General features: G+C 34.0%; 24 protein-coding genes (1 of these 24 running past the window's edge). 10 read left to right on the top strand and 14 right to left on the bottom strand.

Features of this window, described 5'->3' with window-relative positions; translation table 11 throughout:
* The 12 genes from NTX22_03725 to NTX22_03670 all read right to left on the bottom strand — a co-directional run.
* Positions 1-615 carry the 5' portion of a sigma-54 dependent transcriptional regulator gene (locus NTX22_03725; protein ID MCX6149617.1) on the bottom strand. It extends 753 nt beyond the left edge of the window, so the window shows 615 of its 1,368 coding nt (coding positions 1-615); the start codon lies at positions 613-615; the stop codon falls past the left edge of the window.
* On the bottom strand, positions 608-2,494 hold the full coding sequence (locus NTX22_03720; GenBank protein MCX6149616.1) for an ATP-binding protein: 1,887 nt from the start codon (positions 2,492-2,494) through the stop codon (positions 608-610). The genes NTX22_03725 and NTX22_03720 overlap by 8 nt, the downstream gene beginning before the upstream one ends.
* A 5-nt stretch (positions 2,495-2,499) precedes the next feature.
* A complete protein-coding gene (locus NTX22_03715; GenBank protein MCX6149615.1) occupies positions 2,500-6,258 on the bottom strand; it encodes a molybdopterin-dependent oxidoreductase in 3,759 nt (1,252 codons plus the stop codon).
* 20 nt (positions 6,259-6,278) lie between these two features.
* Entirely contained in the window at positions 6,279-8,042 is a 1,764-nt protein-coding gene (locus NTX22_03710) for an NADH-quinone oxidoreductase subunit NuoF (protein MCX6149614.1), read from the bottom strand.
* Positions 8,029-8,547, bottom strand: coding sequence for an NADH-quinone oxidoreductase subunit NuoE (gene nuoE / locus NTX22_03705; GenBank protein ID MCX6149613.1), 519 nt, complete (start codon positions 8,545-8,547; stop codon positions 8,029-8,031). Before nuoE ends, NTX22_03710 begins: the two co-directional genes overlap by 14 nt.
* A gap of 130 nt (positions 8,548-8,677) precedes the next feature.
* Positions 8,678-9,673 (bottom strand): response regulator, encoded by a 996-nt coding sequence (locus NTX22_03700; protein ID MCX6149612.1) that lies wholly within the window; start codon positions 9,671-9,673, stop codon positions 8,678-8,680.
* Positions 9,674-9,969: 296 nt separating this feature from the next.
* Complete coding sequence (locus NTX22_03695; GenBank protein MCX6149611.1) at positions 9,970-11,313, bottom strand: ATP cone domain-containing protein; 1,344 nt, start codon at positions 11,311-11,313, stop codon at positions 9,970-9,972.
* Between the two features lie 147 nt (positions 11,314-11,460).
* On the bottom strand, positions 11,461-12,042 hold the full coding sequence (locus NTX22_03690; GenBank protein ID MCX6149610.1) for a hypothetical protein: 582 nt from the start codon (positions 12,040-12,042) through the stop codon (positions 11,461-11,463).
* Positions 12,039-12,959: a YihY/virulence factor BrkB family protein gene (locus NTX22_03685; GenBank protein MCX6149609.1), complete on the bottom strand. Its 921-nt coding sequence runs from the start codon at positions 12,957-12,959 to the stop codon at positions 12,039-12,041. Before NTX22_03685 ends, NTX22_03690 begins: the two co-directional genes overlap by 4 nt.
* Before the next feature lie 141 nt (positions 12,960-13,100).
* Positions 13,101-14,099, bottom strand: coding sequence for a dihydroorotate dehydrogenase-like protein (locus NTX22_03680; GenBank protein MCX6149608.1), 999 nt, complete (start codon positions 14,097-14,099; stop codon positions 13,101-13,103).
* 144 nt (positions 14,100-14,243) lie between these two features.
* Positions 14,244-17,828, bottom strand: a complete 3,585-nt coding sequence (nifJ, locus tag NTX22_03675; GenBank protein MCX6149607.1) for a pyruvate:ferredoxin (flavodoxin) oxidoreductase — start codon at positions 17,826-17,828, stop codon at positions 14,244-14,246.
* Between the two features lie 215 nt (positions 17,829-18,043).
* Positions 18,044-19,708, bottom strand: coding sequence for a PHP domain-containing protein (locus NTX22_03670; protein MCX6149606.1), 1,665 nt, complete (start codon positions 19,706-19,708; stop codon positions 18,044-18,046).
* Positions 19,709-20,524: 816 nt separating this feature from the next.
* Here NTX22_03670 and NTX22_03665 point away from each other — a divergent pair.
* The 10 genes from NTX22_03665 to NTX22_03620 all read left to right on the top strand — a co-directional run bounded on the left by NTX22_03665 (position 20,525) and on the right by NTX22_03620 (position 55,730).
* Positions 20,525-21,010 carry a DUF697 domain-containing protein gene (locus NTX22_03665; GenBank protein ID MCX6149605.1) on the top strand — a complete coding sequence of 162 codons (486 nt, stop codon included), beginning with the start codon at positions 20,525-20,527 and terminating at the stop codon, positions 21,008-21,010.
* Positions 21,011-21,111: 101 nt separating this feature from the next.
* The gene (gene fabD, locus NTX22_03660) at positions 21,112-22,041 is read left to right on the top strand and encodes an ACP S-malonyltransferase (protein ID MCX6149604.1); all 930 of its coding nucleotides are present in this window, start codon (positions 21,112-21,114) and stop codon (positions 22,039-22,041) included.
* A 26-nt stretch (positions 22,042-22,067) separates the two neighbouring features.
* Positions 22,068-22,886: a DUF481 domain-containing protein gene (locus tag NTX22_03655; protein ID MCX6149603.1), complete on the top strand. Its 819-nt coding sequence runs from the start codon at positions 22,068-22,070 to the stop codon at positions 22,884-22,886.
* A gap of 67 nt (positions 22,887-22,953) precedes the next feature.
* The gene (locus NTX22_03650) at positions 22,954-32,553 is read left to right on the top strand and encodes an amino acid adenylation domain-containing protein (GenBank protein ID MCX6149602.1); all 9,600 of its coding nucleotides are present in this window, start codon (positions 22,954-22,956) and stop codon (positions 32,551-32,553) included.
* Positions 32,543-50,689, top strand: a complete 18,147-nt coding sequence (locus tag NTX22_03645) for an amino acid adenylation domain-containing protein (GenBank protein ID MCX6149601.1) — start codon at positions 32,543-32,545, stop codon at positions 50,687-50,689. Before NTX22_03650 ends, NTX22_03645 begins: the two co-directional genes overlap by 11 nt.
* The gene (locus NTX22_03640) at positions 50,686-52,302 is read left to right on the top strand and encodes a cyclic peptide export ABC transporter (protein MCX6149600.1); all 1,617 of its coding nucleotides are present in this window, start codon (positions 50,686-50,688) and stop codon (positions 52,300-52,302) included. Before NTX22_03645 ends, NTX22_03640 begins: the two co-directional genes overlap by 4 nt.
* A 58-nt stretch (positions 52,303-52,360) precedes the next feature.
* On the top strand, positions 52,361-53,230 hold the full coding sequence (locus NTX22_03635; GenBank protein MCX6149599.1) for a prohibitin family protein: 870 nt from the start codon (positions 52,361-52,363) through the stop codon (positions 53,228-53,230).
* A gap of 69 nt (positions 53,231-53,299) precedes the next feature.
* The gene (locus tag NTX22_03630; GenBank protein ID MCX6149598.1) at positions 53,300-54,232 is read left to right on the top strand and encodes an ABC transporter substrate-binding protein; all 933 of its coding nucleotides are present in this window, start codon (positions 53,300-53,302) and stop codon (positions 54,230-54,232) included.
* Position 54,233: 1 nt separating this feature from the next.
* Positions 54,234-55,145: a cache domain-containing protein gene (locus NTX22_03625; protein MCX6149597.1), complete on the top strand. Its 912-nt coding sequence runs from the start codon at positions 54,234-54,236 to the stop codon at positions 55,143-55,145.
* 69 nt (positions 55,146-55,214) lie between these two features.
* Positions 55,215-55,730: a DUF697 domain-containing protein gene (locus NTX22_03620; protein MCX6149596.1), complete on the top strand. Its 516-nt coding sequence runs from the start codon at positions 55,215-55,217 to the stop codon at positions 55,728-55,730.
* Positions 55,731-55,985: 255 nt separating this feature from the next.
* On the opposite strand, the gene NTX22_03615 is transcribed toward NTX22_03620, so the two are convergent.
* Both NTX22_03615 and NTX22_03610 read right to left on the bottom strand, forming a co-directional pair.
* Positions 55,986-56,627, bottom strand: coding sequence for a 4'-phosphopantetheinyl transferase superfamily protein (locus NTX22_03615; GenBank protein MCX6149595.1), 642 nt, complete (start codon positions 56,625-56,627; stop codon positions 55,986-55,988).
* Positions 56,624-57,337 (bottom strand): thioesterase domain-containing protein, encoded by a 714-nt coding sequence (locus tag NTX22_03610; GenBank protein MCX6149594.1) that lies wholly within the window; start codon positions 57,335-57,337, stop codon positions 56,624-56,626. The genes NTX22_03615 and NTX22_03610 overlap by 4 nt, the downstream gene beginning before the upstream one ends.
* Between the last annotated feature and the right edge of the window lie 334 nt (positions 57,338-57,671).

Here is a 57,671-nt window from a genome sequence, read left to right as displayed (position 1 = left end):
TGCATTTACTGCTACAAATTTTTTATCCCTTCTGTAACTTATTGCGTGAATAGCCTCAGCAATTAATTCTTTACCGGAACCGCTTTCTCCCCATATTAGAACGCTGTTATCTGTCTGCGCAAATTTTTCCACAAAGTGAAAAATCTTGAACATTTTTTCATCATTTGTAATAATATTCTTAAAAACATCTTTGTACTTAAATCCGTCAAGAATCGCCAATTGATCAACTTCTGAATCTTTCTTGAAAAATTGTTTTTGTTTGATAGCTGTGTCAATTGTTTCAATTAATTTATTTTCATCTACGGGTTTAAGCATGTAATCGTAAGTGCTCAACTTCATTGCAGAAATTGCAAGATCAATATCTTCAACACCGGTAAGTACAATTGTGGTTATATCAATATTATTTATTTTAATAAATTTTAGAATATCCAATCCACTAACATCTGGCATATCCATATCGAGAAGCATTACATCAAATTTTTCTTTCTCTAACAATTCATATGCTTTAGTAGAATCCTGGAGTGTTTTTATTTCATATTGTTCTTTCTGAAGTAACAGTATTCTAAGGAAGTTAAGTACAGCCTGGTTATCATCAATTAATAAAATTTTATACATACGATTCACTTGCTTTTGCTGGTATTCGGATTATGAACTTAGTCCCTTCATTTATTTTTGATTCTACTTCAATCTTACCACCATGATCTTTAATAATTCCATATGTAATTGAAAGACCCAATCCAGTGCCACCCTTGTTTCGTTTGGTTGTATAGAAAGGATCAAAAATATTTTTTACCGTGTTTTCATCCATTCCACAACCATTATCGCTAACAATAAGAATTATTTCGTTATTGCTAACATCAAAATCTGTTGCAATTTTTATTACTCCTTCACTATGTTCAATGGCTTCTGAAGCATTCATAATCAGGTTCAATAAAACTTGTTCCAGCTTAAAAATACTACCTTTAAACAAAGGAATGTTTTCGTTTAGTGCCACATCTAACTGTGCATATTTTTTAATATGCTTTCGTGTAAGTGTAAGATTATTTTTGATAATATAATTCAAATCAATTTCGTCAATTAAACTTCCATTATCTTTTTTAGCAAAATTTCTCAGATCTGCCACAATCTTTTTTGTTCTATTTGCTCCATCTATCATATCATTTACAAGCACAGAAATATTCTCTTTAAAAACATCATAGTTTAATCTGGCAATTTTTAAATCAGAATGATTCTTATTATATTCATCTAAAATTGGGAATAAATCTGTAAAAGATTCCTGTACAATTTTTAAATTACCAAGTATAAATGTATTTGGATTATTGATTTCGTGAGCAACACCAGCTACCAATTTACCAAGCGAAGCTAATTTATACGATTGCAGAAGTTGAGCTTCCATTTTTTTCTGAGTTGTAATATCGCGGCAAACTTCCAATACCCTGTCAACATTTCCTTCTTTTCCAAAGATGGGATATGTTCTTAAAGCTGTGTATTTATCGGTCTCCTCCCATTCGCGATAAGTATTTTGTGCTGTTTTGAATGTATTTACTGCGGGACATTCCTTGCATCTTTCTTGCAGATTAAAAAGTTTGTTAAAACATTTTCCAGAATCACCAATTTCATCCTTATTCGACATAATAATATTAAAATCATTATCCACTACAACAATTTTGTCCGTAATTGCCTTAAAAAAAGTTCTGAGTTTTTGCCTGCTGCTGTTGCAATCATCAGTTAGTTTTAACAGAATATCATTTTTTGCTTTTAATATTTTCTGCTGCTTCTCAAGATTTTTTTCCTTTTCATCTTTCTCAATAGCCCTGGATATTTTCCCGGAAATTTCCTCTATTAAATGTTGTTCTTCATTCAAGTAACCGAATTTATGCTTGAAATAAATTCTTATCTCTCCCCTTTTTTCATTTTTCAATTTTATATCGCAGGCTAGCATATCGTTAACATCTTTCGGATTCCAATCAGAATTACCGTAAATGTTTTTATTTACTTCAATATTTACAATTGTTTCCTGGGGGAATTGAAAACCTTGCTGAATTTGCAAAGCACAATCTTCCAACTCTTCAAGAAGCGTTTTCTCTGCTTCAAGTTCTTTACTTATGTTGTAAAGACATTGAAGTTCCTTAACCCGTTCTTTAAGATCATGTTCAATTTTTGTAATCTTGTAAATCTTGTTCTTTAATCCAAAAATAATTTCCAAACTTTGTCCTTTGCTGGAAGGTATTAACAGGAAATCCTCTTTTAGTCTGATGAATTTGAAAGAAAGTGGTTCACTAGTTGTAATTACTTTTTCAATATTATTTTTTAGTAAAACCAGTTCGTTGTTTTTGGTAATAGATGTGCGATTAAATTCTTCAATATTTATTTCATTTTCATCCAGCAATTTTTTAATTATGCTGCCTTGATAAATTACAGAAAGATTGGAATTGAAGATGATAACATTTTCAATTAATCCGCTAATTAAACTAAAATTATTGAAGCGTTTCATTTTTGCTATACTAATAGTTTTTTAATGCTACTAAAATAGTAATTCTCTTGATAATGTATAGTGGGTTTAATTGGGTCAAATGTTGAAAAGTCAATATCATAAATAGAAAAGGATAATTTGTTTTCATTAAACCAATTAGAGAAAAATCCGGTTTGCCACGATTTATCAATATCAGAATAATTATAAAATCGGTTTACTTCTTTAATTTCATTAAAGATTTGCTCAACTGAATTATAATTAAATCGATTTTCAAACTTTGAAGCCAATTTTTGAATTATCTCCCAGTTCTCAGATTCGTTTGGTCCATCAATTATCTTGTTGGCTTTTTGAATTGTATTATCACAACGAGTATAAGTTCCTTCCTGTTCAATTAATGTTGATGCTGGCAATATTACATCCGCTTCTTCAGTAGTGCTTGAAAAGAAAGAACTGCTAACAACAAGAAATTCAATTCCGCTCAAATACTTTATGTTGTTCTTTACAAACAATGGATCTTCGCCAAAGACTAATAATCCTTTTATTTCACCTCGCTTTAATTTTTTTAATAAATCAATTGGTTGGAAAATGTTTTTTAAATCAGCATTCCACATTTTTGCAATTTTTTCTATCGCCTTTTCGTCGTCAAACTTTACTAATCCCGGTAAATATTCTGGCGTAACCCCCATATCAAATAACCCAGCCGAGTTGTTTAATTCTCTTAAAATAATCAAACCATTATTTTCTTTTCCGATTCTGCCGGATAATAGTAAATAGTTACCAACCGCTTTAAGATCATTAACAGATTTATCACTTGTTGAATCAATATTATAAATAAATACGATGTTTGAGTTTGGATTTTGTAACAATTCAACAAAAGTTTTGAATCTATCCACATCTACACCGGCTTGTCTAATTGCCTCATCTGTAGTTACTTCATTTAATTTTGAATTGAACTCTTGAAAATTATTAATCCTATGGTTTATGAATTCATCATTTATAGAATTTGATTCGATACAGAATTTCATTAGTGCGTTCAATAATAAAGTACTGGTACCTTTCTTACTATCAATCCACAAGTCAGCATACTTAGCTAATTTGATTTCGGAAGAATTGATCAAAACCAGCTTTGCTCCTTTCTTCTGAGCTGCTTTTATTTTCAGTTCCATTACAAGATTTTCTTCAGATAAGTTTGAATTGAGTACAACAATCACATCAGCTTTATCCAGCTTATCCATACTTATTGTTGAAGATGTGAAACCGAATGATTCGTCAAGACTATCCAACTCTAAACCATAAAGCAGATTTGAAAAACTACCAATATTGTTGTTACCTAATCCGACTCTTGAGAATTTTTGCAATAGATAAAGTTCTTCGTTGGAAAGTTTTGGTGAAGCCACTATCGCGATTGATTCCTTGCCATACTCTTCAATCAACTGTTTTAATTTTCTTTCAATATAAATTATTGCTTCATCTTCACTAACGTGATGTGATAATCCATTCCTTTTAATTATTGGATTAAATATTCTGTTCTTTTGCAATAAATATCGATGACCGAATCTTCCCTTGGTGCAAAGATATCCTTTGTTATGTGTGTCTTTAATTTCTTCTGTGTCATTGGAAATAAAGAAAATATCGTTGGAAATTTTTTTGTAGTTTACTTTACACCCAACCGAACAGAATCCGCATATAGTTTCTATTTTTTCTTTTGGTAATGTACCCAGTATTTTAAACGGATATTTTTCAGCGATTGCTCCAGTTGGACAGACATCAATACAATTACCGCATCCTATGCAATTTGTTTCTGTCAAGGCTTTTTCCATAGCTGGTTTAACAATGGATTTAAATCCCCGATAAACAAAACCGAGAGCTGAAACCTTTAATATTTCCGAACAAGTTCGAACGCATTTCCCACAATTTATACATTTATTTGGATCGAGAAGAATGAATGGATGCCTGCCATCCACCATATACTTACGGGTTTCACCAATAAATTCAGAAATATTTATTTGATATTCATCGCAATATTTTCGCAACTGGCAATCTGAATATTCCGAGCAACCGCATTCCAAACATCTTTTTGTCTCGAGTATTGATTGTGTTTCTGTAATTCCCAAATCAACTTCGTTAAAATTGTTGATCCTATCTGCAACTTCCACTTCAACTGTTCTTTCTCTAGCTTGTTTTTTATAAGATTCAAATTCTCTTTCGGAAAGTTTACCTAATTTGTGTTTAAAACTATAGAATTTACTTGCCGTTTTTTTTACTTCACCAATTTCACAATAATTTATAATTGCCAACGCAGCCTTCTTGCCTTGAGCAATTGAGCTGATGGCTGTAAATGGTCCTGTTACAGCATCACCTCCGGCAAAAACACCGGCAACAGATGTTTCAAGAGTATCTTTGTTAACTGATACAGTGCCCCACTTTTCCAGATTAAGATCTTTTTCTTTTTTTGAAAATGAAATATCAACTGCCTGACCAATAGCGCTTATTACAAAATTGCATTCGATAATAAATTCAGAACCTTCAACCGGTACTGGTCGGGGTCTTTCACCCGGTTTAGGTTCTTCCAGGCACATTTTTAAGCATTCAATTCCCGTTAGCTTATTATTTTCTGTAACAAGAGATTTTGGATTTGTTAGGAATAAAATATCAATCCCTTCTTTCATTGCCGCTTCAATTTCTTCATGATGCGCTGGCATTTCGTTTATACTTCTTCGATAAACAATTTTTACTTCGTCAGCGCCGCATCTTAAGGCTGATCTTGCAGCATCAATTGCAGTATTACCACCGCCAACTACTATTACTGTTCCTTCAAATTTTGGAATATGATTTAATTCAATCTCGCGGAGAAAATCAATTCCACGGAATACACCTTCAATTTTTTCTTCTCCATCCAGACCAAGCTTAGTGGCTTTGTGTGCTCCAACTGCTATAAATATAGATTCAAATCCTTGCTCCTTCAATTCTTCTAAACTGAAATCAACTCCCAACGCAGCTCCTGTTTTAACATCGACTCCTAAATCGAGAATCCATTTAATTTCATCATCCAATACTTTTTTAGGTAATCTGTATTCCGGAATACCATAGCGTAGCATTCCTCCTAACTCCGGTAGCTTTTCAAAAATTTTAACTTCATATCCTTCAAGCGTTAAATAGTAAGCGCAAGTTAATCCTGCGGGACCACTTCCAACAACGGCAACTTTCTTATTTTTCTTTGACTTTAATTCTGGTATCCATTTATTCTGCGCATCCAGATCCGCAATAAATCTTTTTAATGCATTCACTGCAACAGGTTCATCAATATAATTTCGGCGGCAATCAACTTCACAATCACGGACGCATACTCTGCAAATTGATAGAGGAAGCGGATTATTTTCTTTCACTAATTTCAGTGCTTCTTTGTATTTTCCCATTGATATAAATGCAATGTAAGTCTGAACATCAACTCCAGCCGGGCAATTATTTTTGCAAGGACCAATGCAATCAGCATAATGATTAGACATTAAAAGTTCAAGCGCAGTTTTCCTTGATTTGAATACCTTTTCGCTGTTAGTCTTTATCTTCATCCCATTGCCAACTTTTGTAGAACAGGATGGAACCAACTTATTCATTCCTTCAACTTCAACCACGCACATAAAACATGATGTATAATGTTCTAATCTTTTATCGTCACATAAAGTTGGAATGATATCCAATCTATTTTCATGAACTGCTTCAAGAATAGTTTTATCCGGAGTAGTTTCAACTTCTTTACCGTTAATAATTAGTTTAACATTTTCCATAATTGAATTCCGTTCAATAATTAATTTTTTAGAACAGCATCTAACCGACAGACATCGAAACATTTGCCACATTTAATACATAAACTATCATTTATATAATGAACTGCTTTTTTACTTCCTGTAATAGCATTTGATTGACAAGCTTTTATGCATACTCCGCATCCCTTGCAAAGAATTTCATCTATTTGATAGGTTATAAGCGAAGCGCAATTGTGAGCAGTACATTTTTTATTAAAGATATGATCTTCATATTCCTTTCTGAAATATTTGATGGTTGTAAGAACCGGGTTGGGAGCTGTTTGACCGAGTCCGCACAGACTTGCTTGTTTAATATTAAAAGCTAAATTTTCCAAAAGATTTAAGTCCGATTCTTTGCCAAATCCTTCGGTAATTCTTTCTAATATTTCCAGCATTCTCTTTGTTCCGATACGGCAGAATGTACATTTGCCGCACGATTCCATTTGAGTAAAATTCAGAAAGTATCTTGCCAGATCAACCATACAGGTTGTATCATCAAGAACAATTAAACCTCCGGAACCCATTATCGCGCCGGTCCTGGTTATTTCATCATAATCGATTTTAAGATCGCCCATACTTGCGGGAATACATCCACCTGAAGGACCACCCATTTGTACGGCTTTAAATTTTCCATTGTTCTTAATTCCGCCGCCAATATCAAAGATAATTTCATTTATTGTCATTCCCATTGGCACTTCAACTAATCCGCTTCTTTTTATTTTACCAGCCAGGGCAAAGACTTTTGTTCCTTTGCTTTTTTCTGTTCCTAACGATGCAAATGATTCCCAGCCATTTAAAATTATCCATGGTACATTAGCGTAAGTTTCAACATTGTTGATGTTAGTTGGTTTACCCCATAACCCGCTTTGGGATGGAAATGGTGGGCGAAGTTTGGGAACACCTCTTTTCCCTTCTACTGAAGCCATTAAAGCAGTTTCCTCACCACATACAAAAGCACCAGCTCCTTCTTTTATTTTTACTTCAAGATTGAAAACTGAACCAAAAATATTTTTTCCTAAAAAACCTTTTTCCTTACATTGGCGTAATGCGGTCTTTAATCTTTTAATTGCAAGAGGATATTCAGCGCGGGCATAGATATACGCTTCATCGGCACCGATTGCATAAGCGGCAATCATCATTCCTTCAATTACCGAATGTGGATCGCCTTCGAGAACACTTCGATCCATAAATGCTCCGGGATCTCCTTCATCGGCATTACAGATTATGTATTTCTTATCCGAGTTTACCTGGTTAGTTAATTTCCATTTTAATCCGGTAGAAAAGCCTCCACCGCCTCGTCCACGTAAACCCGATTTAATAATTATATCAATTACTTCAGTTTTTGAATGATGATTCAACACTTTTTGGATTGCATCGTAGCCTTGCCTGGAAATGTAATCATCAATTGATGAAGGATTTATTTCACCACAGTTTCTTAAAACAATTCTGGTTTGCTTTTTAAGGAATGATTCTTCTTTTGAATAATCCCTACTTCGTATTATCCATTCATTTACCGGCTGGTTATTGATAATGTGTTCGTTTATAATTCTGCCAACTTTATCAACAGAAACTTTTGAATATAAATATTTATCTACATCATCCTCAATTTCTACCAATGCTTCTTCATAACACATACCCATACAACCGGTTTCACTTAATTCCACATCAAGATTTTTGTCTTCTATTTCCTGTTTTACTTTATTAAAAACATGTTCACCACCGGCAGAAATTCCGCAGGTACCAAGTCCAACTTTAATTTTTTTCATACTCTACTCTGGATTTCTCTTTGTATTTGCATTCTTTGATTGTTCGTTTAATTTTTTCAGTAGTAAGATTTCCACAAGTTGTTTCATTTACCATCATAACTGGCGCTAAAGAACAGCATCCCAGGCAAGCAACTGACAATAACGTAAATAAACCATCTTCACTGGTTTCACCTACGGTAATTCCTAACTCATCCTGAAGAACTGATAAAACAGTTTTGGCTCCATTAACATGGCAGGCTGTTCCTTCGCAAATCCTGATCAAGTTTTTTCCCATCGGTTTCAATCTGAACTGCGAATAGAAAGTAATTACGCCGTAAATTTCTGAAGCAGGAATTCTAACAAGTTCGCTTATATAATGAATAACTTTTTCGGGAACGTAACCGTAGGAATCTTGTGCAGATTGGAGAAGCGTGATTAGTGAACCATCCTGATGCCGTTTGTTGATAAGATCAATTTTAAAATTTAGAATTTCTTTTTTTTCTTCTAAGATGTTTATTTCTGTCATAACTTATCACCTTGTAAATTTTAAAAAGAAAACAGGGACAAGCATTCCCTAAGAAAACATCAGGGTTTTGGAAATACTTGCCCCAAATTTAATTTATAATCTGGTCATTCTGAAAAATTATTTTTCAAAATTACATTTCAAAAATATTAATGATTGGATATTCTTTTACTTTCAGAACTCCATCAAGTCCTATAATTTTATTTTCAATAATTTTATCTATCTCGCTAAACTGAGTGCCGTGAACCATCAACACTAAATTGTACTTCCCGGATATATAATCGCAATAAAGGACATTCTCTGTTAATCGTAGCACTGGATAAACATCTTCCAATTTTTCTCTATCTACATCAACAAGAACATATGAACAAACCGATTTTTTATTATCACGAACTTTATTCATGCCCGGCATATCTTCGAACATTGAAATACCAGCTGAATTAATTATATCTCTTATGTTGTCATTTAGAACAGGAGTTCCAATGGGTAAGAATTCGGCTTCTTTAATTCCCTCAAAATTCTTAATAACATTCTGGAAAATTGCCTCGCATTCTTCAAGTGAATCTGATTGAAGAAGCATGAAAATATCAATATCTCCTCTGGTAGCATCGCAGTAGAGAACATTTTCCATAAAATATAATTTTTTATAAAGATTAAAGAAGTCGGCTTGCTTTTCAATTTTAATAAGTGCATAAGCGGAAACAGTTTTAACATCATCTTTATCTGTTTTCTTTACTTCTTCAATCTGAGGTTTTGAAGCCAAGATCCTTTGGATTTCTGCTGTTAGTTCATCACCAGAAAAAGGTTTTTCCAATAAACCATCTGCTTTAAGATCTTCAATCTCATTAATATCTAATTTATCTGCATACCCGGTAATATAGAACATTGTTGTGTCCGGGTATTTTGATTTAATTATTCTACCAAGCTTCTTTCCGTTAATATCTGGTAATTCGATATCCAGAACTACAACATCAAGATTTACATCATTCTTTTTGTAAAGGTTTAGTTTATTCAAGGCTGTCATTCCGTTTTCACACGGTTCAACATCATAACCGGATTGGTTAAGGCTTAATGAAAGGGATCTTCTTAATGCGGATTCATCATCAACGAGTAAAATTCTTTTTTGCATCTTGCATTCTCCTTAATATTAATTTCATTTCTTTGCAGCTATATAGGCAAGGATCGGACCAACTAAATTGTCTTAAATTCAGTTGATAATTTGAATATTGTTTGATGATATTTTTTGAAGATCGTTAAAAGATTTTACACAGTTTTGGTAAAGCGTTACAAAAAGGTACGATAGTCATCGTCAGTTTTTTTTACAGTTTGATAACAACACATCGCAACTAAAATGACAGCTAAATAAGAATGCGAGTTATTCTTTTAAAATCATTTTAGAATAACCGAATCCACAACAAACAAAAATTAAATATATTCTAAAGTGCTCCCGCCAATGAACTCACGTAGTACAGAATCGCCTGGTACAGGAGAATCATCTTCAATCGGTTCAATTGCCTGCAGCATCTTTGCTACCCGAGCAGCCCTGATATATGCATCTTCTCTTAATGGATCTTTTGCATATTTCTTTTCCCATTCTTCAAAATCTTTTAGAAGTTTTGGTTTGTATAAAGGAACTTCAAAAGGCATTGAGGTATTTACGATATAATCTGCCGTATTACCATAAGGAAGAATATTTCTTTTTTCTGCAGAACGGACATAATGCCAATGAAGCAAAGTCTGTTCTGGTTTATATGCACGATGTACGGAATCTCTTAGCATTCTTCGGATTAATCTTAAATCTGTCCAGCGAATGTAATGACCTTCGGGTCCTTTCATTTGTAATAATGGTTCTAAGTATAATTTAAACTTCTGCAAGGCTGGAATTTCCCTGCTAAAATCAGGATATAATCCGTGCAAACTATCAATCAACAAAACTTCATTTTTATGAATTTGCATTGGAGTACGATCAAGGTATCTTTTTCCTAATTTAAAATCATAAAATGGAATTACAACTTCCTCACCATCTGCCAGGCGTTTAAGATGATTATTTATTAATTCAAGATCAAGAGCTTGCGGAGTTTCAAAATCATAATCACCAAATTCATCTTTCGGGTGAAGTTCCAGATCATAGAAATAATTATCAACTACCAGTGGAACGAAACTCATCCCGAGTTTTTTTAATCTCTGCTCAAGTTTTAATGTAGTAGTTGTTTTTCCAGAGGATGACGGACCGCTGACCATCACCATTTTAAGTTCATTGCTTCTTTCTTTAATCATTTCTGCCGCTGTATCAAGTTGAATTTCGTAAGCAGTTTCCGATTCGTGAACTATTTGGGGAAAGTCTCCTTTCTTAATTCGTTCATTCATTGCTTCAATTGTGTGTAAATTATGAAAGACTGCCCAATCAAGTGAGCTCCAAACTTTTGCCCAAGGTATATATTCAGAAGGTTTTGAAAAATGCCGTGAATCTGTTTGTCTTCTTTGTGCTGCTTCGTCTCGATATAATATATATTCTTTTGCTACTTTTGCGTGTCCATTTTCAATTAATACTTTTTCAACAATGTCTTGTATTTCTTCAATATGCGGTTTATAACCTTCTTCAAATTGTACTTCCATCACTTCAATAACTTTTTTACCAAGCTCCTCAGCTTTCTCTTTGTCACGCCCGCCAACTGCAACTGCGGCTCTGTAAATTACATTTGCTATTCTATCTGGATTGAAGGGAACAATTGCCCCACTTCTTTTAATTACAAATTTAAACTTGCTCATTAATTCTCCAACTTAAATCAAAGACAATTGTTTATAAAAATTGTGGGCTTAATTTACAGTTTAAGACCATATAATTCAATCATCATTGAACTTTATTCTAAAACACTTTAACGAAAAAATAAATAGAATTAAACTTTTCAGATTACATTACCCATTTAAAATTAAAAATAATTTACCAAGTCCTTTTTCGAACGAAATATTTTTTATTGGTGATTCTGAGAGATAATCCTCGCGAATTTGATTTACAATATTAACATCATTATAAGATCCACCAAATATTTTTCGCCAGCATAGAACTAAAATTGCAGTTTTAAGAGTTGTAGCCCTAACTCTAACTGTATGGATTGAATTTCTGGAAGGATGAATGTGAATATATCTATTGGCATTGTTACCAAATCTTAATGTCCAACTTGATCCATCGCTTATTTCTATAAGTTTATAATCAATTCCATCAGTTAAGAACAAATTCTTATATTCTTCTCTGGAAGTGATTTTTAACTTTTTCATTTCGTCAATTATTTTTCTTGATATTTCATTTGGGGTCAGTTCACCCAAATATAAATCCATCTGGGATTCCCCGATAGTACGAAGATAAAATAAAACCTTCTCTAATGATTTTTCACTTCCCTTGTGGATATTTTTGATTTGCTTTTGAATAAATCCTATGTGGTGTTTCCAGCAATTCAATAAGATTGGAGTAGGAATATCTGATTGTTCAAATTTGATCATACAAGTTTACTCTCAATAAAAGTTTTCCATTCCTCATGCTTAATCATTTTAATTTGTTCTGCATCGTTATCCGGTTTAATTCCTCTGCCATATTTTTCGGCATATACAACGGTAAATTCTGCTCCAAGAAATAATATTTGGGAAGAATAATATACCCATATCAGAAATATTGCTAACGAACCTGCTGCACCATAAATTGATCCATAACTTGTTTGGCCGATATAAGTTGTAACAAAACTTTTACCCAAAATAAAAAGAAGAGAAGTAACTAACGCTCCAATCCACACATCACGCCAGGCTATTCTGATATCAGGCAGTACTTTGTAAATAACAGCAAACAAAAGAAATATTATTGATGAAGACAGAATGAAATTTATTAATCCCAGAATAAATGCCAGATTTTTATCAATGTAATTATCTAAAATTGAAAGTATGGAACCAGTTATTAAAAATAGTATTACAAAAAATCCGAATATAATAATTATAAATAAATGAATAGCTCTATCTTTAATTATTCCCCAAACACCTCTCCCCTTTTTTCTTCTTACCTTGCAAATTGTATTTAATGAATTCTGCAATTGATCTAATAATGCGGTGGCTCCAATAAATAAAGTTATAAGGCTAATAATTGTCGCAACCATTCCAGCTTGTGTATTGCTGGCATTCTTAACGGTAGATTGTATTAACAACGCGCCTTCCTTTCCTACCAATTCCTTTATCTGGATAAATATTTCCCCGGAAGCTTCATTTGGATTATAGAAAAAACCAATGACAGCAATCATGATTATTAATAGGGGTGTAATAGAGAAAATTGTATAGAAAGATAAAGCAGCCCCCAATCTTGGAACGTTATCCTCATCCCAATTATTAAACACTTCTTTAATGAAAGTCCAGATAGAAAATATTTTCTTTTTCATAGTTCTATAAAGTTATAGATCGCAAGGATCAAAGTCAGTTTCATTCAAATTTCAGAAAAAATATATTGTGAATATAATACAATAAAAAAGGTCAGACAAGATTGCCTGACCTTCAAAAGTTGAAAAAATTTGAATTGTAAACTAAACTAATGGTTTAAAACTCTGGAGAGTTTTCATATAGTTTGCACGTTCAAACGCTGCTGGTTCAGTAATAGATTTCTGACTCATACTTCCTTTCATCTGTTCAATCGATTCATATTCTTTCTCTTCCATCCATCTCTTTAATCCTTCAAGGATTTGCGAAATTCTTCCAGTACCATGACGAAGAAGTTCCGAACACATCATTGCAACATTACCGCCAGCCATCATTACTTTAATTACATCTTCATAATCTTGAATGCCGCTTGTAGCTGCCATACTTGCTTTAATCTTTCCGTAAAGAATTGCTATCCAGCGCAAAGGAAGACGTAATTCCCATTTAGAGCTTAAAGTAAGATTAGGAACAACTTCTAAATTGTCTAAATCAAAATCTGGCTGATAGAAACGATTAAACAATACTAGTGAATCAGCACCAGCATCATCAAGTTTTTTTGCAAGGTTGGCTAAAGAAGAGAAATACGGACTTAACTTGACCGCAACAGGAATAGAAATATTTTCCTTTACTGCTTTCAAATTGTTAACATAAATCTGTTCAACCTGCGAACCCGGAAGATTTGCATCCGTTGGAATGTAATAAATATTTAATTCCAAACCGTCAGCGCCAGCTTCCTGAATATTTTTTGCGAATTTCATCCAACCACCAACACTAACTCCATTCAAACTTCCAATAATTGGAATGTCTACAGCTTGTTTTAATTTTGCAATATGATTCAGATATTCATCCGGACCTAATTTGAACTCAGTTGGTTTTGGGAAATAGCTTAATGCTTCAGCATAGCTTTCACCAGTTTGGGTAAGATAAAAATCGAGAGCATTTGCTTCGTGTGTAATTTGTTCTTCAAAGAGGGAATAAACCACAACTGCTGATGCACCTCCATCTTCCAATGCCTTTACCTGGTCTACAGTTTCTGAAAGTGGTGATGCTGAGGGAACAATTGGATTCTTTAATTTCAAACCCATATATGTTGTTGTTAAATCCATTTTATACTCCTTTTTAGCCTACCCTCTAATCCCAAGAAGGAAATATTAAAGGGTTTTGAATTTATAAATAATTTTCATTTAAAATTACATTCAACCTCAGTTAAAGCCCTCTCCCTTTGGGGGAGAGGGTTGGGAGAGAGGCTCTTAATTTTCTTCTGGTTTTACTCCAGGTTTTTCCGTTCCATTAGCTGCAAGTCTTTCGTACAATTTCCATCTTGATTCAACTTCTTTTTGAGCTAATCCTAATAAATGTTTTGCTGCTTCAGGATCAGATTTCGTCAACATCTTATATCTCGTTTCTTTGTAAATATAATCTTCTAATTTAATTTTTGGTGCTTTAGAATCCAGTTTTAATGGATTTTTACCTTCTTTGGTTAATTCGGGATTATACCTGAATAATAACCAGTGACCGCTATCCACAGCAGCTTTCTGACAGTCCAAGCCTTTGGACATATCAATACCGTGTGCAATACAATGGCTGTAAGCAATTATAATCGATGGACCATCATACGCTTCTGCTTCAAGAAATGCGCGGATGGTTTGAGCATCATTTGCACCCATTGCCACTTTAGCAACATAAACATTTCCATAATTCATTGCCATCATTGCCAAATCTTTTTTTGGTGTAGCTTTTCCACCTGCGGCAAATTTGGCAACTGCACCCATTCCAGTTGACTTGGACATTTGTCCACCGGTATTTGAGTAGACTTCAGTATCGAGCACTAGGATGTTAACATTCTTTCCGGATGCAATAACATGATCTAATCCTCCGTAACCAATATCGTAAGCCCAGCCATCACCACCCATAATCCAAACAGATTTTTTAACAAGATAATCAGCAATTGTTAAAAGGTTCTGTGCATCGGGTGTATTTAAATTCTTTAAAATCAATTTTAATTTATCAACTCTTTCTCTTTGTTCAAATATACCAGATTCATCTTTTTGATCAGCGTTAAGTAAAGCATGGACCAGTTCAGCACCAATCTGATCTTTAAGTTTTACTATTAATTCTTTTGCAAAATGATTGTGTCTATCAATTGCTAAACGCATTCCCATTCCAAATTCAGCGTTATCTTCAAACAATGAATTTGACCAAGCTGGTCCTTTTCCTTCACGGTTCTGTGCCCAGGGTGTTGTTGGCAAATTGCCGCCATAAATTGAAGAGCAACCAGTAGCATTTGCAACAACCATTCTATCGCCAAATAATTGAGAAGCCAATTTAACATATGGAGTTTCTCCGCAACCAGTGCATGCGCCGGAAAACTCAAACAATGGTTGAAGTAATTGATTGAATTTAATCATTGAGAGATTAACTTTTCTTCTATCATATTCAGGTAAGTTGTAAAAGAAATCCCAATTTGCTCTTTCAGGTTCGCGTAATGGAATTTGTGGAGCCATATTCAATGCTTTCAATTTTACTTCTTTCTTATTCTTCACAGGGCAAACTTCAAAACAAAGCTGGCAGCCGGTGCAATCTTCTACAGCAACCTGAATTGTATAAGCAAGGTTATCTTCATACTCTTTACCTTTTGCTTTCATATGCTTAAAAGTTGCAGGAGCATCTTTTAACAATGCTTCATCGTAAACTTTAATTCTAATTGAAGCGTGTGGGCAAACCATTGCGCACTTTCCGCATTGGATACATATTTCATTATCCCAAACTGGTATTTCTAGTGCGATGTTTCTTTTTTCCCATCGTGTAGTTGCAGTTGGGAATGTTCCATCAACCGGCATTTCACTTACTTTAACATCATCTCCATTGCCTTCCATTATCTTTGCAAGAACTTGCTTAACGTAATCAGGAGCATTTGCAGATACTGTCGGAGGCAGTTCAAATGTACTTGTGGATTTTTCCGGTATATCAATCTTGTAAAGATTTTCTAATGTTTGATCAACTGCTTCAAAATTCTGACGAACAACATTATCCCCTTTTGCGCCGTAGGTTTTTTTGATTGCTTTCTTTATCTGTTCAATAGCTTCATCTTTTGGAAGAACACCTGAAATTGCAAAGAAACAGGTTTGCATTATGGTATTTATTCTGGAACCCATCCCGGTTTTCTTTGCAACTTCATAAGCATCAATTACGTAGAAATTAATTTTTTTGTTTATGATTTGTTCCTGGTAAATTCTTGGTAGTTTTTCCCAAACTTCTTCTTTAGGGAAAGGGCTATTCATAAGAAATGTTCCACCAGAAATTATATTATTCAGAATATCAAACTTCTCTAAAAATGTAAATTGATGGATACCGATAAAGTTTGCTTTGGAAATTAGGTATGTAGATTTTATTGGTTTTTTTCCAAAACGTAAATGAGAAATTGTAGCTGAGCCTGATTTCTTAGAATCGTAAACGAAATAACCTTGTGCATAATTTTCAGTTTCTTCACCAATAATTTTAATTGAGTTTTTGTTGGCGCCGACTGTACCATCTGCACCTAATCCATAGAATAAAGCACGGAACACATCTGTTTCAGTAGTAAAGTTATTATCATAATCTAAGCTTGTAAAAGTAACGTCATCATTAATGCCAATAGTAAAATGATTTTTAGGTTTGTCCTTTTTCAATTCATCATAAACAGCTTTAACCATTGCAGTCGTAAATTCTTTTGAAGAGAGTCCATATCTTCCACCGATTATTTTAGGAAATTTTTTGAATGGAGGATTTTCGCTGGTCATTTCTTCACTGATTGCACTAACTATGTCCATATAAAGTGGTTCACCTAAAGAACCAGGTTCTTTTGTACGATCAAGTACTGCAATTTTTTCAACTGTTTTTGGAAGTGCTTGGATCAAGTGTTTTACAGAAAATGGTCTGAATAATCTTACTTTAACAACACCAACTTTTTCTTCACCTTTGGATGTTAAATACTCAACAGTTTCTTCAACAGCTTCTGCACCGGAACCCATCAAAACAATTACTCTTGTTGCATCCGGAGCGCCATAATAATCGAATAAATGATATTGTCTTCCAACAATCTTAGCAAATTTATCCATTGCTTTCTGAACGATCTCCGGACAAACATCATAAAATTTATTTACTGTCTCTCTCCCCTGGAAATAAACATCTGGATTCTGAGCAGTACCTCTAAGGAAAGGATTATCCGGGGACATTGCACGTTCACGATGTTTCTTAACAAGATCATCATCAATCATTGCTTTCAAATCTTCAACATCAAGTTGTTCAATCTTCATAACTTCGTGCGAAGTTCTGAATCCATCAAAAAAGTGAAGGAAAGGAATTCTGGATTCGAGCGAAGCAGCTTGAGAGATTAAAGCAAAATCCATTACTTCCTGAACTGAGTTAGAAGCCAACATAGCAAAACCTGTTTGGCGTGTTGCCATAACATCACTATGATCTCCAAAAATTGAAAGTGCCTGGCAAGCAAGCGAACGAGCGGTTACATGAAATGTTGTTGGGGTTAACTCACCTGCGATCTTATACATATTGGGAATCATCAGGAGCAAGCCTTGAGAAGCGGTAAATGTTGTAGTTAAAGCTCCATTTTGTAATGCACCATGAACAGCACCCGAAGCGCCGCCCTCACTTTGCATTTCTGTAACTGAAGGTACAGTGCCCCAAATATTCTTTTTTCCTTTTGCAGACCATTCATCGGAATGTTCTCCCATCGGTGACGAAGGTGTTATCGGGTAAATCGCAATAACTTCATTGATCTGATGCGCTACATATGCTGCAGCTTCATTTCCATCAATAGTTACTTTTTTTCTTTCCATTATTTATTTCTCCAATTAATTTAACAATTAAACTTTTTCTATTTGAATTGAAATCTATAATCTTATAACTAAGCTAAAATGACAAATATTAAGCCACCGAAATCTGGAAATAAAATTAGCTTAATATCGAAAGAAATCCAATATTCATTAAGATTTTTTAATGATGAATTGGGAAAATTGAGATAGAAAATCTTAAAAATGGAAATCCATTTTAATTACTGATTTGAATCCAATTTAAATATTTTGGGAGAATTGGTTTGTTGAGACGATGAGGATTTTTCAATTAAATTCAGAGTATCGCGGAGAACTCCAAGCGAGCGCTGGCTAAGCAGATCAATTTTAATTAAACCGTAATCTTCAATCGGGTACATATCCGGTTGAGTAACAATCAAACCAAGTCCTTTGTTCTTTGCATATTCTAATGCAACATGGTTGGTTATTGGATCAGGAGTTATAACAATTCCGCTTGGATGAATGCTAAGGTGGCGCGGAAAGTCAGCAAGTTGCGAAGCAATTTTAATAACAGATTTCCATGGTTCACTATCAAATTTTAAGGATTTTGCTTCAGGATATTTAGCTGCAATATCAACTAAGTTTTGGGCACGCGTCCATGGGATGAATTTGCTGAACCTTGAAATTTCCCGCGTTGAAATTCCAAATACTTTAGCTACTTCTCTAAATGCAGAGCGTGCTTTAAAAGTAACCATAGTGGAAATCATTGCAACTTTGTTGTACCCATATTTTTCATAAACATATTTTACAATTTCATCCCGCTCTTTCCAGGAAAAATCTAAGTCTACATCAGGCGGAGATGTTCTTCCTCTGTTTAAAAATCTTTCAAAATATAAATTATGTTTAATAGGATCCACCTGTGTGAAATCTAAACAATATGCAACCAGGCTGTTGGCTGCCGAACCACGACCGATAGTCATCATTCCCCGCTTCCTTGCCTCACAAACAATATCCCATACAATTAAAAAGTAATCGCTAAAACCGAGTTCGTCGACCACTTCAAGTTCGTATTGCAAGCGTTTAACAGCTTTATCTGTAATCGGCTGATATTTTTCAGCTAATCCGTTAAAACAAATTTTCCATAAAAAAGAAAAAGCAGTTTCACCTTCCGGAAGCTGAAAGATTGGGAATTTGTATTTGCCAAATTCTAAATCAACATTACAATTTTGAACTATGTGGTCAATGTTCCATAACGCTTCCGGTAAAGACTTCCATGTTTTAATCATTTCTTCCGGGGATTTTAAACAGAATTCCTCATCAACCAATTCTGATTCATCCAAGTTTTCCAGTGCGGCATTTAAGCAAATTGCCGTAACAACTTTGTGCAGTAAATAATCATCAGGCGCTTGGAAATATGATGGATGAGATGCCACTACCTGCAATCCATTTGCTTTGGCAAAATCGTAAAGCTGGCGTGTTTTTCTTTTTTGCTTTTCTGTTACAATTAGTTCAGCAAAAATATTTTCTTCCCAATTTCTGCAATTCTTTATTTTTTCCAGAAGAGGTAAGGATGAAGTAATTATAAATAAATCTTTCAATTCCTGGTGGAACAAATCGACCAGCGAAAAATCATCTTTCAATTTTCTCGTGGTAATTATCCTACAAAGCTGCGAGTAGCCGGAATTATTCCTGGCAAGAAATACAGCCTTAAGTTCAGAATCTTTTGGATCATCAATCAAAGCACCGAGAATTGGTTTAATCTTTTCTTCTTCTGCTTTCTTTGCAAACTGGATTAAGCCGCACATATTGTTGGTGTCAGTCAATGCAACGTATTGGCTGTTGCTTGCCTTGGCAAAACCAATTATTTTATCTAAGGGAATGGTTCCCCTTAGCAGAGAATAATTTGAATGATTATGAAGTGAAAGCATTTTTTAATTTACTAATTACAATTGTAGATTGACATTTTAAATCATTAACATATGACAAACTTATAACTGCTATTTTTGATTTGCAACTGTGAATTTAGTATCCATTTTTAAGAGATGGCGATTCTCAACGCAAACTAAAACTTGCTTAATATTTATCAGATTTATTATATTCATTAGTATCGGTTATACTTGGTTCAAGTTTTGGGAAATAAATTTCGTTATAACTTTTCATAAAATTGTTATGGAGTTTTTGGAATTGAAACATTAATGCTCCAAATAAAAAAGCGTGAACAATATTTCTTTTATATTGTAATATACCAATCCAAATTTTATTTATAAAAATACTACCGTTCATTTTGTACATAAATTCGTATTTAGTACCTAATCAAGATTGTTGCTAAGTAGCTGCCACGATACTGCTAACCATCTAATATCTCCTCTATTATTGGAAGTTCATTTTCAATTCGGAAATTGGTAATCTGTTGCTTTTTTCATCCTAAAGAAGTAGTTCCTTTTTCATCCCTTTGGACTATTGAAAGTAGCTTCACATAAATGTACCTTCTAAACAAATTCAAAGTAATTAAGAAGTTTACTATTGTGATTTACCAGCTTTTTCTTGGAATTATTTTAATAAAACTTTTCAATTACAACATTTTTAATGTACAACAAAAATTAGGCTGCAAAAAGTATGATGTAAGGTTAAATAAGTTAAAGTGTTTATTTTGACAGAATATTATTGAAAGTATAGATTGATGGTTTTGAATTAAAAAAAGTGGGAGATCACAGATTAATAAATAATAAAAAACAGGAGCGATTATGGAAGAAAAAGAAACGACTGCTAAAAAAATTGTTAAAAATTATATGTGGTGGTCGATGGGAGCAGGTTTAATTCCGGTTCCATTTGTAGATCTGGCAGCGGTATCAGGTGTTCAACTTAAAATGTTGAAAGATATGTCTGATGTTTATGAAATTAAATTCTCGGAAAACAAAGGCAAGTCAATTGTAAGCGCACTATTAGGATCAATTGTTCCCAATTCTTTATCAGTAGGCAATATGGGCAGCTTGTTAAAGATGGTTCCTATTATCGGACCTGTATTAGGAGGACTATCGATGTCTCTATTTTCTGGTGCCGCAACATATGCAATAGGAAAAGTTTTCATTCAACATTTCGAGGCTGGCGGAACCTTCCTCGATTTCAATCCAATTACTGTAAAAGAGTACTTTCACACCCTCTTTACAGAAGGAAAAACGATTGCGAAAGAGATGAGTGAAAAAAAGAGTAAAAAGCCCGAAACAGTTTAAAGAGTTTGTTGAATACAATTTGTCTGTATACTTTTTTTATGAAATAATTATTTACCCTGAAAATACACTGAATGTGATTCTTTTTATTAAAGGAGAAATGAGTGCATTTTGCTTTTTTATATCCCGGGCAAGGTTCGCAATATCCGGGGATGGGTGCAAATTATTTACAAGAATTCCCTTATATAAAAGAGTTTTTTCTTGAAGCAAACGAAGTCCTAAATTTCGATATTTTAGACCTATGCATAAATGGACCGGAAGAAAAACTGAATCTTACCACAAATGCTCAACCAGCTATTTTAACCCTCGGTTATTGTGCATTTCAAATTTTACAAAAAGAATCTGACATAAAACCCTTTTTAATGGCGGGTCATAGCTTAGGGGAAATTACTGCTCTTTGCTGTAGCGGTGCAATAAAATTTTCTGATGCTTTAAAAATTGTAAGGAAAAGGGGGGAACTGATGCAACTGGCAGTTAGTGATGGGAATGGAGCAATGCTTGCATTAAACGGAATTTCTATAAGTGAAGCGGAAAAATTATGCAGCTCTGATATTATTAGTGGTAAAGCTGTTATTTCAAACATAAATTCCACACATCAAATTGTAATTTCTGGCGATAAGAAAAGCATTGAATTTATTGGAAATCAGGCAAGACTGCTTGGAGCCATAACTATACCACTTAAAGTCAGTGCTCCTTTCCATAGCCCATTAATGAAACCTGCGGCAATTGGACTTGAATCTGAATTGAATAAATACAGCTTTTCAAAACTTAAATATCCTGTCATTTCTAATGTAACCTGCAAACCGTATATGAATGAATACGAAATTATTCCTCTGCTTACGGAACAGGTTACAACGGTTGTAAACTGGCTGAAAATTATGGAATATATAAAAAAAACTCGTGTTAATATCACACTCGAACTTCCTCCAAAGAAAACATTAACCAAGCTTTTCCAAAGTCAAAGTGGCACAATCAATTGTTACGCTTTTGATCAACTTGAAGAGATAAAGAATCGTTTAAGTGTTGAGGTTTAAAAAACATATTAAAAAAAAGAGTTTATATGAAAAAGTATCTCATAACAGGTTTAATTATTATTTGCAGCTCACTAAACTTTTTAATTGCGCAGACTGCTTCTGAAAAAATGCCTTCGCCACAATGGTGGTTGAATAGTTCACTGACTGATTCAGTCGATCAGTATTTGTTTCATGTTGAAGGGCAATACAGTTATACGAAAATGACCGGTGCCCTGAAAAATGAAATGCATTCAGGTAGTGTAAGATTGATAGTAAGAAAAAATATCTTCACTAATCATACTGACTACATGATCGATAAAATGAACTTAATGATTGAGAATTTGGGTATGAGCTATGCCACTGAATCACAGGTTTTTACGGATTACCTGGATGTGGACATTACAAGTTTGTTATTTGGCGAAGCAGGGTTCATATGGGAAAGGGATAATACTCTCTACCTAGAAAACCGATATTCCTTGTATGCAGGAATAGGTTTGAATGGTTTGATTTATGAAAAACACTATCTGAAGATTTTGGTAGCGGCGGGTAGAGTAAATCAGGAATATACAATTCCTGTTGAGGCATATAACGTTGCAAAAGGTGCGCATACAGAATTTTATATCAGACAGAATTATAAGTATGTGATTGATCAGAGATTTTCATTTATGGAACAAGCGTATTATCTCACTAATATGACTGATTCAAAAAGGTATAGAATGGGTGTGGGTCTAAACTTTAGCATTGGTATTATTCAACCAGTATCATTTGTATTAGGTTACCTTTATAAATTTGATAAAGAGAGCGAATTGCTTGGTATAACCGCAGAAAATACCACACAAACCATCGGCATCAATATAAGTTTATAATTCGGATTTAATAAATCATTAAAAAGAAAATGAATTTTATCAATACAAAAAACAATGAGAACTTCCCGTGATTACCGATAATAATGTATATCCATTAAGCGGACCTCAGGAAGCTTTCTATTATGATTATCTATTGAACCGCAATGACTGTAAATACAGTATGGGCGGCGCTTTAATTTTAAACGGTGATTTAAATATTGATTTGTACCGAAAAGCTTATAATTATGTAACCGAACATTACGACGCGATGAGAATAAAGTTTGTTAAAAAGGAAGAAATTTTATACCAGCAATTCAGAACGGAATATAAAAATGAAATAAAATATTTTGATTTTAGAAACCACGCGAATCCTATAGAAGAAGCTCTGGATTTTATTTTGAAGGAATACAGGAAACCACTTCCCATTGAAAGTGATGATCTTTATTCGGTAATGATATTACAAATAGGTGATAAGAAATTTATTTTTGCACCGAAATTTCACCATATGGCATTTGATGGAATCGGATGGTCAATTATTAATACAGCACTTTCCGATACTTACAACAGCCTTCTTGAAAAAGGTTGTTATCCCGGATTAAATACTTTTTCATATATAGATTTCCTTAATGATGATCTTCAATACAGAAATTCTGATTCATACAAAAATTCGTTCGAATTCTGGAAACAAAAACTTGCACTTCTTCCGGAGCCATTTGGTTTCACTTCGAAGAAAAAAAGTGTTAAGAATATTTCACTCCACACAGAAAGATTAACATTGAATTTGCATCGAATCAGTTTTGAATCAATACTTAATATCGCATTCGAAGCAGATGTAACAACATTTCAAGTTATTTTAGGTCTTATATCAACAACGCTTAACAGATGCTACAAACGGGATGAATTTATTATCGGTATGCCGGTATTGAACAGAAGCAATCATAAGTTCAGAAATACTCCAGGTTTGTTTCTGAACATGATGGCATTAAAACTAAATATTTATTCCGATGAAACTTTTAAAGAATTAATTGATTCTATAAAGTCCGAAGTAAGAGAAGGTTACAGGCACCAAAGATTTCCACTAAAGGATATAATAAAACATTTACGAAGCAACCCAGAATTCAATAACGAATTATTTGATGTATCGGTTGTTTACCGCAAAATGGATTTATCTCAACGCTTTGGTGAAGCAAAAATAAATTCAATTACTTTTGATACAGAAATCCGTAGTGAAAGTCTCTCGATAGAAATAGATGAATACGGTGAAGAGGAGAATATTAATATATTTTTCAATTATAATCCTTTAGTAATTTCAGAAGATGAACTGCTTCAGTTTGTACAGTGCTTTGAAACTATTTTGATGGATTTGATTCACTTCCCCGAAAAAAAATTAAAAGAATTAACTCTTCTAAACGATTTTGACACTCACAAAATATTAAATGAATTTAATTCCTCTCCGGAAAAAATTGCAACAGAAAAAACAATTGTTGAATTGTTTGAAGAGATGGTTAACAAGAATCCAGAAGCCGAAGCTGTTATATGCAATGAAAAAACTATTACTTATAAAGAATTAAATGAAAAGGCTAACCATATTGCAAATTATCTTCTGGCAAATTATAAAATCCAGCCGGAGGAAATTATCTGCTTGGTTTCGGAACGCTCAATCGATACCATAGCAGCGATGATAGGAATTATGAAAACAGGTGCAGCGTATTTACCAATCGATCCTGATTATCCTGTTGAAAGAATAAAATATATTATTGAAAACAGCGATTCAAAAATATTAATCAAAAGTGGACTGGAAGAGAAGGACTTAGCTAAAGTCGTACTCGAATTGGGCGAGATAACCTCACAAAATAAAAATAATGTTGGAATCAAAATCAGACCGGATAATTTAGCTTATGTTATTTATACATCAGGCTCTACTGGAAAACCGAAAGGTGTATTGATTGAACATAACCAGTTTATGAACATGTTTGTTAATATGATTGGAAAGTTTGGGGTAAAAGAAACAGACCGGGTATTGCTGTTTGCTTCCCTGGGATTTGATGCATCCATAATGGAAATATTCCAAGCACTGCTAACCGGCGCTGCACTTGTTATTGCGGATAAAGAAACAATTCAGAACACTGAATTGTTTGTCCGTTATATCGAAGAAAAAAAAATAACATTTGCTACTCTTCCCCCGGTTTATCTTAGTGCACTTAATAAAGCCGAACTTCCAGAACTTAATACATTGATTACAGCCGGTGAACCGGCAGTGGCTGCCGATGTAAATTTCTATAAGCAATTTAAGCGATATATTAATGGTTATGGACCAACTGAAACATCGGTATGCGCCTCTTATTATATTGCAGAAAAAGACAGAGAGTACACCGATTCAGTTCCAATCGGTAAGCCGTCTCCAAATTCAAAGATATATATTCTTGATAATAATCTTGAACCTGTACCAGTTGGCTTTGAAGGGGAACTGTGTGTGTCTGGTTCAAGTCTGGCGCGCGGTTATTTAAAGAATGAAGAACTTACAAAACAAAAATTTATAAATAATCCTTTTGAAGCTGGTACGCGGTTATACCGAACAGGTGATCTGGCGAGATGGAAACAGGATGGCAATATTGAATTTTTAGGAAGACTCGACGATCAGGTAAAAATAAAAGGGAACAGAATTGAACTTGGTGAAATAAATACCCTGCTTGCAAAATATGATAAGGTAAAAGAAGTGACAGTCCTGGCTATTACAAAAGGAGTTGCAAAAGAACTGGCGGCTTTTATAGTTGCGGAAAAGATAATCAGTGCAACGGACCTTAAGCTGTATTTACGAAAGTTCCTCCCTGAGTTTATGATCCCGCTGCATTATATTTTTATTAAAAAAATTCCACTTACTCAAAACAATAAAATTGATAAAGAAGCACTTCGGAAATTAACGCTAAACTCGTCATTTAATAAGAGAGAATTCAGAGCTGCTTCAAGTGAAATTGAATGCCGGCTTATTGAAATGTTCGAAGAAGTTTTGGATGTAAAAAATGTTGGTGTTGATGATAATTTTTTTGAATTAGGTGGTGAAAGCTTGAAGATAGCGCACCTTATTTCAAAAATATATAAAGAACTAAAACGTGAAATATCGTTCAAAGTAATTTTTGATAGTCCAACCGTGCGAAGCATAGCGGCGGAATTGGAAATAAAAACCATCACCGGGTATAAAGAAATTCCCGTCGTTCCCACTAAAGAATATTATGCTTTGTCGCACTCTCAAAAAAGAATGTGGGTGTTGGCTCAAAGTAAAGAGAATGCTGCGGCGTATCATATGCCTGTTTCTCTTCTTTTGGAAGGACCAATAAATCTGAATGCACTGTCTGAATCCCTGAAAAGAATTGTCAGAAGACATGAATCTCTCCATACTACATTTATTGATATTAATGGAATTCCGTTTCAAAAAGTGCTTAACGATTTTAATCTTATAATTGAAAACCATGATTTAAGCAAGACGGATAATAAGAATGAAACTGCACGAAAATTAATTAAAGAAAAAATAATTGCTCCGTTTGATCTCACCTTCGATATTCCAATACGCACTTATATCATTAAACTTGAAAAGGAAAAACATATTCTGCTTTTGATTTTGCATCACATAGCCGGTGATGGAATATCGATTGGAATAATTATGAAGGAATTGTCAGAGCTGTATAATTCTTTTCTTGAAGGTAATGAGTTAAATCTCGAACCTTTAAGAATTCAGTATAAAGATTATTGTGAATATGAAAAGGGATTAATTGAAAGCAAAAAATTTAATGAAGAAAAAAAATACTGGATAAAAAAATTACAAAATCCGCTGCCCGTGCTTGAATTGACATATGATAGACCGCGTCCTCCTGTAAAAACATATTTGGGTGATTATTTATTCTGCGAAATTGAAAGTTCAGTGACACAAAATTTAATAAATTTCTGCAAAGCGCAGAATGTTAGTCTTTTTATTGTAATGGTCTCAATAGTAAATATACTATTGCACAAGTATTCCGCACAAGAAGAAATAATTATCGGTTCCCCAATTGCAGGAAGAAACCACCCGGATCTTGAAGATCAGGTTGGCATTTATCTCAATACAGTAGCTTTAAGGAACCAGGTAAAATGTAGCAGCAGTTTTACAGACTTTCTAAATGAAGTAAAAATAAATTCAACTGAAGCCATAACGAACAGCAATTATCCTTTCGACCGCTTGATACAGATATTAAACCTTGACAGAGATACATCTCGTACGCCAATATTTGATGTTCTTGTTCAGCTTCAGAATCAGAATCCGACTGACTTAAAATTAGATGGCGTTTCAACCTCATTTTACGAAGCGGATTTCAAATTAAATAAATTTGATCTGACTTTTACATTTGTGGAAGAAGATCAAAAAATTAATTTCAGCATTGGTTATAATACTGATTTGTTTAATAAAGACCGGATTGACAGAGCAGCGCACCATATTAAAAATATTATAGCATATATTCTTAAGTATCCAGAACATACAATAAAAGAAATCGATTTAACAGATGTTGCTGAAAATGAAACTCTGAATAATTTATCTTCAGGAACACATAGAGAATTTGACAAAAAGATTACCATTCCTGAATTATTTGAAAACCAGGCACAAAAAACTCCCGGTAATACAGCGCTCATCTTTAACGATAAAAAATTCACTTATAAAGAATTGGATGAGCGTGCAAACGTAATTGCAAATGAAATTAAGCTAAGGACAACTATTAGTCCCGATGACATAATTGGAATAATGACAAGCAGATCTGAATTAATGGTTATCGGAATATTAGGAATACTAAAAGCCGGTGCCGCTTATATGCCAATCGATTCTGATTATCCAATAGAACGAATTTCATTCATGCTTAAGGATAGCAAAACGAAATTACTTTTAACTGAGAGCGATTTATTTGACATCGCACAAGAAGCAGCCGGAATAAATAAATTGTGTTTGTCTCAAAATACAAATATTCTTGATATCAGCATTCTGAATGAATTAAACAATGAAAAGCCGGAATCTAATTTAACTTCAGCAAACCTTGCGTATGTTATTTATACTTCGGGTTCAACCGGCAAACCGAAAGGTGTTATGATTGAACACAACAGTCTGCATAATCTTGTTTTAGGACTGTCGGATGGAATATATGGTGGACAATCTTCCCCTTTGAATATAGCCCTGATTTCTCCGTTTGCCTTTGATGCATCAATCAAACAAATATTTTACACATTGTTAAACGGGCATTGTCTCTATATCGTTCCGGATGAAATAAAAACGAGCGGAAGAAAACTTCTTGAGTTTTATGAAGAACATAAGATTAATGTTTCAGACGGAACTCCAATTCACCTGGAAATAATATTAGATGAATTAACTGCTGGAACTGAAAAATATCTTCCGGAAAGATTTGTAATAGGCGGTCAGCAGCTTATGTATCAAACCGTAAAGAAATTCTTTGATATTACAGGAGATAATTCTCCTGTAATATCAAACGTTTATGGTCCAACAGAGTGCTGCGATGTATCAACCTTTTTTAATGTACCACCGGGATTATTTTTGGAATCTGAAGCAGCATTTAATTCATTACCAATTGGCAAGCCGTTAAATAACGTACAAATATTTATTCTTGATTCAAACATTAAACAAGTACCCGTTGGTGTTAACGGTGAACTTTGTATTGCAGGTGCTGGACTTGCAAGAGGATATATTAACAGGCAAGACCTGACGGATGAAAAATTTATTGAAATTAATTCTGACAAAAGTAAAAGAATTTATAAGACGGGAGATATTGGACGTTACCTTGAAAATGGAAATATCATTTTATCAGGAAGAGTGGATGATCAGATAAAATTGCGCGGGTTCAGGATTGAGCTAAATGAAATTGAAAATTGTATAAGAAATTATGACAAAATTAATTCAGCCGCAGTCATTCCGGTTGGAGAAGGAAATTTTCTGGAAATTGCCGCATACTATTGCTCTGTGGAAAAAATTGAGAGTGATGATTTACGACAATTTTTATCGCTTCATTTACCTGAGTATATGATCCCTTCTTATTTGATCGAATTGAAAAATCTTCCATTAACAATAAATGGAAAAGTAGATAAAAAATCTCTGCCTCTTCCTGTAAAAGAAATATACGTGGATGAGAATTCTTTTCCTGCTGAAGATATGCTTGAAGAAAAACTTTGTGAGATATGGAAAGAGTTATTGCACATTGATAAAATTAATCTGACAGATAATTTCTTCAAACTTGGCGGGCACAGTTTAATAGCAATCCGGCTTACTTCCAGGATACATAAGGAATTTAATATTGAAATAAATATTTGGGAAGTATTCCAGCATTCCACAATTATTTCACTTGCGAAATTATTAAGAAGTAAGAATCCATCATTATTTAATCCTATTGAAAAGATAGAAGAAAAAGAATACTATCCCCTTTCTCATTCCCAGCAAAGACTTTGGCTTCTTGCAAAACTGGAAGGGCAGAATTCACTTTACAACCTCCCAGGGGTTTTGCTATTGAAGGGTGATCTGGATGTACAGGTATTGGAAAATGTTTTCAAATCCATTGTACTACGGCACGAATCTTTCAGAACATACTTTGTAGAAATTGAAGGCGAACCTTTTCAGAAAATATTAGACAAAGTTGATTTCAATATAGAATTGGAGGAATACCCCGGTAAAGAATGGGACGAAAATAAACTTAGAGAACTTGCAAATGATTATTTCGAGAAAGAATTTGATTTATCGAAAGCTCCCCTTCTGCAAATCAAACTCATAGCATTATCTGAAAATAATTATCTTCTTCTTTTTAACATGCATCATATAATCAGCGATGGCTGGTCGATAGAGATAATGATAAAGGAAATTGAAATTTACTATAATTCTTTTCTTAACCATTCCGATGTTCCTCTTCAACCACTCAAAATTCAATATAAGGATTACGCATCGTGGCAGAATAAAATTCTTGGTGAAAAATCCCTTGGTGTTATTAAAGAATATTGGCAGAAAAAATTAAGTAAACCTCGTCCGCTGTTAAATTTGCCTGCGGACTATAAAAGACCGGAATCATTTTCAATCGGTGGAGACCTAATACAGTATTCCCTTGATGATGTGCAAGCTAAAACATTAATGGATATTAGCAGCAGACAAAATGCGAGCTTATATATGGCTCTTCTTTCTACTGTTTATATTCTTCTTCATAAATATACCGGGGAAGAAGATATTATGGTAGGCACTCCTGTTGCAGGCAGGCAGCACTATGATCTCGAAAATCAAATCGGTTTTTATATAAATACTTTGGTTCTGCGTAATGAAGTCAATCCTGAAAATACATTCCAGGAATTATTAAATAAGGTTAAAGAAACTTTGAGCGGAGCTTTTGATAACCAGGTTTATCCATTTGATAGACTTGTTGATGAACTTGATGTTGAAAGAATTCGAAACCGGAATCCACTTTTTGATGTAATGGTAGTATGGATGGTAAATAATGGAATGGAAATGAAGCTGAACTTTAATGGCATAAAAGCGGAAGGACTCAATTTCCGTATAACCAAAAGCATGTTTGATCTGTCATTTCTGTTTGATGAAAACGAAGGGAAAGTTTCTTACGCAATCGAATATAATACTTCTTTATTCAGCCGGGAAAGAATTCAAAGAATGTCGGATCATTTTAAGAAATTAGTTGAAAGCATCATATCGAATCCGAAAGAAAAAATAAAAAACCTTGAGATTATTCCAGCAAAGGAAAAAGAAAAACTCCTGTTCGAATTTAATAATACAAATCGGCAGGCGGTTGAAAAAAATGTTATTGAGCTTTTTAATTACCAGGCAGGAATAAACAAAAATAATATTGCCCTGGTTTATGATGAAAGAAAAATAACTTATGGTGAGCTGGATAAATTATCGAACCGGATTGCCAATCACATTATTGAACTAATTGCACCAAAGAAGGATGATATAATAGCGGTTATTGTTGATGATCCGGTTTTATCGACAGCATCTTTATTAGCTGTGATGAAAACCGGCGCATCATATCTTCCGGTAATGTCAGATAATCCAGTTGAAAGAATAAAATTTATAATAAAAGACAGCAATGCAAAAGCTGTTTTAGTTGATAATGATTTACTCACTATCAGCAGCGGGAGAGAAAATATTTCTCCTGAAGAAACAATAATTATTAATATCAATGCGAAGATAAGTGAAAACCAATCCTCTCCTGAAATTAAAATTGCAAACGACAGCTTAGCTTATGTTATTTATACATCAGGTTCTACCGGGCTGCCAAAAGGTGTAATGATTGAACACGGTTCTCTTTCAAATCTGATTTTATCGTTGAATGAAAATATTTATTCGCACTATAAAAATTCCTTAAATGAATTGATGATCAGTTCTTTTGCGTTTGATGTTTCTCTGAAACAGATATTTGCAGCACTTTGCAACGGAAATACGCTGCACATATTAAATAACGAAGGAAGACTCGACCCGCGCGAAATAATAAAATATATTATCAGCAGCAGAATAAATATTGCAGATTTAACTCCCTCATTATTTTCAGTAATGCTTGAAGAAGGATTTGGGGAAATAAACAAACCGGATCTAAAAGAAATATTCCTTGGTTCGGAAGCTTTGCCGATCAAATTGGTTAAAATCTTTTATGGTTTTGCAAATAACAAAATAATAAATATTACAAATTTTTACGGACCAACAGAATGCTGTGTTGAATCTTCTTACTTTAAATTTCATCCTGATATTCTCGATGAAAGTAATGATGTTGCACTTATCGGCAAACCGGTATTAAACGAACAAATTTACATTCTCGATAAATATCTGAATTTATGCCCCGTTGGTGTTCCTGGAGAAATATATATTGCTGGTAAAGGATTAGCCCGGCAATATCTGAACGATCCTGAAAAGACGAACGAGAAATTTGTCCAATTCCCATCGCTAAAAGGAACACGCATATATAAAACAGGTGATTCAGGAAGAATACTTACTGATGGTAATATTGAATTTTTGGGAAGGATGGATGAGCAGGTAAAGATTCGCGGATACAGAATTGAATTGCAGGAAATTGAAAAACATCTGCATGAAGTAAAAGATATTAACGAATGTGCGGTTACTCTTTTTGAAAAGAACGGCATAAGCGAACTTGCTGCTTATTTTACTTCCGATGAAGTAATAGACCATTCGATAATAATAAATCATCTTGCCCGATTTCTGCCAAAATATATGGTCCCATCTTATTTCATCCGACTTGAAAAAATTCCGCTGTCTGCAAATGGAAAGGCAAACAAAAAACTTTTGCCTGATCCAGCCGGAGTTCTCAAAAAAGATATTTTCAGAAAACCTCAGGATGATATAGAGTTTTTAATTCTCCGGATCTGTTCGAACGTTCTGAAGAAAGAAGAAATTAATCTTGATGATAATTTTTTTGAAATCGGTGGAAACAGCTTAAATGCCGTTAGAGTAATATCCCAAATACAGAAGGAATTGAATATCGACCTGGCGCTTAAAGAAATATTTTATAATCCGGTTTTGATTGATATTGCAGTGAAAGTAAAAAAGCTAATTGCTGACAATGCGAACTTTGTAGAAATAAATGATGATGCTAAAATTGTTCCGATATCTGACGATGAACTAAAACTACTATCTCTCTTAAAGATTGATGATGAATAAAATTAAAGAATTAAAACTACGGGCTTTAAGTGGTGATTTATCTGCACTAGAAGAGTTAAGACAGATAGGAGTCTTGTCGGATAATAAATCAAAGTACAACATGGCGCCTGTATCTTATGCACAAAGTCGGCTCTGGTTTATTGACAAGATGGATAAATCACCTGCTTACAATCTTCCGGCAGCATTAACCTTTGAAGGGGATTTAAATGTTCAAGCATTGGAAAATGCTTTCAAAGAAATAATTAAAAGACATGAGATATTACGCACGGTTTTTGTTGAAACAGATGGAGTACCTTACCAAAAAATATTTAATGCTATTGAATTTAATTTATCCAGGAATGATCTAAGTGATGTTTCCGAAAAGGAAGAAAAAATATCCTTATTAATTGAAGAGGAATCAAACCGCTGTTTTGATCTTTCCAAAGGACCGCTAATCGTTTGCAGTTTAATTAAATTGGAAGAACAGAAGCATCTGCTAATTTTCAATATGCACCACATAATAAGCGACGGATGGTCCATAGGAATATTAATCTCGGAACTTACTCAGTTATACAATTCCTTTACCAAAGGAGAACTCAATCCTTTGGCGCCATTGAAAATGCAATACAAAGATTATGTGAACAGTCATACGCAATTATTGAAAGAGGTTAACTCATCAGGACATAGAAAATACTGGCTGGATAAATTTTCGGGTGAACTCCCGATTACTGAATTACCTGCGGACTCGCAGCGTCCCTTATATAAAACATTTAACGGAAAGCTGCATGAAATAAATATTGAAAAACAGTTTCATGTCCGGATTGAAAATCTGTGCAGGCAAAATAATGTAAGCCTTTTTATGTTTCTCGTTTCCATTGTAAGTATTCTTATAAATAAATATTCCGGTAAAACCGATGTTATTATTGGTTCTCCTGTTTCTGGAAGAGAACAAAGAAACCTGGAAGATCAAATAGGCTTTTATGTAAACACAATTCCTCTGCGGAATGAAGTTGAAACTTCTCTTAGCTTTATAAACTTTCTCAACAAGGTTAAACATAACTGTATTGAAGCGTATGATCATCAGGTTTATCCTTTCGATTTATTGATAGAAGATTTGAATTTAGAACGTGATACAAGCAGGAATCCATTATTTGAAATTGTAGTGTCGCTGCAGGAAGAAAATTCCGATTCAATTTTGTTTGACGGAATTAAAACTTCTGTAATGAAACCCAAAATAACTTTCAGTAAGTTCGATCTCCATTTCAATTTTGAAAAATCATCCGGAAATATGAAACTCGGAATTGTTTATAACACGGATTTATATCAACCGGAAAGGATTGAAAGATTAGGCAGACATTTCCAGGAATTGTTACAAAATATTTTGAATACTCCAGATGAAGTTGTAAGAAAAATAGAAATTATATCCCCGGAAGAAAAAGAACAGATAATAAATGTATTTAATAAAACCACCTGCTATTATCCCAAAGAAAAAACCATTGCAGAACTATTTGAAGAAATAGCAGAAAAATATCCCGATAAACCGGCAATAGTTTTCCAGGGAAATCCTTTAACGTATCGTCAGCTTAATGAAAGAGCCAACTCGTTAGCTCATCACTTAATAAGCAAATATGAGATAAAGCTTGATGAACCAGTAGTATTGCTTATGGACAGGTCGCATGAATTAATCATATCCATATTAGGCGTGTTAAAAGCGGGCGGGGCTTACCTGCCGATTGATACAAATATGCCAGTTGAAAGAATAAATACCATTCTCGAAGATGTAAAGGCAAGGATTATTTTAACCGGCAGTGAACAGGCAAATAACGCTTATTCTGTTCCTTATGTTATTCATATTACAGAAAAATATTTTTTAGGACGTGAGAGTTTTGGCAATATTAATGTTGGTAAAACATCATCCAATTTAGCATACATATTATATACTTCAGGCTCAACTGGAATTCCAAAAGGGAGTATGATAGAAGAAAAATCAGTTATACGATTAGTAAGAAATACTAATTATTACTCTTATAGTGATAAAGACAGAACGCTTTCTACATCATCAATTTCATTTGACGCAACAACTGTGGATTTATGGGGGATGTTATTAAACGGCGGAACGCTCTATCTGGAAAATACAGAAGACTTTCTCGATCCTGAAAAACTGAAAAAATATTTTTTAAATTATAAAATCAATAAAGTTTTTCTCCCTACCGGTTTATTTGTAAGAATGGTTGAAGCCGATCAACAAAATAATCTAAAAATGTTTGAAGGAATTAAAGAAGTAATTGTTGGTGGTGATAAAATGCCCTCACATACATCTAACAAATTCATTGCGCATTATCCCGGTATCTTATTATTGAATGGATACGGACCCACAGAGAATACGGCTTTTACCACGGTATTTAATGTTACAAAAGAATTTCAAAGTGAAATTCCTATCGGTAAACCAATAGCGAACACCACGGTTTACATTTTTAGTGAAGATTGTAATTTATGTCCCATCGGTGTCCCCGGAGAAATATTTATCGGCGGTGAAGGATTATCGCGCGGGTATGTTAACCGACCTGAATTAAACAAAGAAAAATTTGTTGAAAATCCTTTAAAGAAAGGAAAAATATTATACCGCTCCGGCGATATAGGAGAATGGTGTAATGATGGTAATATTCTTTTCCATGGCAGAAATGATGACCAGCTTAAAATAAGAGGATATAGAATTGAAACCGGTGAGATTGAGAATATATCGGCAAAATATAACAGGATAACCAACACAAAAATTATTGCTATCCAGGAGGAAGAACAGAAAGAACTGGCTCTTTATTATACATCTGTAAATGAAATCAGTAAAGAAGAGTTCAAAAAATATCTTGGCAAAACACTTCCCGAATATATGGTTCCCAAATATTTTATCCGGCTGGAAGAATTTCCTCTAAATAAAAATGGAAAGGTAGATTATAAATCATTCCCAAAACCTGATACAAAATCAGACATTTCTGAAAAGATTCTTGAACCGGGAAACCTGCTTACCGGTCATGCAGGCAAAACTGAAAAGACATTAGCAAAAATATTCCAGGAAATATTAAACGTAAAAAATATTTCAATTACAGATAACTTCTTTAGTTTGGGCGGACATAGTTTAAAAGCTATCAGGGCGGTATCCGCAATACAAAAAGAACTATCAGTAAAAGTCAGCTTAAAGGAATTTTTTACATATCCTGATATTCTTTCACTTGAAGAAATTATACGTGATAGAAAACGGGAGACACTCGGAATTATCCCGGTTATAAAAGAAGCCGCTTATTATGATTTATCATATGCACAAAAAAGACTTTGGGTTTTAGACAAAATAGAGAAATCAAAATCAACTTATAATATCCCGCTTGCTGTTACAGTTTATGATGAAATAGATTTGAGCGCTTTACAATTATCATTTGACGATATGAATCAAAAACATGAATCAATTAGAACTGTGTTTATCGATATTAACGGAGAACCATTTCAGAAAATAATTAATAACCAGAAAATTCCTATTGCAGTAAAAGATTTCAGCAATGATAATAATCCGGATGATTCTGCTTTTAACTTTGTTGTTACAGAAGCACATAACCCATTCACTCTTTCTGAATTTCCACTAGTCCGGTTGTACGTTATAAAAACATCCGTTGAAAAATATATTATACTCCTCAACATCCATCATATAATTTGCGACGGATGGTCGTTAAGCATAATGACAGACGAACTATTCGGCAGATACAAAAATTATATTGATAAAACCGGGAATCCGCTTGTAATTCCCAAAATACAATACAAAGATTATACTTACTGGTTGAATGACAGAATAAATAAGCCGGAGAATGATTCCGATCATGCATACTGGCTTGAGAAACTAAATGGAGAAATAACTCCTTTAGATATTCCTTCGGATTTCCGTCGTCCTGTTATCAAAACATACCAGGGTAATTCTATTTATTATTCTTTTTCAAAAGAACTCAAAAAAAATCTTGATACTTTCAACATTGAAAAGCGAAGCAGTTTGTTTATGACTCTCACTGCGGCTTTAAAAATTCTGTTATATAAATACACCGGTAAGGAAGATATAATAATCGGCACGCCCGTTGCGGGCAGAGACCACCCCGACCTGGAAAATCAAATCGGCTATTACGTAAATACTCTTGCTTTGCGGGATCAAATAAAACCTGAAAAATCTTTTGCAGAGCTGTTGGAAGAAATAAAAACAACCACAACCGAAAGTTATTCTCATCAAATGTATCCGTTTGATAAACTGGTTGGAGAATTAAAGCTTCCGCGGGATACAAGCCGTTCGCCATTATTTGATGTAATGATTGTTTTACAAAATTTTGATGTTTCATTCATCGGAGTATTTAAGCAGATAGAATCGTATAAGATTCCGATGAATATGAGCAAGTTTGATCTGACTTTTAATTTTAATGATGCAGGAGAAGATTTAGATCTTTTAATAGAATACAACACGCAATTATATAAACAGGAAAGGATTGAGCAGATAGCGTCGCATTTGTTTGTTTTGTTAAATGCAATAATAACCAACCCGGCGCAGAGTGTAAAATCAATTAATATATTAAGCAAAGAAGAAGAAAATAATTTACTGCGGAATTATAACGACACAGCCGCTAGTTATCCGGATGATAAAACAATCGCACAATTGTTTGAAGAGTCGGTTTCAAAATATCCTTTAAACACTGCGGTTGTTTATAAAGAAAAAACTTTAACGTATTCCGAATTGAATAATAGAGCGAATAAAGTTGCGCGGTATATTAATGAAAAATATTCTATCTCAGCGGGTGAACCGGTTGGTGTTTTAATTGCGCCATCTGAAAATACAATTGTAATATTGTTAGCGATAATAAAGGTTGGCGGAGCTTATGTTCCAATTGATCCGGAATATCCTGATGAAAGAATCAAGCATATCCTTTCTGAAAGTAAAACGAATATATTTATCACACTAAATGAAAATGATCTCCGTTTAAACAAACTTGTAAATGAAGTTAATCTTGATTGCAATATCCTCAACCTGACCGAGGTTCTAAAAACTGATGGTTTGGATTATGCGAATCTTTGCGGAATAAATATCAATCCGGATTCAACTGCTTATATAATTTTTACTTCAGGCTCAACCGGCAAACCCAAGGGTTGTCCCATAAGTCATAGAAATCTGGTTCGTCTTTTTATTAATGATAAATCACATTTTGATTTTAATTCTTCTGATGTATGGATAATGGCGCATTCATATTGTTTTGATCTTTCGGTATGGGAAATGTACGGCGCATTATTATTCGGCGGAAAAATAATTATACCGGATAGAAATGAAGTTAGAGATATTTCAGCTTTTGTAAGACTTGTAGATGAACATAAAGTTACAATATTGAACCAGACTCCGGGCGCGTTTTATAAATTTATTGATACAGCGATTGAAAACCGGAACAAAAAATCTCTCAGTCTTCGTTATGTAATTTTTGGAGGTGAAAAACTTAATCCTTCAAAATTGCAGAGATGGATTAAAGTATATCCCGCCGAAAAAGTAAAGCTAATAAATATGTATGGAATTACTGAAACAACAATTCACGTAACATATCACCGTTTAACGGATGAAGAAATAATATCATCGGACGGAACAAGCAATATCGGCGTGCCGCTTCCTGAAACTAAAGTTTACATTTTTAATGATGATAAAATGCTTGTTCCTGTTGGTATTTACGGAGAAATATATGTTGCAGGAACTGGGTTAAGCAAAGGATATTTGAATCGCCCTGATTTAACAGCAGAAAGATTTATTCAAAATCCATACGACAAAAATGAAATATTATATAAAAGCGGGGATGTAGCCCGGTGGATTTATGATGGGACAATGGAATATCTTGACCGCAGCGATAACCAGGTTCAGATTCGCGGCTTCCGTGTTGAAATTACAGAGATTGAAATTCAGCTTCGTCTGTATACAGGAATTGTTGATACATCTGTTGTTGCCATTGATAGAGAAGGAACAAAGGAATTAGCAGCTTACATTGTTTCGGAAGAAGAATTAAAAATTAATAAACTCAAAAGTTTTCTCTCATCCTCTCTGCCAGATTATATGATTCCGACTTACTTCATTAAGATTGATAAAATTCCGCTGACCTCCAACGGCAAACTTGATAAGAAATCTCTTCCCCCGGCAATTCAGAACATTGCAACAGGAGCTTTATTCGAGAATCCTGCCAACAAACTCGAAACAGAATTACTTGTATTATGGCAGGAAGTTTTATCAACAGAGAGCATTAGTATTCATGATAACTTTTTCGATCTTGGTGGTAATTCGATTCTTCTAGTGAAACTTTACAGCAAAATAAATGAGAAGTATCCAGACGTAATGGAATTAACAGACTTGTTTTCAAAAAGTAAAATTTCCGAACAGGCGGAATTTATTTCACAGAAAATTTCAGATAATCCGGAAGTTACTATAAAAACTTTTGAACATCCGGAAGCCGGATTAAAATATCATGATGTAGCTGTTATAGGCATTGCTGCAAGAATTGGCGATTGTGAAACGCCAGATGATTTCTGGAATGACCTGCGTATGGGTGTTGATTTTATTGGTGAAATGCCTCAGGCAAGAATTCACGATATCAAAGAACTTGGCAAATTATATAATATTAAAACCGGTACATTCAAGTTAAGAGAGTACAGTTATCTGAGTGAGGTTGATAAGTTTGATTATAGCTTCTTTAAACTATCTCCAAGCGAAGCAGCCTTAATTGATCCGGGGCAGAGAATGTTTATGGAAACCGCTTACCACGCACTGGAAGATGCCGGTTATGGCGGAAATAAATTATGGGGAAGCCGGACAGGAGTGTTTATCGGCGCAAGCGATAACCTGGGTGAATATGCAAAATTTATTGAAGCTTCCGATAACCTGGATCCGAATCTTTTACTCGCAGCACAGACACCATCAATTCTGGCAAGCAGATTATCATATCATCTCAATTTAAAAGGTCCGGCACTGCTGGTTGATACTGCCTGTTCTTCATCACTCGTTGCAGTTCATTTAGCCTGCCAGGCAATACGGGAAGGGAAAATCGATTCGGCGATTGTTGGCGGAGTAAAACTTCACCTGCTTCCGTTGGATTCAAATTCGCGGTTGGAAATTGATTCATCCGATTCACGTACGCATAGTTTTGATGAATCGGCAAACGGTACCGGAGCCGGGGAAGGCGTAATAGCTATTTTTATTAAACCGCTGGAGAACGCTTTAAAAGATAAAGATAATATCTATGCTGTTATTAAAGGAAGTGAAATTAATCAGGACGGAAATTCAATTGGTATTACTGCACCTGATGCAGATGCGCAGGCTAATGCAATTGAAAAAGCATGGCTGGATGCAGGAATAGATCCGCTAACTGTAAGCTTTATTGAAACTCATGGAACTGCTACAAAACTCGGCGATCCGATTGAGATAGATGGTATTACAAAAGCATTCAGAAGATATACTTCTGAAAAAAATATCTGCGCAATCGGAGCAGTTAAGGCAAACATTGGTCATTTAGATACCGCTGCAGGTTTAGCCGGATTATTAAAAGCAGTATTGAGTTTAAAATATAAACAGCTTACACCGTTGGTTCATTTCAAAACTTCAAACAGAAATATAAATTTTGAAGAAAGCGCTGCTTATATAAATAAAGATCTGAATGGTTGGGAAAGAAATGGAAATCCGTTACGATGTGGTGTAAGTTCGTTCGGATTAAGCGGTACAAACTGCCACGTTGTTTTGGAAGAAGCTCCACCTAAAGAAAAAATAATACATCAGAAGAAAAATTTTCTATTTACTCTTTCATCACGTAGTAAAGTTGGTTTGATTGAACATGCAAAGAAAATTAAACAATCTCTTTATCTTCATCCTGATGCAAATTCCGAAAGTATTTGCTATACACTTGCAACTGGACGAGGGCATTATTCCCACAGAATAGCAATCGTATTTGAAAATGTGAAAGAGCTAATGCAGAAACTATCCCAATTAATTGAGAATGAACTTAGCTCTGTAGAAGCAGACGGTATATTTTATAATTATTCAAAAGTTGTTGCATCAAACAAAAAGAATCTGGTTGCCGGTGAAATAACCGAAAATGATATTCGTGATATCAGCAATGATATTAATAACATCTTAAAAAACAATACCGATGAAATTGATAAAGTAAATCCAACAGCAATGGCATACGTAAAAGGAGCAGATATTTTGTGGGATGAATATTATAACAATTCTTCCCCTGCAAAAATATCACTTCCCGGTTATCCTTTTGAAAAGAAAAGATGCTGGGTTAAAGTAAGAGAAAAAGAAATAGTAAAAGAAAGTGTTAACACTTCTTACGGCAAAAAGTTTGACAATATATTTTTGAGTAATTGCATTTTTGATACTCCGGCTGTTGCAGTTTACTCCAATACTTTTAATGATGATAACTGGCTGCTTGATGAACACCGTGTTATGGGCATACCAACGCTGGTTGGTGCTGCATACCTGCAAATGGCTTATGAAGCGGGGAAGAATCATTTTAAGGGCGAGCAATTTCGTTTTGAAGAATTCTATTTACTTCAGCCACTGAAGAAGAATGAGGGAAAAGATTTAGAAGTTCTCGCTGCAATAAATAAAAGCGAAGATAATATTCTTAAAATTGATGTTCATTCAAAAACTGATGACAACGACTGGTTGACGTATGCGAAATTCAGAGTAAGTGAACTTGAAAAGAAATCATTCGATAAAATTGATATTGAAGAAATTAAAAAACGCACAATAAATTCCCGCGAAATATTTCAAAAGGATGAGGATGAGGAAAACGATGAAATTATTCAGGTAAGCAAAAAGTGGAATTGCCTGAATAAAATTTATTGGAATGAAAATGAGTATCTGGCAGAGTTAAGCGTTCCGGAAGCAGATACGGAATTAACAGAGAATTATTATTTGTATCCTCCATTGATTGACGCCGCACTGAGTTATGCCATTGATGAAGCCGGATTTCTGCCCTATTCATTCGGAACAGTTGATTTACGAAGAAGAGCCACAAAAAAAATATTCAGTTATATAAAAAAACAAACTAACGATTCTTCGGAAACCCGCTCATTTGATATAACGCTGGCAGATGAAACAGGAAATATTATAGCTGCTTTCCGGAATTTTACTTTGAAGAAAATAACGAAGCAGAAACAGGGAAATTATTTTCATGAACTGATTTGGAAATCCTGGGAGTTAAATAAACCTGCTATCATAAAAAATATTAACACTTTTGTGTTTTATAATTCAGGATGCAATCAGGAGCTGGTTAAGGATATTAAAGCCGTTCAATGGATAACTGCAAATGAAATAGCAAAAGATAATTTTACGGAAATATTTAGAAAGTTCGATAACAGGATTCCCGAAAAAATAATTTTTATCCTACCGGAAATGGTTGGTAATAAAATCGTTCCTGATATTGATTTAGAAATCAAACTGACAAACTCTCTTTACAGCACTTTCAACTTTGCTAAATATCTTTCCGTGAACGTATCATCCAAGATTGATCTGTTGTTTGTCGGGAAAAATGTTTGTGAAGTTACAAAGTCAGAATTGTATTTAAATCCATTAAATAATTCTGTTGCCGGTTTGGGACAAGTATTGCAAAGAGAAAGTCCAAATATCAATTGCAGGTTTTTGGATATTGACGAGCACACCACAACGGCAGAAATAATTGACGAAATAAATAATGGGTTTACCGAATCTTATTATTACCGGGCATATAGAAACGGTGAAAGATTCATTCGCGAAATTAAACCGGTGAGTCTGGAAGAAAGAGAGCTTAATGAGATTTCCTATAAAGAAAACGGAGTTTATGTAATTACAGGAGGAACCGGAGGTATCGGATTAGAGCTGGCACATTTTCTTGCAAAGCAGGCAAAAATAAAATTAGCTCTGATAAACCGTTCTGAATTTCTTTCAAGGGATAAATGGAACTTAGTACTGCATGAAAGAAGAGATGAAAAGTTATGCCGGAAAATTGATAAGATCCGAGAGTTTGAAAATGAAGGAGCAGAAGTTTTTTTCTATACTACTGATGTAAGTGACTATGACAAGTTAAAAACAGTAATCGAAAAAATTAAAAATGATCTTGGCAAAATCTGCGGAGTTATACATGCAGCAGGAGTGGCAGGAGATGGATTTATTTTCGGTAAAGATCTGGGAAAATTCCGTGATGTAATAAAACCAAAAATTCACGGCACAATTTATTTAAGCGAATTACTTAAAGAAGAAAAACCGGATTTCTTTATAATGACATCGGCATTAACGGCAATATTACCAACTGCCGGGCAAAGTGATTACACTGCTGCAAACAGTTTTATGGATGCATATTCATCTGAATTAAATAACTCCGGGATAAATGCGGTGAGTATTAATCTTACCTCTTGGAAAGAAACCGGGATGGCTTACGATTACGGCGTTGTTGATGATGGAATATTCAAATCCATATCTACAAAAAACGGTGTAGATGCTTTTGAAAAAATTATTCAAAGAAAAATGAATTCCGTTGTACTTGGTGAACCTGATTTATCTTACCTGGATTCAAATGAAGGACTGCCGTTTTATCTTGATAAAAATATGCGTTTGCCAAAGAAGCAACATGTGAAGAGCAAATCCGAAACAGAGATTAAAAAGGATGTATCGCTTAAAGGAAATGAAAGCGGCAATTATACCGAATACGAAAAATCAATAGCTCAAATATGGGGAACTGTTTTAGGTTATGAGGAAATTAATGTAACTGATAATTATTATGATCTGGGTGGCGACTCAATTCATGCTATAAAAATTAACAGTCTTCTGGAAAAGCAGTTAAAAATTCCAGTTACTATTGGAGATTTATTTAATCATTTAACAATTGCGGAGCTTGCTGAATTTCTTGAAATTAGAACTGGATTAAATGATAAGGAAAATAAAGAAGATTCAGCTTCACCGGCTATTCTACCAGCAGAGAAGAGCAACTATTATCCTGTTTCTTCAGCCCAGCGCAGGTTATTCATTCTTGATCAATTAACAAAAGATAAACTAAGTTATCATATTCCGGAGATATGGAATATTAAAGGAAGATTGAATGCAGATGAACTTATAAAAGCATTCGATAGAATTATTGATCGTCACGAAATCCTTCGCACATCATTTGATCTCGTTCAGGATGTACCGGTGCAGATTGTTCATGAAAATGTTGAGTTTACAATTCCTGTTTCATCAATGAGCGAAGAGGAAGCAAGAAATCACATCCGCGGATTTATAAAACCATTTAATCTAGGCGTTGCACCGTTATTCCGGACTGAAGTAATTCAACTTTCCCCGGATAATCATCTTGTATTATTTGATGCTCATCATATTATTATAGATGCCTTCTCAATGGAAATTCTCAAGAAAGAAATATTCAATTATTATGAAGGAATTGAACCTGAACCGCTTAACATTCAATACAAAGATTATTCGATCTGGCAAAGCGGCTACTATAAAAGCCGTGAAGCCATTGAGAAGAAATCATATTGGATAAAACAGTTTGATGGTGAAATACCTGTAATTAATCTGCCTCTTGATTATTCCCGTACTGCTAATCAATCTGCAGAAGCTGGAATATTTACATTTTGTATCGATGAAAAACTGACTGCAGAAATTAAAAAAATGTCTGCCGGCATGGGCATTTCAACATTCATGATTTTGCTTGCCGTTTATAATATTGTTCTGCATAAGTATACCCAGCAGGATGATATTATAATAGGTGTTACCACGATGGGACGCGATAACGTTGAATTATCCAACCTTCTCGGTATGTTTGTTAACAACTTACCGATAAGAAATTTTCCTAAAGATGATATGAGCGTTATCGAGTTTCTGAATAGAGTGAAAGAAACTGCTATTAACGCATTTGCAAATCAGGATTATCCTTTCGATGAACTTGTTGAGGATCTAAAAATTAAAAGAGACTTAAACCGTTCACCGCTTTTCGATGTAGTTTTTTCTTATATGAATTTTGCGCTTTCGGAAATTAAAAACGGTGAGATGCAGATTTCCGATTACAGGGCAGAAACGATTATCTCTTCAGAATATGATATGACACTTTACGGTCTTGAGGCTGAAAATAAAATTTATATTACGATAAAATATAAGAAGTCATTATTCAAAAATGAGAGTATAGAAAGATTTGCCGGGCATTTTTCAAAAACAGTTGGGACTGTTACTGAGAATAAGGAAATTAAATTACGTGATGTTGATATTCTTTTACCAAATGAAATTAAACTTTTAAAAAGTTATAACAATAATTACAAAAAGATTACTAAAAAAATTCTCGCTGTGGATCTGCTTAAAAAATCATTTACAAAAAATCCGGAGAAGATTGCTTTATTGTACAAAGATAAAACGATGACTTACAGTGAGCTGAATATAAGAGCAAATAAACTTGCAAATTATTTACGGTCGGAGCTTTCGGTTAAGCCGGATGACCTGATTGGTATAATGGTAGAACGAACAGAAACGATGGCTGTTGCAATGCTTGGTGTATTAAAAAGCGGCGCAGCCTATGTGGGAATTGATAACGCTTATCCGCAAAAAAGAATTGACTACATCCTGAATGACTGTAAAGCAAAAATATTATTAACGGAAAAAAGTATTTTTGAAAAAGATTCATTTAAAGCCAGCATTAGTCATTCTGAGGAGCTTGCGACGAAGAATCTCCCGAATGGTCTTGATAATCAGATTCTTCGATTTGCTCAGAATGACAAGAAGTTGCCTTTTGGAACAGTTATCATAGATATAGATGATCCTGCTATCGCGCATCAAAAGTCAAATGAACCGGCAAATATAAACTCACTGGAAGATTTGTCTTATATAATTTATACTTCAGGATCAACTGGAAACCCAAAAGGAGTTGCAATTACCCACAAAAATCTTTCGGTGTTTTTGCAATGGTGTTTTGCTGAATTCAAATCAACAGATTATGATATTGTTTATGCTTCCACCTCTTATTGCTTCGACATATCGGTGTATGAAGTATTCTTCTCTCTTATAGCAGGTAAGACTATACGGATATTAAAATCGGCACTTGAAATTCCGGAGTATCTTGACAAGGACTATAATGTATTGGTTAATACTGTTCCATCTTTAGTATCTGAAATAAAAGATTATTTGGACCAACGAGGGTTCAATCATTTATCAGCTTTAAATATTGTTGGAGAACAAATACCTCAAACACTTATTGATGGGATAGATTGTGATAAAATTGAAGTGAGAAATTTTTATGGACCTTCTGAAGATACTACCTATTCTACAATTTATAGATTTAGCAATAGGAATAAAAAAGTTTTAATCGGCAAACCAATATCCAATACTCAAATTTATATTGTTGATAGAAATCTTAAGTTAGTTCCACTCGGACACACTGGAGAAATATGTATTACCGGCGATGGACTTGCAAAAGGTTATTTATTTAAAGACGAATTGACTAAAGAAAAATTTATTGGCAATCCATTTGGAAAAGGACGGCTTTACAAAACAGGAGATTTGGGAAGGTGGACTGATACAGGTGATATTGATTATCTGGGAAGGATAGACAGACAAGTAAAAATAAGAGGATTCAGAATTGAACTTGGAGAAATAGAAACCAATATCAGGCGTTATCCTTCAATTGATAATGCAGTTGTTATTGCTTATGGAAAAGGCGCATTTAAAGATATCGCTGCATATATAGTCGCAAGAGAAATAATAGATATAAATGATTTAAAAAATTATTTAAGTAAACTAATGCCTGCGTTTATGGTTCCGTTATATTTTGTTATGATGGAAAAAATTCCGCTTACACCTAACGGAAAGATTGATGTTAAAACGCTGCCCGAACCGGAACTTGATATTAAACATTCTGAGTCAGCCGAAGTGGAAATATTAAATTCATCTGAAGAATTACTGGCAGAAATATGGAAGAGAGTATTAGAAGTTGACAAATTAAGTATACATGACAGCTTCTTCGACCTGGGAGGACACAGTCTAAAAGCCTTAAGACTCCTTACACAAATCAACCATGAGTTTAAAAGCAATTGCAGTCTATCAGACATATTTGAATATCCGACAATTGCACAGTTTGCAAATATCATCGACAGACAAAATAATGTTTCGGTTATTTCACTCATTCCACTTAAAAAAGCGAATTTCTATGATGTATCACACGCTCAGCGCCGGCTATGGATACTCGACAGGATTGAGAAAAAATCTATTGCTTATAATGTTCCGGTTGTTTACCAGATAAATTCTGAAATAGATTTTAACGCTCTTCAAAATTCGTTTAATGCTCTCATAAACAAATATGAATCTTTGAGAACATATTTTATTGAGGTTGACGGAGAACCCAAACAGGTAATATCAGATAAAGTTGATTTCACAATTGATGTTATTGATGTAAATGGAAATCGGGACTTTATAGAAAGCCTCTCCCTTCCCTCTCCCAAGGAGAGGGTCTTTAAGTCCCCTTCTTTTGGGGAAGGAGTAAGGGATAGGATAAAGGAATTAATTCAGAAAGCAATTACCGAACCTTTTAATTTGGCGGAAGCTCCTTTAATTAAAGTTACTCTGCTGAAAAATAAATCTAAAGAAGAATATATCTTAATCATCAATATTCATCATATAGTTTTAGATGAATGGTCAATAAATATATTGGCAGATAATTTAGCTGCATTCTATAATCATTATTCTGGCAAAAATAAAATTTCAGATGAAAGTGTTTTCGCTCCGTCGCCGGTTCAATATAAAGAATACGCTGATTGGCACAACCGGCAGATTAAGGATAACGGAAAAAGTGTTAACGCACATAAGAATTATTGGTTGGAGATATTCAGAGAACCTGTACAATGTTTGAATTTACCTTCCGATTATCCGAGACCTAAAACACAAACATTTAAAGGGAAGACAGAATCATTCTGTCTTTCTAAATCCTTATCCGAAGGACTTAAGAAACTAAGCACCGGAAATTATACTACTCTGTTTATAACTACACTGGCGTTATTTAATTTACTGTTATCCAAATACACAAAACAAAATGACATTGTTATCGGAACTCCGATTGCGAACCGGGAACACCAAGATATCCAGGATCAGATTGGCTTTTTCCTTAATACGCTTGCTCTGCGAAATCAATCTAATAATGATGAAAGTTTCAAATCGTTTTTGAATAAAGTTAAAAATAATACACTCAGCGCATTCAGTCACCAGACGTATCCGTTTGACTTACTTGTAGATGAATTGCAATTACCAAGGGACCTCTCCCGTTCTCCATTATTCGATGTAATGTTGATATCGCAAACTCCGGCTGAAGTTGGAATCAGATCCTCATCCGGTCTTGAAATGAAATCAATTGAATTTGATTATCCCGTAAGCAAATTTGATTTATCAATAAGTTATTATGAAGATGAAAGTTGTATAAAATATTTCTTTGAATACAATACAGCTCTCTACAAAAAAGAAAGAATTGAGAACATGTTCCATCACTTCTCTTCATTGGTTGAAAGTGTTCTGGCAAATGATGAGAAACCAATTTCACATTTAAGTATTGTTTCGATAAAAGAAAAAGAAACGCTTTACAATTTATCGATGGGATGCAACAAAGTGCTGGCAAATAATTCAATTGTGAATCTTATTGAAAAACGAGCAGCAGAATTTAAGGATCGATCTGCGGTAGTATTTAAACGGAAAAAATTAACTTTTGAAGAAGTGAATTCGAAAGCAAACCAGTTTGCCCGTTTTCTTATTGAAAGTAAAGGAGTAAAACCTGGAGAGTTCATTTGCGTTATGCTTGATAGATCCGAATGGTCTATCATCACCATGCTTGCAATTCTTAAAACCGGTGGAGTATATATTCCCGTCGATCCAAATTATCCGCAAAACAGAATTGACTATATTCTACAAGACTGCGAAGGAAAAATTCTGATTACATCTGAAAAATATGAAAAACTTACTTCCTTTAATAAAGATAGAATTATTACTGTTGAAGAGTTCGATGAAAAGATTTCAAATCTCAGTGGAGAAAATCTGAATGTTAATTTTTCTCCCGATTTGTATTCTGCCGCATATGTTATTTACACATCCGGATCAACTGGCGAACCGAAAGGTGTTTTGGGCACTCACAAATGTTTGTTGAATTTGATTGAATGGCAGTCAGATCAAATAGAAAGCGGATTGAAAACACTTCAGTTTGCACCGCACAGTTTTGATGTTTCGATTCAAGAGATATTGTTTTCTCTTGCAACCGCCGGAACATTATATTTGATCGAAAATGAAACTCGTTATAAAATGAGTTTGATTGCCGAAATTATAGATAAAGAAGAAATTGAAATGCTAACGATACCGTACAGCGCATTAAATTTATTCCTGAATGAAGTAGAAAATAATAACCAACTAAAATCACTTAAGCATATTATTACATCCGGTGAACAACCGTTTATAAATTCCACCATTGAAAAATTATTGAAAGCCTATCCCGGAATAATGTTTCATAATCAATACGGACCTTCTGAAACACATGTTGTTACATCATTTACTCTTTCGGGAAAAGTTGATGAACTGCCCAGTAAAATTCCAATCGGCAGACCGATTAATAACACACAAATATTTTTATTAGACAAAGAAATGGAATTTGTGCCCGTGGGAATTCCCGGAGATTTATATATCGGTGGATTCAATGTAGCTGGCGGATATATAAATAAATCTGAATTGACGAATGAACAATTTATTAAGAATCCTTTTGGTGAAGGAAAATTGTATAAAAGCGGCGACGTTGCCAGATGGGACAATAACGGCGAACTTGAATTCCTTGGAAGAGATGACGGGCAGGTAAAAGTGAGAGGTTATAGAATTGAGCTTGGAGAAATTGAATCCTGTCTGTTGAAATATCCCGATCTGAAAGAAGCCGCAGTTAAATTAATAGATGATGGAGATAATAAAGAGATTGCAGCTTATTTTACATCTCTTGTAGATATTGATATTATCAGTTTGAAAGAATTTTTGTCTGCACATCTTCCGGGTTATATGATTCCGGAGTATTTTGTTAAACTCGAAAAATTACCACACACTCCAAGCGGCAAAATTGATATTCGTTCACTTCCCAAACCGGATAATACTGATAATCCATTCTTAACTGCGTATATTGAACCCGATGGAAAAACGGAAATTGTTATTGCAGAAGTATGGAAAGAAATACTGCACAAAGAAAAAATAAGTTCTCAGGATAATTTCTTTGAAATTGGAGGTAACTCAATTAAAGCAATTCAGGTTATGTCGAAGGTGCAAAAGCGGCTTGGCAAAAAAACTTATTTGAACCTTATTTTCCAGCAGCCAACCATCAAACAAATGTCAATTAGAATATTGGGGACGGAAGAAATGTTGAAAAATATTGAAATGGATTCTATCCTATTTAATCAGGAATCTGAAAAGAAGATATTCTTTTTACCTCCGGGAATCGGCTATTCTTTTGCTTATATGGAATTTGCCAAATACTTTTTGGATCATTCCGTGTACGGAATAAACTTTATTGAATCAGCAGCTCCTGCAAAATCAACTGCAGAAATTCTAACCAATCTTCAAAATGAAAGTGAGTTTTACCTGTTCGGACATTCAGCCGGTGGCAATATGGCTTACGATGTTGCGATTGAACTTAAAAAACAAGGAAGACAAGTGGGCGGAATTATATTATTAGACAGCTACCGGCAGCTTGAACTGATCGATTGGAGTGCGGACGAATATTTAAATGATGCTATTTTATATATAGAACAAAATCATGCCGAATTTTTAGATGAAGAGATTAAAGATGCAGCCTTTAAAAAAATTGTTGCATATCGAAAGTATCTGAATGCCAGAACCGAGGATGAAACTTTGGATTGTCCCATAATTCAAATTGAAGCCACAGACAAGATTAATAATTTTAATCATAAAATCAGTAGAAGAGCGTGGGGCGAATTAACTCCTCAATTTGAAGTGTATGAGGGTTACGGGGGTCATATGGATATGCTAAAGCAGCCTAACGTGGAAAAGAATGCTTTGTTAACGAGCAAACTTTTGTATAGTCTGATAAATAAATATTGCGATGTTAATTCAAATGGAAACAATACTAAATGAAATTTTTTGAATTCCTAAAAAAAGAATCTAATAAACCGTTACTCAAATTGTTTCTTTTAACGGCTGTGTCCGGCCTTTCAAGCGCCGGTGTTTTAGCAATTATTAATTTGGCGGCAAAGAATGTTTCTAGTAAATCAATTAACATCAGTTACGTTTTAATGTTTGTTTCAACAGTGGGAATCTTCGTCACCTCGCAGAAGTATATTTTAACTTCCGGAATTATTATCATTGAGGAAATTCTTAATAACATAAGGTTAAGATTGTCCGACAAAATCCGCCGAACCGATTTACTAAACATTGAACAAATTGGCAAAGCTGAAATATATAACCGGTTGACACAGGAATGTACACTAATTTCACAAATGGCACCATACATAATTACTGCAATGCAATCGGCAATAATGCTTATTTTTATTTTTGGATACATAGCAATTCTTTCAATTTTTGCCGCTGCGTTACTTGTTATTCTTATACTTGCTGGTGTACTTGTTTTTCACAAGAATAATCTAAAAGTTTATGCTGAATTGGAAGAAACAAATAAAGCTGAAATAAAATTTTTTGTGTCACTTACCGATATCCTTGATGGAATAAAAGAAATTAAACTGAACAGAAAGAAGAGTAATGATTTATACTCCCATTTTGAAAAAATATCTCTGAAACTAAAAAACTTAAAGATAAGTACCGGTTATAAATTTTCTGAAAACATGGTTTTCTCACAGGCTTTCATTTACATTATCCTCGGTGCCATAGTTTTTGTACTGCCAAAGTTAAAACCTGATATGGCTGAAAATATTGTTAGCACAACTACGGCTATGTTATTTGCTATAGGTCCTTTAACTTCCCTTGTTTCTATGCTTCCTGTTTTTGGTAAGATAGAAATTGCAATAAAAAATATTTATAACCTGGAAAGCGAATTGGATCTGCAGGTTAATCCAAATGAAATTCAGCCGATAAATGGCGAGAACAGATTTACTGATTTTAATAAAATCGTCTTGAACGACCTTTATTTTGAATATAAGAATGGAGACGAAAGTGATGTATTTTCGATCGGACCAATAGATCTTTCAATACAACGGGGCGAAGTGCTATTTATAATCGGCGGTAACGGCTGTGGCAAAACTACATTCTTAAAAGCCCTTACAATGCTTTACAAGCCTAAGACAGGGACCATATATGTTGATGATAAATTAATCGACAGCGCAAATTATTTGGAATACAGGGAATTGTATTCAGCTATTTTTAATGACTTCCATCTTTTTGACAAGCTATATGGCATGGAAAAAGTTGACCCGAAAAAGATTAATGATCTCTTGAAATTAATGCAGATACAGAACAAGACTGAATTCAAAGATAATGGGTTTACAAAACTTGATTTATCAACGGGTCAGAGAAAACGTCTTGCATTAATTGTTACATTTATGGAGGATAAACCAATATATATTTTTGATGAATGGGCTGCTGATCAGGATCCGCAGTTTAAAGAATATTTTTATTATGAGTTATTGCAAAAACTGAAAGCCGAGGGTAAAACAGTTATTGCCGTAAGCCATGATGACCGTTATTTTAAATTAGCAGACCGAATAATAAAAATGGAATACGGTAAAATTATTTAACATAATTCACTTATTTTATAAACAAACTTAGTGGTTTTAAGTGATTCAAAAAATTAGAATGATATCAGCAAAAATTGCTTTTATCTACCAATTTCTAAAGAAGAAAGCAATTGGTTACTGGAACAGGCATACTATGGGGATTACTATTTGGTTACTTTTGTTCGTATTCTTTTTAGCTTTGTTCTGGAACAATATTTTTATTTCCATCGATTCAGGTCAACAAGGAATAAGATGGTCAAGGTTCGGTGGTACAGAAATTAGCGAGATCTATGGTGAAGGACTTCATGTTATCTGGCCCTGGGATAGGATGTATATCTATGAAACTCGCTTGCAAAACCAAATTGATACAATGCAAATCCTTACAGCCGAAGGGTTGACTGTTAAAGTAGAGTTCTCCTACCGTTTTTATCTTATGAAAGATTCGATCCCGACAATACATAGGAACCTGGGTGTTACATATGCAAAATCATTCGTAAAACCCGAAGTCGAAGCTGCCTCGATGGCAATAATTGGAAACTTTGCTCCTGAACAATTATATAAAATGTCGTCTTTAATTATTCAATCAACTATTAAATATTACTTGAGCAAACAATTACTTGAGCAAAATATTGTAATGGATGATTACCTGATCAAGAAAATAATATTGCCGGATCTTGTTTCCAGTTCAATCGAAAGAAAAATGGTTGCAGAACAGTTGTCTTATGAGTTTGTCTACAAACTTAAAATTGAAGAAAAAGAAAAACAGAGGAAAATTATTGAGGCTGAAGGCATAAAGCAGTTTGAGGAATTATCAAAAATTTCCATTCTGAAATGGAAAGGATTAGAAGTTACTTCTGAATTTGCAAAGTCCAATAATTCAAAGATCATTATTATGGGTAACGGTAAAAACGATTTGCCATTACTATTAAACTCCGATGAAAAAAAATAAACGGTTATAAAAATGCCAAAACTTAAAAATATGAATAGGACATTTTTAATATTGAGCTTCTTAGTTCTAATGCCATTAGTTATAAGTCATACACAGAATAAAGAGTTGAAAAAGATAACATTTCTTCCATCGTGGTTTCCACAGCAGCAATTTGCAGGTTATTATATGGCTAAAGAAAAAGGGATATATGAAAAATATGGACTTGATGTAACAATAATGAACGGTGGAATTGAACACGATGTAGCTACATCATTGAAAAGTGGTGAAGTTGATTTCGGAATAATGTTTCTGTATACCGGAGTAATGGAACGGGCAAAAGGAACCAAACTTGTGAATATCGGTCAGATATTTCAGCAAAGTAGTATTATGTTTGTTGCCAAAAAAAAATCGGGCATAAAAACTTTAAAGGATTTTAATGGTAAAAAGATTGGGCTTTGGCGATCAACTGCCAGAGAATTAACGACCGGTTTCTTAAAAAAACATAATATAAATGCTCAGATAATTCTATTTGACAAAGGTATTAATGTATTGCTTAAAGATGCGGTTGATATAGTTGTGATGATGAATTACAATGAGTATAAACGACTGATCAATTCAGGAATAAATCCCGATGAAATTACAACATTTAATTTTCATGATTACGAAATGAATTTTCCTGAAGACGGAATTTACTGTATGGAAAACACATTTAAGAGTGATCCGGAGCTATGCAGAAAATTTTTTAAGGCATCTATTGAAGGATTTACTTATGCCCTGGCACATAAAGATGAAACAATAGAAGTGATTAATAAATATCAAGAAAATTCAAATGTATCATATAACAGATCACATTCTCTTTGGATGTTAAATACCATTAAAGATATTATTAGCTCATCAGGTAAAAATGTAAAGGAAGGAAATCTTTTAATGTCAGATTTTGATTACCTTACTAATTTTCTATATGAGAATAAATTTATAACTATTAAACCACTTTACCGTGATTTTTATAAAGGCGACATGTGATATGTCAAAAATAACCTTAAAAATATCCCGACCTATTCTTTATTTCATCATCATAATAATTACTGTTGCACTTGCTTTTGCAGCAATTGAGTTCATCCGTACTTATAACAGATACTCTTGGAAGAAGCAAACACATGAACTTGCAAAAGCAAAATTAAAAGGAGAGGTAAACAAAATTCAGAAGGTTATCCTTTCTATAGAACAAATACCGCTAAATTTGGCGTATGTTCTTGAATTTTCAAAACCCCAAAAAGAACATATGAGTATTTTATTGGAGGCTATTGTTGTAAATAATGATGAAGTATTTGGGACCTGTATTGCCTTTGAGCCAAATTCTTATGATAAAGATACAACTTATTATTGCCCATATTTATATAAGAAAAACGGTAAAATAATATTTACGGATCCAACTGATACAACCTACAAATATTTTAGTATGGACTGGTATTTACTACCGAAGATATTACAAAAATCAGTTTGGATAGAACCTTATTTTGATGAAGGTTCAAGCGGGGGAAACATTGTATTAGCGACTTATTCAGTACCATTTTACTATTATGATGGAATAAAAGAAACGATGACTGGTATAGTAGCCGTTGATATTTCAATAGATTGGCTCGCGAAAATGGTTTCATCAATAAAATTATTTGATGAGAGTTATTCCATTCTGGTATCAGAAAACGGCACTGTCATAAGCGCTCCCAATCCGCAGTGGCCTTTTAACGAATCCTTATTCAGCTTAGCAGAAGAAAATAACGCACCTATCTTAAGAGAAATAGGTAGAGAATTACAGAAAGGAAAATCAGGTTTTATGAATGTGGGCAAATTTGGTACACAAAGAAACTGGTGGATTTATTATATGCCTATCCCAGCAAATAACTGGGGAGTTTTGCTTGTGGTACCCGAAGCGTAAAGATGTGAGTTTTAAAAAGTTTTTTCCGAAAAATATGCGGAATATTTATCAACATTAAAGGAGGTTACGATGGCTAAAGAAGAAAATACTGCTACAACTGAAGTAGTCGCTGAAAATACAGACCAGGTTAAACTTGATTCATCCCATGCACTGGTTAAAAAGTATATGTGGTGGTCGATGGGTGCCGGTCTCATTCCTGTTCCATTAGTGGATATTGCAACGGTTTCCGGAGTTCAACTTAAAATGTTAAATGAGCTCTCAAAAGTATACAATGTTAAATTTTCTAAAAACGCTGGGAAATCGATAATCAGTGCTTTACTTGGTGGAATATCTGCAGATGCTTTATCAAAAAGTTATCTTACCAGTATGATCAAATCAATTCCAATTATCGGAATTGTAGGTGCCGTTTCAATGCCTATATATTCCGGAGCAACTACTTGGGCTATTGGTAAGGTATTCATCCAGCATTTTGCATCCGGTGGTACATTCCTTGATTTTGATCCTAAGAAAGTAAAGGAATATTTCATGAATTTATTCAAACAAGGACAGGAAATGGCTCAGAATCTGAAAACAGCAAAAGCGTAGTTGCAGCGTTTTTAATAGCGGGGTTGTACGCCCCGCTATCATTATATATGTAATTATTTAAACTTAATTGGAAAATTAAAATGATTCTAATGGCATTAAATATATTCTTAAGTTTTGTTGTAGGCTTGTTGGGTAGAAAAACAATTCTTGGTTTTTGGGGTAACTTTATTTTCTCTTTGTTTCTTACACCGATAGTGCCTTTGATATATATATTGATCGCTACGAATATGGGGAAAAGAACCCAACTTCCATTGGCTAAATAGAGGTTATTTTTTTTATTTCGTACGATTTGATTTTTTTATCTGTTGTTATACAACACGAAATAAATTTATCAATGTTATAATGATTATAAAACCATTGGGCGTTATCAATAAATAAATCTCCATTAACTAATTTTATTCTTTTGGTAGAAATAAGAGAAAGCCCCCGTCCGTCTGCTTTTACAACACTTTCTATAAGTGTCCAGTAGAAGTAAAACCTTTTAAACTTATCTTCGGCAGAATAAATATCATTCCATTGGTCGGTTGTAAAATAATCTGTAAAATCAGAAAAATCTATCTCCTTAATCCTTTCTACATCTATTCCAACACGGCAATCTTTGGAGAAAACTATCGCAGCGCAATTATCTGTGTGAGAGATGTTAAAATCGAATGGAGAACCTGGAAAAAAAGGTTTGCCTGTGATATTATATTGCATATCGCTTAGTTTGAAATTTTCACAATCGTTTTCTTTAAGAGCTTTTAATAATAAAACTAATGATGTAAGCAACAGTTGCTGATCCTCAACTCTTTTAAGGAAAGATAGCTTCGATTTGGACTGAAGAGATAATTGCCCTATAAATTTTTCAAGATTGTTGTTAAGTAAAATATCGGTATATGCATAATAAATTTGGATCATGTTTTAAGTTGACTTTTAATTTTTTCAGCAATCAAATTGGAGATTTTTTCTATATGATCAAATATAAAAAAATGTCCACCTTCAAAACGATGAACAGAAATTGTATTGTCCGTCTCCAACTGCCAAATGGCTGCATCCTCGTCGCTTATTTTTTCATCCTTGCCAAGCATGATAGTAATAGGTACATCCAATGGAGTATTTTTTGAAGTATAATTGTAATCTGAGAGAGCCTGAAAATCTGCTCTTACAACCGGAAGGAAAAATTGAAGAAAACTTTTGTCTGTCAGCAATTCTTCGGGAGTGCCTGCCATTTCTCTAAGCATGTTTATAAACTGATCATCAGGTAGAGTGTGTTTATTGTCCGGTTTGATTGAAGCTGGAGCTGTCTGCCCCGAAAGAAAAAGTATTAAAGGAAGGTTCATTCCTTTCACGGAAATATATCTGCATAAGGTAATGCCAAGCAAAGATCCAAGGCTGTGGCCAAAAATAACGTAGTTTTCGTTTATTTTTGTTTCAATCTGCAAAAAGAGATCTTCAGTCATGGACTCGACACTATGCAGCAATGGTTCCGAAATTCTCTTTCCCCTCCCTGGTAGTTCAAGATTACACAGTTCAATATTATCAGGAATATATTTTTTAAATTCTGAATAAGAGTATGCATTTCCGCCAGAGAAGGGAATACAAAAAAGCCTGGTTTTTTTTAAGTCCATCTTGCTAACTATAAAAAGTATGAAAATTAAATTGTGTAGATATAAGATATATTTATTGAATTAAATATTCAATAAACTTTAATTCATAAGTAAATCACTGCTGCCCAAACCTTCCTGCGGAAAGAATCTATTGCACAACTTGTCATTCTGAATGAAGCAAAGCGAATGAAGAATCTCTGTACTAATAATCGAACTCCTGTTTTCCGCACTTTTTTTAAACAAGCGAAAAAGTTTAGTATTTGATACAGAAACAAAAGAATATTACCTATCTTGGGTGTCCCAAAATTAAAAATGGCTATGTTCGTAAGAAAAAAGAAAAATAAAAGCGGAACTA

This window comes from Ignavibacteriales bacterium (genome assembly GCA_026390815.1).
Lineage (GTDB): Bacteria > Bacteroidota > Ignavibacteria > Ignavibacteriales > SURF-24 > JAPLFH01.
The sequence above is the reverse complement of the archived record's forward strand: the minus strand, read 5'-3'. Positions and strand labels throughout refer to the sequence as shown.

Excerpts from the sequence above, each read along its gene's own strand:
- NTX22_03665 (MCX6149605.1), top strand. The coding sequence starts at position 20,525 with ATGGAAGAAAAAGAAACGACTGCTAAAAAAATTGTTAAAAATTATATG.
- NTX22_03610 (MCX6149594.1), bottom strand. The coding sequence starts at position 57,337 with ATGGACTTAAAAAAAACCAGGCTTTTTTGTATTCCCTTCTCTGGCGGA.
- NTX22_03710 (MCX6149614.1), bottom strand. The coding sequence starts at position 8,042 with ATGAAAAAAATTAAAGTTGGACTTGGTACCTGCGGAATTTCTGCCGGT.
- NTX22_03670 (MCX6149606.1), bottom strand. The coding sequence starts at position 19,708 with ATGCTTTCACTTCATAATCATTCAAATTATTCTCTGCTAAGGGGAACC.
- NTX22_03640 (MCX6149600.1), top strand. The coding sequence starts at position 50,686 with ATGAAATTTTTTGAATTCCTAAAAAAAGAATCTAATAAACCGTTACTC.
- nuoE (MCX6149613.1), bottom strand. The coding sequence starts at position 8,547 with ATGACAGAAATAAACATCTTAGAAGAAAAAAAAGAAATTCTAAATTTT.
- NTX22_03620 (MCX6149596.1), top strand. The coding sequence starts at position 55,215 with ATGGCTAAAGAAGAAAATACTGCTACAACTGAAGTAGTCGCTGAAAAT.
- NTX22_03615 (MCX6149595.1), bottom strand. The coding sequence starts at position 56,627 with ATGATCCAAATTTATTATGCATATACCGATATTTTACTTAACAACAAT.
- NTX22_03645 (MCX6149601.1), top strand. The coding sequence starts at position 32,543 with ATGATGAATAAAATTAAAGAATTAAAACTACGGGCTTTAAGTGGTGAT.
- NTX22_03715 (MCX6149615.1), bottom strand. The coding sequence starts at position 6,258 with ATGGAAAATGTTAAACTAATTATTAACGGTAAAGAAGTTGAAACTACT.
- NTX22_03680 (MCX6149608.1), bottom strand. The coding sequence starts at position 14,099 with ATGGATTTAACAACAACATATATGGGTTTGAAATTAAAGAATCCAATT.
- nifJ (MCX6149607.1), bottom strand. The coding sequence starts at position 17,828 with ATGGAAAGAAAAAAAGTAACTATTGATGGAAATGAAGCTGCAGCATAT.
- NTX22_03720 (MCX6149616.1), bottom strand. The coding sequence starts at position 2,494 with ATGAAACGCTTCAATAATTTTAGTTTAATTAGCGGATTAATTGAAAAT.
- NTX22_03655 (MCX6149603.1), top strand. The coding sequence starts at position 22,068 with ATGAAAAAGTATCTCATAACAGGTTTAATTATTATTTGCAGCTCACTA.
- NTX22_03700 (MCX6149612.1), bottom strand. The coding sequence starts at position 9,673 with ATGCAAAAAAGAATTTTACTCGTTGATGATGAATCCGCATTAAGAAGA.
- NTX22_03635 (MCX6149599.1), top strand. The coding sequence starts at position 52,361 with ATGATATCAGCAAAAATTGCTTTTATCTACCAATTTCTAAAGAAGAAA.
- NTX22_03690 (MCX6149610.1), bottom strand. The coding sequence starts at position 12,042 with ATGATCAAATTTGAACAATCAGATATTCCTACTCCAATCTTATTGAAT.
- NTX22_03625 (MCX6149597.1), top strand. The coding sequence starts at position 54,234 with ATGTCAAAAATAACCTTAAAAATATCCCGACCTATTCTTTATTTCATC.
- NTX22_03695 (MCX6149611.1), bottom strand. The coding sequence starts at position 11,313 with ATGAGCAAGTTTAAATTTGTAATTAAAAGAAGTGGGGCAATTGTTCCC.
- NTX22_03630 (MCX6149598.1), top strand. The coding sequence starts at position 53,300 with ATGCCATTAGTTATAAGTCATACACAGAATAAAGAGTTGAAAAAGATA.
- NTX22_03685 (MCX6149609.1), bottom strand. The coding sequence starts at position 12,959 with ATGAAAAAGAAAATATTTTCTATCTGGACTTTCATTAAAGAAGTGTTT.